The sequence below is a fragment of the Neobacillus cucumis genome, assembly GCF_016908975.1.
Lineage (GTDB): Bacteria > Bacillota > Bacilli > Bacillales > Cytobacillaceae > Neobacillus > Neobacillus cucumis.
The window spans coordinates 230,686-288,356 of the sequence record NZ_JAFBEX010000002.1 but is presented as its reverse complement, the minus strand read 5'-3'; the positions used below and the strand labels follow the sequence as shown (position 1 = coordinate 288,356).

The 57,671-nt window shown below is 37.1% G+C and carries 51 protein-coding genes, 2 pseudogenes and 1 other annotated feature (2 of these 54 only partly in view); of the genes and pseudogenes, 20 read left to right on the top strand and 33 right to left on the bottom strand.

What is annotated here, in order from left to right; all coding sequences use genetic code 11:
- The 3 genes and pseudogenes from JOC76_RS03535 to JOC76_RS29810 form a co-directional block, all read right to left on the bottom strand.
- Window positions 1–1,296, bottom strand: the start of a protein-coding gene (locus JOC76_RS03535; RefSeq protein ID WP_205176127.1) for a tetratricopeptide repeat protein. It extends 2,955 nt beyond the left edge of the window; only the first 1,296 of its 4,251 coding nucleotides appear in the window; it begins with the start codon at window positions 1,294–1,296; its stop codon lies off the left edge, out of view.
- A gap of 347 nt (window positions 1,297–1,643) precedes the next feature.
- The gene (locus tag JOC76_RS29815; protein ID WP_239557536.1) at window positions 1,644–2,435 is read right to left on the bottom strand and encodes an FAD-dependent oxidoreductase; all 792 of its coding nucleotides are present in this window, start codon (window positions 2,433–2,435) and stop codon (window positions 1,644–1,646) included.
- A gap of 216 nt (window positions 2,436–2,651) precedes the next feature.
- A pseudogene (locus tag JOC76_RS29810) lies at window positions 2,652–3,531 on the bottom strand (NADH:flavin oxidoreductase); the annotation flags it as partial.
- Between the two features lie 391 nt (window positions 3,532–3,922).
- Here JOC76_RS29810 and JOC76_RS03525 point away from each other — a divergent pair.
- Window positions 3,923–5,365 carry a L,D-transpeptidase family protein gene (locus JOC76_RS03525; RefSeq protein ID WP_205176125.1) on the top strand — a complete coding sequence of 481 codons (1,443 nt, stop codon included), beginning with the start codon at window positions 3,923–3,925 and terminating at the stop codon, window positions 5,363–5,365.
- 106 nt (window positions 5,366–5,471) lie between these two features.
- Here JOC76_RS03525 and JOC76_RS03520 read toward each other — a convergent pair whose 3' ends face one another.
- From JOC76_RS03520 to JOC76_RS03500, 5 genes are all read right to left on the bottom strand, one after another.
- On the bottom strand, window positions 5,472–6,128 hold the full coding sequence (locus JOC76_RS03520; RefSeq protein WP_205176123.1) for a GNAT family N-acetyltransferase: 657 nt from the start codon (window positions 6,126–6,128) through the stop codon (window positions 5,472–5,474).
- Window positions 6,129–6,284: 156 nt separating this feature from the next.
- Window positions 6,285–6,842: a hypothetical protein gene (locus JOC76_RS03515; protein WP_205176121.1), complete on the bottom strand. Its 558-nt coding sequence runs from the start codon at window positions 6,840–6,842 to the stop codon at window positions 6,285–6,287.
- Between the two features lie 21 nt (window positions 6,843–6,863).
- Window positions 6,864–8,186, bottom strand: a complete 1,323-nt coding sequence (locus JOC76_RS03510) for a beta-propeller domain-containing protein (RefSeq protein ID WP_205176119.1) — start codon at window positions 8,184–8,186, stop codon at window positions 6,864–6,866.
- Window positions 8,183–8,689 carry an RNA polymerase sigma factor gene (locus JOC76_RS03505; RefSeq protein ID WP_205176117.1) on the bottom strand — a complete coding sequence of 169 codons (507 nt, stop codon included), beginning with the start codon at window positions 8,687–8,689 and terminating at the stop codon, window positions 8,183–8,185. The genes JOC76_RS03510 and JOC76_RS03505 overlap by 4 nt, the downstream gene beginning before the upstream one ends.
- A gap of 154 nt (window positions 8,690–8,843) precedes the next feature.
- A complete protein-coding gene (locus JOC76_RS03500) occupies window positions 8,844–10,694 on the bottom strand; it encodes an acyltransferase family protein (RefSeq protein WP_205176115.1) in 1,851 nt (616 codons plus the stop codon).
- A gap of 174 nt (window positions 10,695–10,868) precedes the next feature.
- Between JOC76_RS03500 and JOC76_RS03495 the strand changes: the two are divergent.
- Window positions 10,869–11,063, top strand: a pseudogene (locus JOC76_RS03495) (CAP domain-containing protein); the annotation flags it as partial.
- 416 nt (window positions 11,064–11,479) lie between these two features.
- Here the strand turns inward: JOC76_RS03495 and JOC76_RS03490 are convergent.
- Entirely contained in the window at window positions 11,480–12,478 is a 999-nt protein-coding gene (locus JOC76_RS03490; RefSeq protein WP_205176113.1) for a PLP-dependent cysteine synthase family protein, read from the bottom strand.
- A 414-nt stretch (window positions 12,479–12,892) separates the two neighbouring features.
- Here JOC76_RS03490 and JOC76_RS03485 point away from each other — a divergent pair, with 414 nt between their 5' ends.
- The gene (locus tag JOC76_RS03485; RefSeq protein ID WP_205176111.1) at window positions 12,893–13,666 is read left to right on the top strand and encodes an alpha/beta hydrolase; all 774 of its coding nucleotides are present in this window, start codon (window positions 12,893–12,895) and stop codon (window positions 13,664–13,666) included.
- Window positions 13,667–13,733: 67 nt separating this feature from the next.
- Window positions 13,734–13,895 (top strand): Fur-regulated basic protein FbpA, encoded by a 162-nt coding sequence (locus tag JOC76_RS03480; RefSeq protein WP_205176109.1) that lies wholly within the window; start codon window positions 13,734–13,736, stop codon window positions 13,893–13,895.
- Window positions 13,896–13,993: 98 nt separating this feature from the next.
- Here the strand turns inward: JOC76_RS03480 and JOC76_RS03475 are convergent, their stop codons facing one another.
- On the bottom strand, window positions 13,994–15,220 hold the full coding sequence (locus JOC76_RS03475) for a threonine synthase (protein ID WP_205176107.1): 1,227 nt from the start codon (window positions 15,218–15,220) through the stop codon (window positions 13,994–13,996).
- Window positions 15,221–15,591: 371 nt separating this feature from the next.
- On the opposite strand from JOC76_RS03475, the gene JOC76_RS03470 reads away from it, so the two are divergent.
- Together JOC76_RS03470 and JOC76_RS03465 are read left to right on the top strand one after the other, a co-directional pair.
- On the top strand, window positions 15,592–16,854 hold the full coding sequence (locus JOC76_RS03470; RefSeq protein ID WP_205176105.1) for a ComEC/Rec2 family competence protein: 1,263 nt from the start codon (window positions 15,592–15,594) through the stop codon (window positions 16,852–16,854).
- Between the two features lie 12 nt (window positions 16,855–16,866).
- Window positions 16,867–17,079 (top strand): DUF3006 domain-containing protein, encoded by a 213-nt coding sequence (locus JOC76_RS03465; protein ID WP_205176103.1) that lies wholly within the window; start codon window positions 16,867–16,869, stop codon window positions 17,077–17,079.
- 564 nt (window positions 17,080–17,643) lie between these two features.
- On the opposite strand, the gene JOC76_RS03460 is transcribed toward JOC76_RS03465, so the two are convergent.
- The 4 genes from JOC76_RS03460 to JOC76_RS03445 form a co-directional block, all read right to left on the bottom strand.
- A complete protein-coding gene (locus JOC76_RS03460; RefSeq protein WP_205176101.1) occupies window positions 17,644–18,627 on the bottom strand; it encodes a tRNA dihydrouridine synthase in 984 nt (327 codons plus the stop codon).
- Between the two features lie 239 nt (window positions 18,628–18,866).
- Window positions 18,867–21,950, bottom strand: coding sequence for an isoleucine--tRNA ligase (ileS, locus tag JOC76_RS03455; RefSeq protein ID WP_205176099.1), 3,084 nt, complete (start codon window positions 21,948–21,950; stop codon window positions 18,867–18,869).
- 43 nt (window positions 21,951–21,993) lie between these two features.
- Window positions 21,994–22,269, bottom strand: a binding site (T-box leader).
- Between the two features lie 94 nt (window positions 22,270–22,363).
- Complete coding sequence (locus JOC76_RS03450) at window positions 22,364–23,509, bottom strand: metallophosphoesterase family protein (RefSeq protein ID WP_205176097.1); 1,146 nt, start codon at window positions 23,507–23,509, stop codon at window positions 22,364–22,366.
- A 199-nt stretch (window positions 23,510–23,708) separates the two neighbouring features.
- A complete protein-coding gene (locus JOC76_RS03445) occupies window positions 23,709–25,421 on the bottom strand; it encodes a S53 family peptidase (RefSeq protein WP_205176095.1) in 1,713 nt (570 codons plus the stop codon).
- A gap of 522 nt (window positions 25,422–25,943) precedes the next feature.
- On the opposite strand from JOC76_RS03445, the gene JOC76_RS03440 reads away from it, so the two are divergent.
- The 3 genes from JOC76_RS03440 (at window position 25,944) to JOC76_RS03425 (ending at window position 30,106) form a co-directional block, all read left to right on the top strand.
- Entirely contained in the window at window positions 25,944–26,582 is a 639-nt protein-coding gene (locus tag JOC76_RS03440) for an NAD(P)-dependent oxidoreductase (protein WP_205176093.1), read from the top strand.
- Between the two features lie 113 nt (window positions 26,583–26,695).
- The gene (locus JOC76_RS03435) at window positions 26,696–27,298 is read left to right on the top strand and encodes an NAD(P)H-dependent oxidoreductase (protein WP_205176091.1); all 603 of its coding nucleotides are present in this window, start codon (window positions 26,696–26,698) and stop codon (window positions 27,296–27,298) included.
- 1,254 nt (window positions 27,299–28,552) lie between these two features.
- Entirely contained in the window at window positions 28,553–30,106 is a 1,554-nt protein-coding gene (locus JOC76_RS03425; RefSeq protein ID WP_205176086.1) for an ABC-F family ATP-binding cassette domain-containing protein, read from the top strand.
- 193 nt (window positions 30,107–30,299) lie between these two features.
- On the opposite strand, the gene JOC76_RS03420 is transcribed toward JOC76_RS03425, so the two are convergent.
- From JOC76_RS03420 to JOC76_RS03410, 3 genes are all read right to left on the bottom strand, one after another.
- A complete protein-coding gene (locus tag JOC76_RS03420) occupies window positions 30,300–32,159 on the bottom strand; it encodes a DUF2075 domain-containing protein (RefSeq protein WP_205176084.1) in 1,860 nt (619 codons plus the stop codon).
- A complete protein-coding gene (locus tag JOC76_RS03415; RefSeq protein WP_205176082.1) occupies window positions 32,156–32,470 on the bottom strand; it encodes a nucleotide pyrophosphohydrolase in 315 nt (104 codons plus the stop codon). The genes JOC76_RS03420 and JOC76_RS03415 overlap by 4 nt, the downstream gene beginning before the upstream one ends.
- Window positions 32,471–32,647: 177 nt before the next feature.
- On the bottom strand, window positions 32,648–33,253 hold the full coding sequence (locus JOC76_RS03410; protein WP_205176080.1) for a thermonuclease family protein: 606 nt from the start codon (window positions 33,251–33,253) through the stop codon (window positions 32,648–32,650).
- A 619-nt stretch (window positions 33,254–33,872) separates the two neighbouring features.
- On the opposite strand from JOC76_RS03410, the gene JOC76_RS03405 reads away from it, so the two are divergent.
- Entirely contained in the window at window positions 33,873–34,412 is a 540-nt protein-coding gene (locus tag JOC76_RS03405; RefSeq protein WP_205176078.1) for a hypothetical protein, read from the top strand.
- Between the two features lie 325 nt (window positions 34,413–34,737).
- Here the strand turns inward: JOC76_RS03405 and JOC76_RS03400 are convergent, their stop codons facing one another.
- The 4 genes from JOC76_RS03400 to JOC76_RS03385 form a co-directional block, all read right to left on the bottom strand.
- Window positions 34,738–35,277: a metallophosphoesterase family protein gene (locus tag JOC76_RS03400; protein WP_205176076.1), complete on the bottom strand. Its 540-nt coding sequence runs from the start codon at window positions 35,275–35,277 to the stop codon at window positions 34,738–34,740.
- A gap of 210 nt (window positions 35,278–35,487) precedes the next feature.
- Window positions 35,488–36,453 (bottom strand): Gfo/Idh/MocA family protein, encoded by a 966-nt coding sequence (locus tag JOC76_RS03395; protein WP_205176074.1) that lies wholly within the window; start codon window positions 36,451–36,453, stop codon window positions 35,488–35,490.
- Between the two features lie 2 nt (window positions 36,454–36,455).
- On the bottom strand, window positions 36,456–37,553 hold the full coding sequence (locus tag JOC76_RS03390; protein ID WP_205176072.1) for a DegT/DnrJ/EryC1/StrS family aminotransferase: 1,098 nt from the start codon (window positions 37,551–37,553) through the stop codon (window positions 36,456–36,458).
- A gap of 90 nt (window positions 37,554–37,643) precedes the next feature.
- Complete coding sequence (locus JOC76_RS03385; RefSeq protein ID WP_205176071.1) at window positions 37,644–37,829, bottom strand: hypothetical protein; 186 nt, start codon at window positions 37,827–37,829, stop codon at window positions 37,644–37,646.
- 217 nt (window positions 37,830–38,046) lie between these two features.
- On the opposite strand from JOC76_RS03385, the gene JOC76_RS03380 reads away from it, so the two are divergent.
- The 5 genes from JOC76_RS03380 to JOC76_RS03360 are packed head-to-tail and all read left to right on the top strand — an operon-like array spanning window position 38,047 to window position 42,573.
- On the top strand, window positions 38,047–39,015 hold the full coding sequence (locus tag JOC76_RS03380) for a peptidoglycan bridge formation glycyltransferase FemA/FemB family protein (protein WP_205176070.1): 969 nt from the start codon (window positions 38,047–38,049) through the stop codon (window positions 39,013–39,015).
- Window positions 39,016–39,024: 9 nt separating this feature from the next.
- Complete coding sequence (locus tag JOC76_RS03375; RefSeq protein WP_205176069.1) at window positions 39,025–39,996, top strand: CgeB family protein; 972 nt, start codon at window positions 39,025–39,027, stop codon at window positions 39,994–39,996.
- 15 nt (window positions 39,997–40,011) lie between these two features.
- Entirely contained in the window at window positions 40,012–40,863 is an 852-nt protein-coding gene (locus tag JOC76_RS03370; RefSeq protein ID WP_205176068.1) for a UDP-3-O-acyl-N-acetylglucosamine deacetylase, read from the top strand.
- The gene (locus tag JOC76_RS03365; RefSeq protein WP_205176067.1) at window positions 40,860–41,549 is read left to right on the top strand and encodes a WbqC family protein; all 690 of its coding nucleotides are present in this window, start codon (window positions 40,860–40,862) and stop codon (window positions 41,547–41,549) included. The genes JOC76_RS03370 and JOC76_RS03365 overlap by 4 nt, the downstream gene beginning before the upstream one ends.
- Window positions 41,542–42,573, top strand: a complete 1,032-nt coding sequence (locus JOC76_RS03360; RefSeq protein WP_205176066.1) for an ATP-grasp domain-containing protein — start codon at window positions 41,542–41,544, stop codon at window positions 42,571–42,573. The genes JOC76_RS03365 and JOC76_RS03360 overlap by 8 nt, the downstream gene beginning before the upstream one ends.
- Window positions 42,574–42,688: 115 nt before the next feature.
- Here JOC76_RS03360 and JOC76_RS03355 read toward each other — a convergent pair whose 3' ends face one another.
- The 7 genes from JOC76_RS03355 to JOC76_RS29795 all read right to left on the bottom strand — a co-directional run bounded on the left by JOC76_RS03355 (window position 42,689) and on the right by JOC76_RS29795 (window position 49,743).
- Window positions 42,689–43,717 (bottom strand): YheC/YheD family endospore coat-associated protein, encoded by a 1,029-nt coding sequence (locus JOC76_RS03355; RefSeq protein ID WP_205176065.1) that lies wholly within the window; start codon window positions 43,715–43,717, stop codon window positions 42,689–42,691.
- Between the two features lie 19 nt (window positions 43,718–43,736).
- On the bottom strand, window positions 43,737–44,951 hold the full coding sequence (locus JOC76_RS03350; protein ID WP_205176063.1) for an ATP-grasp domain-containing protein: 1,215 nt from the start codon (window positions 44,949–44,951) through the stop codon (window positions 43,737–43,739).
- 205 nt (window positions 44,952–45,156) lie between these two features.
- Window positions 45,157–46,536 (bottom strand): Mur ligase family protein, encoded by a 1,380-nt coding sequence (locus JOC76_RS03345; protein WP_205176061.1) that lies wholly within the window; start codon window positions 46,534–46,536, stop codon window positions 45,157–45,159.
- A 311-nt stretch (window positions 46,537–46,847) separates the two neighbouring features.
- Entirely contained in the window at window positions 46,848–47,654 is an 807-nt protein-coding gene (locus JOC76_RS03340; RefSeq protein WP_205176060.1) for an HAD family hydrolase, read from the bottom strand.
- A gap of 43 nt (window positions 47,655–47,697) precedes the next feature.
- Window positions 47,698–48,312: a sugar O-acetyltransferase gene (locus JOC76_RS03335; RefSeq protein ID WP_275591318.1), complete on the bottom strand. Its 615-nt coding sequence runs from the start codon at window positions 48,310–48,312 to the stop codon at window positions 47,698–47,700.
- Window positions 48,313–48,787: 475 nt separating this feature from the next.
- Entirely contained in the window at window positions 48,788–49,225 is a 438-nt protein-coding gene (locus tag JOC76_RS29800) for an MATE family efflux transporter (protein ID WP_239557515.1), read from the bottom strand.
- A gap of 5 nt (window positions 49,226–49,230) precedes the next feature.
- The gene (locus JOC76_RS29795) at window positions 49,231–49,743 is read right to left on the bottom strand and encodes an MATE family efflux transporter (RefSeq protein WP_307784682.1); all 513 of its coding nucleotides are present in this window, start codon (window positions 49,741–49,743) and stop codon (window positions 49,231–49,233) included.
- 123 nt (window positions 49,744–49,866) lie between these two features.
- On the opposite strand from JOC76_RS29795, the gene JOC76_RS03325 reads away from it, so the two are divergent.
- Window positions 49,867–50,754, top strand: a complete 888-nt coding sequence (locus JOC76_RS03325) for an AraC family transcriptional regulator (RefSeq protein WP_205176056.1) — start codon at window positions 49,867–49,869, stop codon at window positions 50,752–50,754.
- A 97-nt stretch (window positions 50,755–50,851) separates the two neighbouring features.
- Complete coding sequence (locus JOC76_RS03320) at window positions 50,852–51,373, top strand: GNAT family N-acetyltransferase (RefSeq protein WP_205176054.1); 522 nt, start codon at window positions 50,852–50,854, stop codon at window positions 51,371–51,373.
- Window positions 51,374–51,549: 176 nt separating this feature from the next.
- Here the strand turns inward: JOC76_RS03320 and JOC76_RS03315 are convergent, their stop codons facing one another.
- The 5 genes from JOC76_RS03315 to phaP all read right to left on the bottom strand — a co-directional run bounded on the left by JOC76_RS03315 (window position 51,550) and on the right by phaP (window position 55,030).
- Window positions 51,550–51,864, bottom strand: coding sequence for a DMT family transporter (locus tag JOC76_RS03315; protein WP_205176052.1), 315 nt, complete (start codon window positions 51,862–51,864; stop codon window positions 51,550–51,552).
- Between the two features lies 1 nt (window position 51,865).
- Window positions 51,866–52,207, bottom strand: coding sequence for a DMT family transporter (locus JOC76_RS03310; protein WP_205176051.1), 342 nt, complete (start codon window positions 52,205–52,207; stop codon window positions 51,866–51,868).
- Window positions 52,208–52,228: 21 nt separating this feature from the next.
- Window positions 52,229–52,813: a TetR/AcrR family transcriptional regulator gene (locus tag JOC76_RS03305; RefSeq protein ID WP_205176050.1), complete on the bottom strand. Its 585-nt coding sequence runs from the start codon at window positions 52,811–52,813 to the stop codon at window positions 52,229–52,231.
- Between the two features lie 277 nt (window positions 52,814–53,090).
- On the bottom strand, window positions 53,091–54,278 hold the full coding sequence (locus tag JOC76_RS03300) for an acetyl-CoA C-acetyltransferase (protein ID WP_205176049.1): 1,188 nt from the start codon (window positions 54,276–54,278) through the stop codon (window positions 53,091–53,093).
- Between the two features lie 239 nt (window positions 54,279–54,517).
- The gene (gene phaP, locus JOC76_RS03295; RefSeq protein WP_205176048.1) at window positions 54,518–55,030 is read right to left on the bottom strand and encodes a polyhydroxyalkanoic acid inclusion protein PhaP; all 513 of its coding nucleotides are present in this window, start codon (window positions 55,028–55,030) and stop codon (window positions 54,518–54,520) included.
- 353 nt (window positions 55,031–55,383) lie between these two features.
- On the opposite strand from phaP, the gene JOC76_RS03290 reads away from it, so the two are divergent.
- The 3 genes from JOC76_RS03290 to phaC form a co-directional block, all read left to right on the top strand.
- On the top strand, window positions 55,384–55,887 hold the full coding sequence (locus tag JOC76_RS03290) for a polyhydroxyalkanoic acid synthase subunit PhaR (protein ID WP_205176047.1): 504 nt from the start codon (window positions 55,384–55,386) through the stop codon (window positions 55,885–55,887).
- A 93-nt stretch (window positions 55,888–55,980) separates the two neighbouring features.
- Window positions 55,981–56,724: an acetoacetyl-CoA reductase gene (phbB, locus tag JOC76_RS03285; protein ID WP_205176046.1), complete on the top strand. Its 744-nt coding sequence runs from the start codon at window positions 55,981–55,983 to the stop codon at window positions 56,722–56,724.
- Between the two features lie 105 nt (window positions 56,725–56,829).
- A protein-coding gene (phaC, locus tag JOC76_RS03280; RefSeq protein WP_205176045.1) for a class III poly(R)-hydroxyalkanoic acid synthase subunit PhaC crosses the window boundary here: on the top strand, window positions 56,830–57,671 show its 5' portion. 202 nt of this gene lie beyond the right edge of the window; the window shows 842 of its 1,044 coding nt (coding positions 1–842); the start codon lies at window positions 56,830–56,832; its stop codon lies off the right edge, out of view.

Genomic DNA, 57,671 nt, shown 5'->3' with positions numbered 1-57,671 from the left:
AAAGTTATTGCCGAACTCTTGATCAAAGTTCTGATATTCCAGCTGGTGAAGTCCTCTAAAATTCGGATCTTGAATATGAAACACCTGTAAATTATCATCATACCCTGTTACCATTTGAACATGGGAGGATATAAGATAATCGATCGTCACCATCACTGCAACATCTAAGTCGACCAATCTTTTAAACTTCTCCTCATTTCCCAAAAAGAGACGGCAGCCATATCCCTTTTCTTCAAGATAGCCGATTGCCTTGGAAATCTTTGATCCAGCTACGTCAAAGATTGAAGCCGCTATTTCCTCCTGGCTAATTTCATGTAAAAACATGCTCAAAGCCATTTGAACGCAAGCTGGTACGCAAAAATTATATTTTTGAATGACGGGTTTGTAATTCATTTTTTTGACAGGTTTATTTTTTTCTCCGTTGAAATGCTTGTAATGCGTTTGTTGTGTGAGTCCAGGATGTGAAGCAAGATGCTGCTGAAGCAGGTCAAGCCTTTCTTCCTGATAATAGGCTTCCGCTTCGAAGAAAGAGAACATTTTCTGATACCCATGATAAGGAGAAATACTTGCTAACTGAGTAATAGATTCTCTCATAGTATTCCACTGCTTCTGCTTGTAATGAAACCTTATTTTCTCCACTAAAAGCTTTGGATAATAGGGATGCTCCTTTAAACCCTCCTCTAAAACACTCTCTGCTTTCACCATTTCTCCCTGCATCGAGTATTGTTGGACAAGAAGGACATAAGAAATGACCCCATCCCTTTGGTCCTTTTTGCCTTTTTCGAGAAACTCGAGGGCTGTGTCCCATTCTCCTTTATGAAGATAAAAATAGGCCCATCTCGAATTCGTGCTGTCCTTAGATGCCGATTCACACTTTTCCATATAGACAAAGGCTTCTCGAAAGCGCTGCATGTTGATCAATGCATCTGCCAGATTGAAATACAGCTTTTCAGCTAATTCAGAGGATAGGTCCTCCTTTTCCAGCTCCTTTAACAGCTCTTCTGCCTCAATTAGCTTGTGTTCCGCAATCAATTCCTCAGCATACCAGATGGTTGTTAATGGAGACTTTTGTTTTCTGTATCTCTTCCTCACAAGGATTCGGCTCCACTGGTCCATTAGGGCCAGATCCATCATCATAAGCAAATCTTTTAAATTCTCTTCCGGTTGATGTATAAGGTTTCTGATTGATGTTGATTTATATTGTTTTATATAATTTTGAAATTGCTCTAGAAAGAGTTCAAGCGCTTTCTGATAATTTTGGTTCTCAAGTAAATCTATGAACGTATTTTTTATCATCTGGTTCTCCTTCACTTGGTTCATATTTTTCATCAAAACAATTTTAAAAATTTAAGTTTACCTTTTTACTTTTTGGTTGAACCATCATTCTGGTAAAAAATAATTTTCTAGATTATTATTCTTCGAGTCTTTTTTAAAAACCTTCTTCTAACTTCCTTTGGCAATCGCCAAATATATATAGAATTGGATTTAATATCGTAGTATCCAAACTATAAAACCTTTAGCAATTACACACCAGCTATAAATAAGAAAGGTGATTCCCTTTTATTAAGGTAATCACCAGTTTACTTATATTCTTAAAGTTGTTACTAATTTAGTCGAAAGGATTCGGCTTAATGACAGCGCTTCTAGACTGTTGCTAAAACATGGTTGTTCACAAGTGATTCAAGCACAAATGCGTTTTCGAATCCGCCTCTGGCAGCATCAGCAAGGGATATATGTCCTGCTGCATCTCCGATGACAAAAACATTGCCCATCTCTCTTCGTAATGGTTCTTCCAATGGATTATATGCTTGTACGCCCATGGCAATAACAACCTGGTCCACTTCTATTTCAACCAATTCCCCAGTTTCTTTGATTTCTACCATCACGCCATTCGGCAGAATTTCCCTGACTGTTTGCACGGTAATAATGTTGATATTTTCATGTTTTAACTTTTCCAATAGCTTTGCTCTTGTGGCAGGACTAATTTTCGAACCCGATTTCGTCGGTACTTCAACTAGGGTGACATCATTGCCTTGTTCAGAAAGTCTGCGGACCGTACTATGAAAAACCATTCCGCTTCCTAACACAGCAATTCTCTTGCCATGGAAAGGGTTGTTTTTAAGTTTAATATCTCGATAGTTACAAACATTCGGAAGTGCATATCCCTTGATATCGGGTTCTAGCGGGGTCTCTCCTGTTGCTAACAAAACTGCATATGGATTCAAGGATTTGGCTTGTTCAACTAAAGCCTCTGTATTTAATCTAATATCAACGTTTAAGCGTTCCATTTCATGGCAAAGGTAATGAACATATCTCTTCATTTTCTTTTTATAGACGGGATCAGTTACTAAGTTCAGGTGGCCACAAAGCTGGTCTTTTTTCTCAAATAGTTTTACATCATACCCTTTAATCCTAAGTACTTTTGCAGCTTCCATTCCCCCAGGCCCTCCGCCAATGATCACAACACGCCGTTTTTCATCAATGGTCTGCATTTCCAAAAATTCAAGTTCCCGTCCAGCCCTTACATTAATGGAGCATTCTATATGGCCCTTTGAATAGGCACAGTGCAGGCAAGAAATACACATCCTGATTTCTTTCTCGCGTCCTTCTGCCACTTTGCGCACCCAATCAGGATCTGCGATATGTCCTCTTCCAATTGTAACAAAGTCTGCTTTTCCTTCTGCTAAAATGGTTTCCACAAATTGCGGCTCTCGTATATTGCCAACCGTAATGACAGGAATACTCACTTCTTTTTTTAGCTCTTCCGCTAAGTAGACTCTCCATCCTTCTTCAAATAACGGTGATTCGATCACTGTTTCCATCGTATTATAGTTTCCTGCACTTGCATGCAGCCCGTCGACACTCATCTTCTCCAAATAGCGGCTGATTTCACAGCTTAAGGGCACATCTGTCCCGCCTTCCTCGAATTCATCCACACTAAGCCGGACGGTAACAGGGAAATCTTGTCCGCATTGTTTTTTAATCCCTTTGATGATTTCGGCTAAGAATCTAATTCGATTTTCAAAACTGCCGCCATATTCATCAGTACGAAGGTTCGTGTTTGGATTTAGAAACTGATTAATTAAGTATCCATGCGCACCATGCAATTCCACTCCATCAATGCCAGCGATTTTGCAACGAAGCACCTGCAATGAATTTATTGATGATTTCCTTGACCTCTTCTGTGGCTAGTTCTTTTGGTTCAACGCCAATCGCAGCACAGACGACCGGGCTTGGAGCGACAAGCTGCTTCCCTCCGGTCAGAAGGGAATTTGATTCTCTGCCTGCATGATGAAGTTGAACAAAGATTTTGGTCCCATATTTATGTACAGCGTTTGCAAGACGGCGGAAACCCGTTATAAATCTGTCATGATCGATTCTTAACTGATTAACAGCTCCCCTTCCCAGTTCATAATCAATGGTCGTAAATTCAGTAATAATTAAACCCGTTCCTCCTTTGGCCCTTTCTTCATAGTAACGGATTTGGTGGTCTGTCATTTCGCCATTCGGACCTGCCAGGTTTGTTCCCATTCCAGGCATAACAATCCGATTCTTTAGGATTAGCTGTCAGATTTATCCTTTATTAAATAAATTTGGATGACTTTTCACTCGTTTTCCCCCTTTTATATGCTCAACTCTTCACAATGATGTCTATTTTATTATCACATAAATTGATTTTATTAATTTTGAAATTTTTGTGATATTCATAAGGAAGGAGAAAAAAGCCTATGTTAGCTGGGATCCAGCTTAAAAATTAAATTTCTGAATTAACACAAAACGACAATGTTCGATTCTAATATTTTGTAGAATAGTAGTATAATTTACCAATTTACATAATTTATCGGTAACCTACGACACAAAATCTATAGTTGAATGCCCTAGGATATTGATAGCTGGATTAACAGATATGGGAGGAATCATAATGGGAAGTACAGCCAATGTTCAGGAAATGGAGAAACAACGCGTAAATTCAGCTAAATGGTACGCAAACTGGAAATTTATCACATTAGGTATTATCATTATTCTTGCACTCATCATCGCAGCAGGCAGCTACTATCAGGCAAACCACTTCAATTCAGCAATCAAGATTAATGGGATTAAAGTCGGTGGAATGACCACTGATCAGGCACTAAAAAAATTAAAAACAACCGTCTTAAAAAATGAAGTCTATGTTGGAAATCAACAAATTTTAGATGGAAAAGATACCACAATGGAATTTACGAATAAGGATCTGCCCGCTATCAAAAAATTATTAAAGCGCCAGTGGACTTTCCTCCCTTCTTCAAAAGCTAAAGATTATCCATTAATGTCTAGCAATCAGGATCAATATCGAAATCAGACATTGAAAAAAGAGTTGGAAGAAAAGCTGTTAGCCATGAATAAGAGTTTAAAAGCGCCACAAGATGCGGTGGTACGTTTGGAACAAGGTAAAATGGTTGTCACTAACAGCATAAGTGGAGAGCAGTATGATGTCGCCGGTCTTTTGAAAGACTACGAAAAGCAGGAATATGTTAGTGAAATTCGACTCAATCCAGTCTACATACAGCCCATTAAAGAAAACAGCGAGATTATAAAAAATGAACAAAAAAGAATGGAAGAATTCCTTGCGCAGACCGTCGATTATAAGGTGCAAGATAAAGTTTTTACGTTAAAAGCCAGCGACTTAATAAAAAATGCCTCTATTACTAGAGATCTAAAAATCACACTAAATGATGCAGGTGATATTAAAAATAAAATCGCTGAAATTAACAATTCCCAATCCACATTAAATAAGGATTTCACATTCAAGACCCATTCAGGTTCGATGATATCGGTTAAAGGTAAAGGCTACGGCTGGGCCATCGATGTTGACAAAGAAGTACCGGGTATAATGGCAGCTTTTGAAAAGGGAGAAAAATCGGTTACCGCCGCTAATATTTACGGAAATGGCTGGAATGGTGAAGGCTATGGATACCAAGCGGTTACGAACAATGGGATTGGCGATACGTATGCTGAAGTTTCCATTGCAGAGCAGCGAATTTGGCTTTACAAAAACGGGAAATTAGTTGTCACAACGAATGTTGTTACTGGCACACATAGTACCCATCATGATACATCACCAGGAGTGTGGTATATTCTCTATAAGCAAACACCTGCTGTCTTAACGGGCAGAGAAAACGGAAAAATTACTTATCAAGTAAATGTTGATTATTGGGCTCCTTTTACAAATGATGGCCAAGGGTTCCACGATGCTAGTTGGCGAGGCAACTGGGGTAGTAAAGCCTATCTTTCATCAGGGTCGCACGGCTGTGTCAATACTCCGCCTAGCATTATGAGAACCGTCTACAATAATCTCAGTACCCATGAGCCGGTTGTTGTTTATTAAAATAAAAAATTTATTCTATTTACTTAAAAGAATAAAGCGTTAATCCAAGAAGGATTAACGCTTTTTTTATTGGTGGTGATTATTTGGATAACAGTACCACTAATTCCTAAAAATGTTCATCCTGAACAGTTGAAATGAAATGCCTTAATATATGGTCCCTTTTTATTACGTCAGTATGTATATTTTCAAAAACCTCCATTACCGCTTTCTGAATCAGGTTCTTTGTTAATTGTTGATTGTTAGATGCTGGTTTAAAATAGAGGTACATTGGAAATCCACCATTGTTTGTGGGAAATTCATAATCAATAGGCAAACATTTAGCCCCTAATCTTTCATAAAAATTTATTCTTCTTAATTGAATCTCCTTATTATGACCTTCTTCCGGTATTTCGACCTCTATAAATACACCGAGTCCATTCTCCTTATAATGGGTAATTTTATCAAATAATAATGTCCCATAACTTCTATTCCGAAACTTATTAATGATTGCCATATAATCGAGCCATATGGCATTTAAATGTTCTAATTCATATATAAAAGCATATCCAACTATCTCCTTACTGGTTCTGTCCTTTGCTAACAGCAATTTATAATTCTTTCTAGTTATTAGTAATTCAAGCTGTTCGTAATTTTTTAACTCATCAATAGCAAAGTCATTTGTAAAATGTTGATATATAAACGTTAAATCGTCTATCCCACCATCTACTATTTCGATATTCAACACCTTTTGTTCAATCTCCTTTCTCTTTGATTTAACATCCATTATAATTTCATTTTCTACATGTATTAAAATAACATGCTTCTAATTTGGAGACCCCCTCTTAACAACATAAAAAACCGAAGATATTTCATGATCTTCGGTCAGGTATTGAGTAATTTACAGGTTTTTGACTCTATCGAATCAAATTTGTTTTTATGTTTATTTATTTGTGCTATTAATCATTTCTGCAGAATGGACAATTTCTAATATCATTTTTTCATCTACACTTTCTGCATTAAAGTGCATATCATACACTTCCTTTTTAGGTTCCACAAAAATGTAAACATGGATTTCCTTTTTGGCCGATGACTGGACGGCATCCGTGCTTGTCGTTACAAGATATGCATCAAACCCTAGATCCTCTATCTTCTGTTTATCTATTACAATGGTTTGATTCGGTAATACCGTTTCTACTGATTCCGCGTAGGGCAACCCTTCTATAATTCCCACTGGTTTTCCATTAACCGAAAAGGCAGCAGAATCCAAGCCCTTATAGACATCCCATTTGCTGCTTACTTTTATTTTTAAATGATCCAACTGAACCTCTTGAAGATCATTAACCGTATTTTCTTCCGCTTTATTTTTTATCAAATTCTTCTCAACCGCAGCATTTTTATCCTGATGACTTTCCTCTGCTTTCGTAGAGGACATATTTGCACAGCCAGATACAACTGCCATTGCCAATAGGAGTGAACCCATTATGATTCTTATTTTCATATTTTTCCACCCTTTTAAAAATTATTCATATTTTAAAGTGATTTTCATTAAGCTAAAGTGATTTCCCTTTTCTTCATTGGTATTTCGAACAAACACGATGCTCTTACCGTCCTTCGACCAGGATGGCTGCGAATCGTCATATTCGCCGCTCACGACAAAACTTAATGGCAAATCGCTTGTTTCCGATGGAGCAGAAGAAATCATCTTATTTAACTTTTCTTCATTTATTCTTGATTCTGATAATTTTGATTCCCTCTTACTCTCCACATGAATGGCCCAAATCTCACGTAGTGAAACAACGATCTCTGCCTTTTGTTTATCCACTTTTTGGTGTTTAGTCGTAATCTTAGCAAAGGTAATAAATTGACCATCTGGAGACCAATTTGGTTCCATACCATCCGTTAATTTTTTTGGATTAGCACCATTCGCGTTCATTATCCACACTTCTTTTTCAATTGTTTCTCCAACTGTTAGTGTCTTCGTATAGGCAATCCGTTGACCATCTGGGGACCAACTTGGTTCAGAACCATTTGTTATCTTTGTTAACTTTCCACTATTAATATCAATCGTCCATATCTCCTCACTTGCATGCGTAAAACCGTGTGAATTATTCGCCGTATATCTTAGTTTGACGAAAGCAATTTTCTTACCGTCTGGTGACCAGGCGGGATGGTCATAATATTCATCCGGAGATGATGGTGCTGCAAGTTCGCGAACATTTGATCCGTCTTGATCCATTAACCATATACCCGCGTTCTTGGTTTTATAACCTGAGAATGCGATTGTTTTCTCATTTGGTGACATTGCTGGACTTCTCATATATTGGAAAGAATTTAATGGAAAGTCTTTCATTAATGGATTATCCTCGTTCCATGTCACGATCTTTTCATCCTTTTCAAAAACAATTGTTTTTCCATCTGACAATACCATTGGATTATTGACCTTTGTAATTCCTAATGAAACTAACTGTTCCTCCTTTACTGCGCGAATTTGTTCGGCCTCCGCTTTATCATTTGGAAATAGGTTTTGCAGACTCATGGATAAAAGAACTACACAAGCCGCAACTAAAGGGAATAGGTATTTTTTCAATGTGGATTTTTTATGGGACTTTATTGGGAGGATTTTGGACTGTTTTTCAGCTATCTCCTCTGTTATTCTTTGTCTCACCTTTTCCTGAAAATCAGGTGCGGGCATCTCCACAATGCTCGAAATCTTGATTAAATCAACTGTATCAAGCAGTTCATTCCATTCTTGATTATCCGGGTTCTCTCGATTACTCTTATCAATTTGTTGATTCCATTTATCAATATATTGGGAAAGTCTTTCTTCTTTTGATAGGCTCATTGTAAACCCTCCTGTAAAAATTCCTGTTTCATTAGATCCTTGACCTTTTTAATGGCTCGAAATTGTGTAACTTTTACGAAGGTTTCCGACTTCCCCATCAGATACGCTGTTTCTTTTATCGACATGCCCTGCAATAGACGTAACACAATGACTTTCTTTTGCTCCTCATTTAACAAGGATAGAGCATAGGCAACTTGTTCATTTTGCACGATTTTTTTCTCTAAATTGCTCTCGATATCAGTTAATATCAGTTCAGGTTCCAATGATAAGGGTTCCTGTATTTTTTGCTTTTTCCTCCACCTGTCAATGATTAAGTTCCTCGCAATCGTTTTTAAAAGAGCGATGATATTTACACTCTGTTCGATATATCTTTCCTCTGATCGGATTGCATTGATAAATGTTTCTTGTGTGATGTCTTCGGCTTCATGCTTATGCCTGACACGTAAAAATACATATATATAAATCTCTTTCCAATGGTCAATCCATATCTTCTCCCAATCCACTTTTAAGCTCCTTTTTTCTTATAGACGTCTACACCAATCAAAACGTTGAAAGTTGATTAGAGGTTACACGACAAAAGATAAATAATTTAACAAAATAAAAAATCCCCTGTAATCGTCGGGGACACATAATTTTATAATTGAATTAAAGATTGAATCAATTCACCATCTCTTTATCCATTTGGACTGCATTTTTTATAAGTGAAACGTATATTTGAGCCCCTTGTTGATTGGGGTGAACACCGTCCTGATAAAAATAGGAATCTTTCCCCACACTCGCACTATACCAATCTATAAGATTGATGTTCGAGGACGAGGCAGCAACCTCTTTTATAATGGAATTAACCTCTTGTTCCCAAGGTCGAGGGACTCGGCTGTTGATTAAAATAACCTTTCGTTTTGACCCAAGAGAACTTATTAAAGAAACTAATTGATCCTTCGTAAATGGTCCATTTGTTCCTAGTTCAATAATAACTACATTACCTAAACGACCTTCTGATTGTAAACAATCGATGACAGATGGCGCCTGACTCATCTGTCGACCAATTTTTGCGTCAATGGTAATCTCTGGGTACTCTTTTTCTAAATAAGGGGCTGCCATAACCATAACAGAATCACCGATAGCAGTTATTTTCATATCTTCCTGTGATTGAATGGAATCTTGTTTGGAAGTTGACAGATTCTTAGATTGGTTTTCTTCACTAACAACCATATTCTTATCCTGTTGAGTATTTGTCATTTTTTCTGCAAATATTTTATTTTTTTCAACCTTTTCCGTTAAATCTTGAACTCCAGATGCAGAAGAAGTCATCCCTACACAAGATATAACAATAATCACAAAAGAACAGGCTGTCATTAATTTTTGAACTAGAGAAATTTGCTTAAATAAGAATTTCCTCTCTTTTATGCTTTTTAGAATTGTACCAATCGCTCCGTGTCTTATTGGATTTTCAATAAATCGCAATGATAAATCAGATAGAACGATGATCAAAAATAGTTGAAATAACATTAATAGTAAATGTATATCATGATCATCAACCAGCGGGCTGCTAAATAGAATAACTGGATAATGCCATAGATAGATAGAATAGGATCGTACCCCCAACCAACGGAGCGGCTTGAATGCCAGTAATTTACTTAATTGACTTGCTGGGTGTGCTAATACTGCTACCAAAATGAATGCCGCTATAGAAGTAAGCAACATTCCCCCTTTATATAAAAAGGGATCGAACTGATTGGTTAGGCAAATCATGATAAGGATAGTTACTAAACTAGCACTACCTAAAATGTCTAAAGTCAATTGTGCAGATTTGGGTGTTTGTTTGGAGAGATTTCGACTTGGCCATATCAATGCAAGAATCGCCCCAAAAAGAATTGAAAAAACTCTAGTATCTGTCCCATAATATACTCTACTAGGATCCGTGCCCGGCTGATAACTGAAAGCCATAAGCAAAAACGAAAGAATGGCACCCAAAAATATGAACCCGATTAATACTGATTTCCGCGTTTTATATTTAAACCCTATTGACAATACTAATGGCCAAAATATGTAGAATTGTTCTTCAACTGCTAACGACCATAAATGATTAAACGGAGATGGAGTTCCAAAACTCTCAAAATAAGAGACTTTGTGAAAAATAAACCACCAATTACTAATATAAAAAAACGAAGCTAGTAAATCTCCCCTTGTATTGTGAATCAATGATCGATCAAATAAAGTGATCCATGCCATAACAACGATTAACATCACAAAAAGTGCTGGAAAAAGTCTTCTTATTCTCCTATTCCAAAACTGTAAAAGATTGATCCGCTTGTTTTGTTTCCACTCGATTACAATAAGATCTGTAATTAAATATCCAGATAATACAAAAAAAATGACCACACCTATAAGCCCGCCTTGAGCCCAAGGTATATTTAGATGATAAGCTATGACTGAAAGGACTGCTATGGCCCTTAATCCATCAATTCCTGCAATATAGCGCTTTTTTTCTTTAATAGGTATTTGCAAAAGACTCCCTCTTTTCTTTGGAACATATAACCATTGTTAATTTTAACCAATTCTTCTATTAAAGAAAACGTCTTTTTTTGCAAAAAGTTACATTTTTATCAAAAAATCATCTTATTTTTTGATAAAAATCTGCTAACTTTGTTCAGAATTGTCATCAAGAAATGTTTGATGTAGAAATATGGCATTACCTATCAATATGCTGCTGAGAATACTGCCGAAGGACAACAAACACCTCAGGAAGTTGTTAATGCATGGATGAATAGTGAAGGCCACCGTCAAAACATTCTCAACCTGAACTACAATTACATTGGTGTTGGTTATGTTGCTCAAGGAAATTATTGGGTACAGGATTTTATTGTAAATAATTAGAAACAGAGGCAGCCGCATTGGCTGTCTTTTTTAATAACTTAATACATATATGATTAAGATGTTTGAGTTATTTATAATCAAGCCCTTTATCCTAAGGATTATTGACCATTTCTTTTGTAACTAGCGTAATCCGTCAAAATTCTTACTTTATGTTAATGGTAAGTATGTTAAGCTCTTTAAATCGATAATTTCAATATTTTGAATCATGGTTTACATAATTATATTATAATAAATCGATATTCTTAATATAGTATATATTTTGGAATCGTATATTTTCACCATACAGAAAAAGCACCCAAAAGGATGCCTTAATAATTAAAATATATGTCATTTCGAAGCTAGTTCTAAGTCGAACTCAATAGTTAAAGTAAGTTAAGAATTTCCTTCAAGTTTTAATAGATTTATAACAACACATTTTATTCAAATAACTCTGTTGATAAATATCTCAAACCAGTGTCAGGCAGAATGGCAACAATTCGTTTTCCCTTGTTTTCAGGCCGTTTAGCCAACTGTGTTGCTGCCCATATTGCCGCACCCGAGGAAGTGCCGACGAGGATACCGTCGGATTGTGCTACTGTTCTAGCAGCTTCATAAGCTTCACTCGTCTCGACCTCAATGACTTCATCAATCACATCTTTATGAACATTCGACGGTACTCTTTCTCCTCCTACATCTGAAAATCTATGTACGCCCGTTATCTCTGGTATCTCTGGATTTTCCAAAGTAGCGATGGATGCGACTCCCGGTTCAACGCCAACAATTTTGATGTTTGGATTTTGCGATTTTAAGTACTCCCCCGCTCCGCTTAGTGTGCCACCAGTGCCAACTGCTGCTACCAAAATATCGATATGACCATCCGTATCCTCCCAAATTTCCGGTCCTGTTGTCTCACGATGCACTTTGGGATTTGCCTCATTTTCAAGCTGATTTAAAAATACTACATTTTCTTCTTTTTCAACAACGGTTTTCTTAAAGACATTAATGACTTCTACAAAGTCTCCTTCTGTTTTTTCTATGGTCTCCAGCACTTCTGGAACATCGGAAAATGGAATCACTTCCGCCCCATATGCCCGAATTACTTTTGTTCTTTCCTCACTTACACCATCCTGCATGTAAATTCTAATCTTATATCCTTTGGCTGCTGCGATAGCTGCCAAACCTATGCCTGTATTCCCGCTTGTTGTTTCAAGGATTGTCACACCATTCTCTAATCCCCCCCTAGATTCCGCATCTTCGATCATGGCCTTTGCAATCCTGTCTTTTATACTATTGGCAGGGTTTAAATACTCCAATTTAACGACAATCTCCGCTTCTAATTGATGTTGTTTTTTATAATTTACTATCTCTAACAACGGTGTTTTACCCACAAGTTCTGAAATCGATTTTTTTATTTTATTGGTCACAACTTTACTCATATAACTTCTCCTCCTTGCTTATTCTTGGAATGGGTCTTCATTTACTGTCAACTTTTGAACCAGAAAGACGGATTTTATTGGAACAACTACTAACAAAAAAGGCTCCTTCATCTCATGGATAGAGACAAGGAGCCTTCGGTAGTCCGAACAGCCGAATATTTTATATTCTGACTTAACCAACGTGTTTACTTGGCTTTTTTACTTGATGACTAAAATATAAAGGTTATGGAAGATGTTGTCAACGGTATTTTTGAAATTTTTAATTTTCCCCAAAAACCCACTTGACTCATCGGAATAGTTAAGTTTATGATAATGTTATATTCATAATTTGCTGATTGGTCAGCCAAAAGCACCTAACCCCTTTTTGGGGTAGGTGCTTTTTTATTTTAATAGAAAGAAAGGAGAGGATTTTTTATGGTAGAAAGATTCTCAGTATTATCTGGAGCAGAAGCTTTTTTTCTAAAAGGAAATGAAATCGGAATTTTAATTAGTCATGGATTTGGTGGGACTCCCCAAAGTGTCCGTTTCTTAGGAGAATACATTTCTTCACATGGGTATACGGTATACGCACCAAGACTAAAAGGACATGGAACCCATTATACAGATATGGATAATTGCAGTTACCATGATTGGATCGAGACTTTAGAAGACGGTTTCCGCTTCTTACGAAATCATTGTGAAATCATCTACATTATTGGTCAATCCATGGGGGGGACCTTAACAATCAATCTAGCACATAAATTCCCAGAAATTAAAGGAATCGTGTTAATCAATGCGGCAATGACAACGATCCCGATCATGGAACAGTTAATTGAAAAACGAGAGCATCGTTATATTGATGAAGGTTCCCCAGATATTAAAGATAAGAGGGTATATGAAATCACATATACCAAAACTCCCCTTGACTCTATTCATCAATTATTAGTCCTAATGAAGGAAACTTGTGGGAAAATCAAAGAAGTCACCTGTCCTACACTTGCTTTTCAATCCGTAGAGGACCATGTTGTCCCACCCGAAAATACGGATTATATTATCACTCATTTACGATCTGATATAAAGAGAGTTATTCCTCTTTATAATTCATACCATGTAGCTTCCATGGACTTTGAAAAAAGGTTTATTGCAGAGCAATGCTGCCTATTTTTTGAGGAATTGTCTAGTAAGGAAAATAAGAAGAGAGTCTTCTAATCACATAATTACAAATATCTATTTGATTCCTTAATGTTTTTAAAATTGATACGGAGGTGTATTCATAATGAATAAAATACTTCGAGAGGCAGTTGAAAAGAAAAAACAAGCAATAATTAATAAGCTAATTATACAAGGTGCTTATAAGAAAGAGGACAAACACCTTTTTGAGTTGACATTAAGTGAACTTGTAGAAGAATATATATTTTTTGTCAATAAATGGAATTGATAATTTGGAGAGTACTAGAAACATGACCTATCCGACATACGGAAGGTCCTTAACATAAAAAAAGATGCTGCCCTTTAGTTAGAGCAGCTATCAAACAATTAATTATTGACTAAAATTTCTTGACCAGGTTGAAGAGTCTCTACGCCTTCGATTTCGATCGTTTCAGGATATTTTATACCTGAACCTGTATTGAGACACACGACATGCTCATCTGCCTGAATCCATCCTTGTTCACGAAGCATCTTAGCAGCAGCAAATGTTGCAGCCCCTTCTGGACAGATGAAATTCCCTTCTAAAGATGCCACTTGTTTTTGTGCCTTCAAAAGTTCCTCCTCTGATACGGCAATCGCACAGCCTTCTGTTGCATAAACTGCTTCAAGAACAAGGAAATCGCCTAATGCTTTCGGGACATTGATACCAAATGCGCAAGTGGTTGAATTTTCAAAGAATTTAGATTCCCTTTCACCCTTTTTCCAAGCTTCCACAATCGGCGCACACCCTTCCGCTTGAACGGCTACTAATCGAGGGAGTTTCCCATCTTCAATCCATCCTAATTGTTGTAATTCAAGAATTGCTTTATAAATTCCAATGATACCTACTCCACCACCCGTTGGGTACAAGATAACATCTGGTACTTTCCAGCCAAATTGTTCGACAATCTCGTAGCCCATTGTCTTTTTTCCTTCTATCCGATATGGCTCTTTAAGTGTAGAGGCATCGTATACTCCATGATCTTGAACTAACTTGGCAACGACCTTACCTGCATCACTAATCAAACCATTGATTAGATGCAAGTCACCTCCAGCAATATAAACCTCTTTACGAGTTATTTGCGGGGCATCTAAAGGCATAACAATCGTCGCTTTAATATTGGCTTTTGCGGCATATAACGCCCAGGCTGCACCTGCATTACCGTTTGTTGGCATGGCTAATTGCTTTACACCTAGTTCTTTCGCCTTTGAAATTCCAACACTCGCACCTCGTGTTTTAAAAGAACCAGTTGGAATGATACCTTCATCTTTTATGTATAAATGATTCAATCCATACTCAGCTCCAAGCAATGGGAGTTTTTCAAACGGTGTCATTCCTTCGCCGAGAGTTATAACATTCTCCTGATCACAAACTGGTAGTAACTCGTGATAACGCCATAAGCTATTGGGACGCTTGGCCATCTCTTCTCGTGACACATTTGCCTTTGTTTTCTCTAGATCATAACGCACCAATAAAGGTGAACCACACTTACATAATTGATGTATTTTATTAACCTCGTATGTTGCACTGCACATTGGACATTCTAAAGATGAAACGTAACTGTAGTCTTTCATTCTCTCTTTTCTCCCTTCTAAAAAAATAAGAGACGCACAATTCCTCTGCTCGTAAAAGGAGAAGATTTGTAGTCTTTGGTGATTCAAACAACAAATCTATTATTTACCTAACAATAGATTAGTCCTATTTATCCGATAAATCAACTATGAATTCAAACATTTGACAGTTTAATGTAAGGGTATGTAATTGCATCCATTAAGAGTTTACAAGTATGGTCCCTCATCTTTTTTATTTTTTAAACTTATTGATAAATTGATAATGTTATACAGTATAATTATTGTGTTCCAGGAACTCCCATACAAAATTTGATTCAAATTGATATTTATAATATTGAGAGATAATAGGTTTATCTTCAAAGGGGAAAAGACATATGAAAAAAACGAAATGGTTGCTGCCATGGATCTTGATGTTATCTTTTTTAGGAACTGCTTGCAGTGAACAAACGACTAACCAAGATTCCAAAGTAACAACGGCTGCTGCAGCCAATCAAAGTACGAATCCAACAGACGAAAAACTATTAAAAGTTTATTATTTTGATGTAGGTCAAGGAGATAGTATTTATATCAAAACGCCAGTGGGAGAAGACATTTTAATTGATGGCGGAAACAATGATAAAGGCGAAGATGTGGTTCGTTATCTAAAAACATTGCATGTATCCGATTTAGAGGCTGTCATCGCCACCCATCCTGACGCCGATCATATTGGTGGTTTAGACACTGTCTTACAATCAATAAAAGTTAAGGCAGTTTATACGCCCAAAATAACCAACACAACCCAAACTTATGAAGATTTTCTGATAGCAGTGAAAAATGCACGATTAAAGCTGAAGGAAGCAAAAGCTGGCGTTAATCTTGGCCTAAAAGACGTTGATGCGAAATTTGTTGCTCCTGTTAAAAATTACGGAAACGAAATGAATGATTGGAGTGCAGTGGCTAAACTAACGTATGGAGAAAATTCCTTTTTATTTACCGGGGATGCTCCTATTCGCTCTGAAGAAGATATGATCGCAACCCATCTGAATCTACAAGCAGATGTATTAAAAGTAGGACATCATGGGGCAAGCACTTCGACAAGTCAAAGCTTTTTAGATGCTGTTAAACCAAAATATGCGGTCATTTCAGTGGGACAAGGCAATCGTTATGGACACCCAACAGATGAGGTCCTAACTCGTTTGAAACAAAACGGAATCCAGATTTTTCGTACGGATAAAATGCAAACCATATTGGCTTTGGCTGATGGAAAGACCATACAATTTAAATCGGTACCTGCTCTTACACCTGGTAATTCCGTGAGTCAGCAAGTACAACCTACACCGATCCCAGACGCAAAACAGAAAACAAGTGTTGTAGCTAGTGCAAAGGAACCTGCCAGTGTTCAACTCCATGCGACACTTGATAATGTAACACCCGAGCAGTATCATACGATTCATTTAACCGTTACGGGATTAGCGGGTGCATCCTACACAGCGACTGTGCATTATAAAAGCAGTGACACAGAATATAATGGAGAAGTTGGAACACCCTTGCCAATTAAAATAAGCCGTGCTGCATCTGGTTATGAGGTAGTCATCGATATTACAGCCAATGTTAATGGTAAAACCTATTCAACCCAAACATCCTTTGTTCCACAATAAGGAGGAAACGTAATGAGACTGATAGTAGATCGATTCGAAGGTGATTTAGCCGTTTGTGAGAAGGAAGATAAATCCATGATTGATATTCCCCGTAAAGAACTGCCCAAGGAGATTCAGGTTGGAGATGTCTTAGTAATTGAAAAGGGGCAAACTAGAGTAGATCATGGGGAGACCCAAAACCGGAAGCAACGAATTGACAAATTGGCAAAGGACCTTTGGGAATAAATAAGGGGGCTGCCCCTTTAATACTTATAAAACGCCTCAAGCTTTTTTGTTTTTGAAGACAAATCTGGAGCAGGATTTTAACTTAATGCTTGGATGAGCATAATTCCAATAGCATATAGTAAATCCTTCTTATAATTAAAAAGACGACCGAAGTGGTCGCCAGTAAATCTAATAACTCAATCATTCGTTATTAACTGCTTTCTTTGCCCTTATTAGAATTCTGTATATCAAGCATCCCCAATAGATTTAAATACTAGGTTCTGTTCTAACTAAATGTTGATTTCACTGTGTTTGAAAAATAAACGGAAAAATTCCGTTTAAATTGGGAAATACCCATATTTCTTTTAAAATAAAGGGAGATTTTCCGTTTATATTCTCTAAATCTTTGGGTTTTGTCTTATTTAGAGCAGTTAAACGGAATATCTCCGCTTATTGCTGCTTCTTAAGCTGCCTCTATATACATTAGACGGAAATTTTCCGCCTATGAATTCTCATACCTAAACGAAAATCAAAAATGAATAATAACAGAGCCAAAAACTAAAGGAATCAGTATCATCTGATTCCTTACTGTTCCCCTATTCCATCAAGATTCTTTGACTCAAAGGTATCAAGCAATGCACGCACTTCATCTGTTGACTTTGTATTCATTAATTGATTTCTTAATTCACTTGCCCCTCGAAATCCACGTACATATATCTTAAAAAAGCGATGAAGAGCAGTGAACGGACGCAGCCCTAAACTTGAATATTGATCATGGAGATCTAGATGCAACCTTAAGAGATCGAGCAATTCCTTACTGCTATGATCTTTCGGCTCTTTTTCAAACGCAAATGGATTATGGAAAATACCACGTCCAATCATAACCCCATCAATACCGTATTGATGCGCAAGCTTCAAGCCAGTTTGACGGTCAGGGATATCCCCATTAATCGTCAAGAGTGTATCTGGTGCCACCTGGTCTCGAAGTTTCTTAATCTCAGGGATTAGTTCCCAATGAGCATCTACTTTGCTCATTTCCTTTCTTGTACGCAGGTGGATGGAAAGATTAGCAATATCTTGTTTTAAGATGTGTGTCAGCCAGTCGCACCATTCGTCTACCTCCGTGAAACCAAGCCTTGTCTTTACACTTACGGGCAATCCTCCTGCTTTTGCTGCTTGTATTAAATCTGCTGCAACATCTGGACGAAGGATAAGGCCACTTCCCTTTCCGTGTTGTGTCACATTAGGTACAGGACAGCCCATATTGATATCGACACCCCTAAACCCAAGTTCCGCCATACCAATACTCATTTGGCGAAAGTATTCAGGCTTGTCCCCCCATATATGAGCTACAATGGGTTGTTCATCCTCTGTAAAAGTCAAACGTCCTTTTACACTTTGTTTCCCTTCTGGGTGACAATAACTCTCCGAATTTGTAAACTCTGTAAAAAACACATCAGGTCTTGCTGCCTCACTCACTACATGACGAAAAACCACATCCGTCACTTCTTCCATTGGTGCCAGTATAAAAAATGGTCGTGGTAAATCACGCCAAAAATTTTCTTTCATGTTCAAATTCAAATCCTCTCACTATGGGAACCAGACAAACCTCTTATCCCAAAATAAAAAAGCAAAAATGTCCAAGCTTCTTTTACACTTATACCATGCTTAAGTACTTTTTATCAATCTAAACGGAAATGTTTATTTTTTGAAAATAATTTGTATCTAGCTTAACAGAAAAAAGGCTGACCTGCGTAGAGAACAAATCAGCCAAAATTACTATATTAAGTTCCATATTGAAAATCTTACTACCTAAATCCTACAAATACTTCCTCATCACCAACCTGAATTAAATCCATCTGTTCTGTTGAGGAAAAATAGAGATGGCTTAAGACAATACTTCTATTGATTAATGGTTTAAATTCATCAATGAGTTGTTGGATGTTTTTTGAGCAGTCTACATAAAGTTCAATTCTCTTATCAACAGGCAAATCCATTTTTTTACGAAGGTCTTGAACACCTCTAATGAAGTCACGGGCTATTCCTTCTCTTCTCAGTTCTTCACTGATATTGGTATCCATAATAACAGTGAAATTTTGGTTTGAGGATTCAGAGTAACCATTTAATACCGTCGTTTTCTGCACAAGGATATCTTCTTTTCCCAGATAAACAACCTCTTGGTTTTTTAATCCTACAGCAATGGATTCACTAGTCAGAAAATGCTCCACTTCTTCAGCAGGCATTTGACTTAATAGTTGATGGACCTCATTTACGGCTTTACCCAATCTGGGTCCTGTTGTTTTAAAATTAAGCTTCAATTTAACCTCAATATAGTCATTCGAGGAATCTGCCCACTCCACTGCTTTTAAATTTAGTTCTTCTCTAATAATATCTTCAAAAGAAACAAGGGACCCTACATCACGGCTATTGGATACCACGGCCATTTTAGCAAGTGGCTGTTTTGTTTTGATCTGATGCTTATTTCGTACACTTCTACCTAACTCGACAATTTCTAAAACAGCCTGCATTTGTTTTTCAAGCTTTTGGTCTATTAACGTCTTCTGTACTTCTAGATATTCTGACAAATGAACACTTTCTCCTGTTAAAGAATAATAAATTTCTTCTGATATAAATGGAACAAAAGGTGCTAGCAATTTGGAAATATCCAATAATAATTTGTATAAAGTATGAAAAGCTGCCAGTTTATCGTCAGACATTCCTTGCCCCCAAAAGCGGGCTCTGTTTCTGCGAACATACCAATTACTAACTTCTTCAACAAGCTGGCCGGCCAATCTTGCAGCGTTTGTGACTTGATATTGCTCCATTTCCTTTTTCATTAAAGAAGCAGTCGTCATTAACCTTGAAAGAATCCAACGGTCCATCAGGGATGCTGATCCTTTTTCATGTAGCTTAGGGTCAAAGGAATCAATTTCAGCGTACATCTTATAAAAATGAAGGATGCTTGATAATGTATCAATCAGCTTGGATTTTGCTTCCTGAACATTTCGTGCAGAAAACCGCTTGGCATTCCATGGTGCACTATCTTCTATAAGTGACCATCTGAGCGCATCGGCACCAAATGATTTGATAAGATCCACTGGATCGAGTGCATTGCCTTTACTTTTTGACATTTTTTGTCCGTGTTCATCCAATACATGGCCCGTGGCTAGCACATTTTTATAGGGAGCTTTCCCCGTATAAAGGATGGAAACAGCAAGTAGGGAATAAAACCATCCCCTTGTTTGATCAATTCCTTCAATGACTACATCGGCAGGGAATTGTTTTTGAAATAGCTCTGTATTCTCAAATGGAGTATGGTACTGTGCAAATGGCATTGAACCACTATCGAACCAGACATCTATCACTTCAGGCGTTCGGTACATCGTTCCTTGACAGGATGGACAAGTAATTGTAACCGAATCTACGTATGGCCGATGGAGCTCGATATCTGAAATCTCTTCATTTCCTGAATCCTTAAGTTCTTTCAGACTCCTTGGTGCAGCTTCTTTTCCACATGAGGAACAGATCCAGACATTTAATGGGGTCCCCCAATAACGCTTTCTGCTAATATTCCAATCTACCATGCCTTCTAAAAAGTTACCGAACCGTCCATTCTTGATATGTTCCGGATACCAATTCACATGCTGGTTTTCTTGTAAAAAATCATCCTTTAATGCAGTCGTTTTGATAAACCAACTTTCGGCCGCATAGTAAAGTAACGGCGTATCACATCGCCAGCAATGCGGATAGGAGTGTTCATACTTTTCTTTATGAAAAAGTAAACCTTTGTCATGCAGGAGCTTCACAATATCTACATCACAGTCTTTAACAAACTTCCCGGCTAGCGGCTTTATCACGTCCATGTATCTGCCACGCTCATTCACGACATGGATAAAGGATAACCCATTTTCCTGAACAACCCGATAATCGTCTTCTCCGTATGCAGGAGCAATATGAACAATTCCTGTACCGCTGTCTGCAGTGACAAAATCACCTTCAATAATCTGATGACCATTTTTTACCTCTACAAAATCAAATGGAGGTTGATAGGTAAGGCCTACCAAATCTTTCCCTTTCATCTTTTCTAGGATTTGATAGGGAGCTTTTATTACCTTATCTAATCTAGCGGAAGATACTATATACGTTTCATGATCTTTTTGGACTTTCACATATTCGAGATTTCGATTTACTGCCAGCGCTACATTTGCCGGGAGCGTCCATGGAGTCGTCGTCCACCCTAGGACATATTGATTTTCACGGATTTTAAATTTTACGGTGGCACTTAAGTCTTTTACCACTTTATACCCTTGAGCGACTTCATGAGAACTCAACGATGTCTGGCAGCTGGGACAATAGGGAGAAACACGGTGACCCTTATAAAGTAATCCTTTTTCATGGATGGTACCGAGGATATTCCAAACGGATTCAATATATGAATTATCCATCGTCATATAAGGATCATCCATATCCACCCAATAGCCTAATTCCCTCGTGAATTCCCTCCATTGCTTTTCGTATGAGAAAACACTTTCCTTGCACTTATTAATAAAGGATTCGACACCGTATTCTTCTATCTCTTGTTTGCCTGAAATCCCCAAAGCCTTTTCTACACCTAATTCCACTGGTAATCCGTGGGTATCCCAACCTGCTTTTCTTATCACATACTTTCCGATCATGGTATGATACCTGGCAATTATATCCTTAAGCGTCCTCCCCAGCGCATGGCCCACATGCGGAAGTCCGTTTGCAGTAGGAGGACCTTCATAAAAGACAAATGTCTCATTATTTGTTCTATTTTTCATCGACTTTTGGAAGATATCGTTTCTTTCCCAAAAATCCAGTATTTGTTTTTCACGCTCCACTTTGCTTTCCTTCTGATTGCTAAATTCCATGATAAAACCTCCTTTTATAAAAATAAAAAACACCCGTCCCTAAGAAAGGGACGAGTGTATTACCCGCGTTACCACCCAAATTCTGTTGAATAACACAACAGCACTTTGTCAACGTACCATCATACGCGTTCCTTTTAACGGCGGAAACCCGTCAAGACTTACTGAAGTGGACTAGCAAGCACAAGGCGCTTCGCTTTTCCTATTTCAGTCCTGCATCTCAGAGATGATTTTTTCCGAAAAGTATCCTCACTGGCTTCCACCATACCCAGCTCGCTGTTAGAGTCTTCCTTAACGTACTTGTTCTCTTCAATGATTTTATTAAATGAGAATATTTGGTTTATATTAACATTAATTCTCTTTAAAGACAATGGGTTTTTTACAAATTTTCACTTAATCTAATGAACCTTTTTCAATTACAGATCAATGCTTTTAATAAGTTTTGTTTTACCGTAATTTTCATCGAATCCGTAGCAATTCACTTCAACTTTCCCGTTTTTATAAACCTTAACAGTGGCCCATGCGTACATACGGTCAGTAGGGTTATTTGTTGGTGTTGTGACTTCAAATGGACTTCCTCCGGAACCAACCAGTACTTGATAGGCTTTACCATGCTTGCTTACATTAAAAACATGCTCGTGGCCACAGAAATAGGTAGCATTATTATCTTCAATGACTTTCCAGAATTCATCTCTGCTTGCTGGGTCGGCATCAAGTCCGTCAGCAGTTGGCGGAGTAGATGGATCGGCTACATATGGGAATGCATCCTTATGGCCGAACACAAAAATATGTTTGGCACCATTTTTCTTCGCATTTGCCATGTCCTGCTTCATCCATTCAATCGGTGCATGACTGTCGTTTCCGACTGGGTCCGTATTTATAATCACAAAGTGGGAACCTTTTAAATCGAAAGAATAGGACAATTGAGATTGATCAGTTGAAATATTATTTGTACCGATTTGCGGGTGGTTTTTAACATCCCAGTCTTGGATATCCACACCTTCAATTTGTTTAAAGCGCTCAGTATCCATAATGATGTCGCCCATATTGGCTCTCCAAGTATTTTCATTGGCTTGGGTCGCTTTTTTAACGGTATTTCCACTAGCATCTTTATACTTGTCCTGAACCTCGTGATTTCCTGGAACAGGAACCACATATGTACCAGTTTCAAACATATTGGCAACCAAACCGCGCCAGTAAGCGTACTGTCGATTTAACACATTCACATCAGAATTTTGAGTATACCCCATAATCATATCTCCGTTAAAGAGAAATAGGTTTGCATTTTGCTTTTGAACCTCTCGCGTGATACGAGTAAAACCCTTCGTGTTCTGCAACCAAATTTTGTCTTGAGCGCTTAAGCCAGGCTGAGCGGCATCCGCACGGGAGTCACCAACTGTTGAAAATGTCAATACTACCCCCTCATCCTTACCATTATCCGTTCCCTCATCTGCATTTGCTTTTTGTGGAACAGCGTTGAATAATGAGGTCAACACAATAATAGACCCTAAAGTTACCGCACTTACAGTTGCTAGCATTTTTGCTTTTTTCATGAAACTCATTCATCCCCTCTTAAACTTTAATCTTTTTACATTTATAGTTTATTAGGGAAATGTATCCATATCGTGTTACTAGAGTTAATTTTTCGTAAATTTTACCTATTATTAATTACTTTACCAATTAAAACTAAAGATTGACCCTTACTTTCTCTCTTAACGAAAACGACAGCCTCCTGTATTTGGAGACTGCCGCCTTACCACTTTAAAAGCCATTTATATCGCGAATTAAATTGTACGCATCCGGTGTCCCAATACCTGAAGCCATATCATAGCCAGCTGTAGCCGGATAATACAAATTTGTTCCAGACGTAATATCATGATAGGCTGAATAATTTTGAGTTGTATTAAAGACTTTATAAAGAGTAGGATTTGCCTGACCAAGGTAGCTCTTGCCATTTGCTGCTGCAAATTGATTATTGAGTGTAGCGATTCCTGCCCATAACGGTGCAGCAGCTGATGTTCCACCGACTACTTTCCAGGCACCTCCGGTATAGATTGAATATCCGGTGTTAGGGTCGGCATCTGCCGATACATCCGGAACCTCTCGTTTACCATTCGAATAACTGTTTTGGACACCAGGACCTGACTGGTATGATGGCATAGCATAAACTTTGGACAATCCTCCACCATCACCACTTTTGTTTATTTTGTTACTCCAAACGGATTCTGAACTGTAAGAAGTACCACTTAAATTCAGGTGAGTTCCACCAACGCCAGTCACATACGGGTCATTTGCGGGACTATCGACCTCTAAGGTTCTGCCTCCGGAATCGTACGCACCATTATCTCCAGAAGCAGCAAATATACTTTGTCCTTGGGCAGCATATTGTTGGAAAATGGTATGTAGGCTATTCATGGTTGCACTTGCTTCATGCTGCTCACCAATACCCCAGCTAACAGAAATTGATTTTGCCCTATTTTCAGAAGCAATTTTTTGATACGTATCAATTAAGCCCTGGGCGCTATTTGGCCCTTCGTATACAATCACTTGTGCTTTAGGAGCAATTGCATTGATTACCTCAATATCAAGTTCTACTTCGATTTCACCTTGACCGGCAGCACCACTATAACCATCAATATATACATTCGTTGGCGAAGGGCTTCCTAGGCCATAGTAGCTGTTATAGCTACTAATGTTCGTCGCTTTATATCCGTCCAACTCCATGACTGCTACAGTTTGGCCAGATCCAGTATACCCGGCACTTGCCAGTGGGTTGACATCGTAAGCACCTTTTAATTCAGAAGGTGTATAACCTCCAGCTGGGCCACTGCCCACTTTCGGCGTCACTGCTGCAGTCTTTTGGGAAACTTGCGTTGATAGACTACTAATTTTCGGATGTGTATAATGTGGTTCATTATTCAGTCCCTCAACATCCGTAATTACCCCAGAAAATTCTGCAGGAATGGTAGGAGCTTTGTCATTAGCATAATAGATTTCGCCCTTTGAATTTTTATAGTTATTTATGGTTACACCAAAAGTATCTTCCATTTGTCCAATGGTACCACTTACGGTAATAAAGGCGTTATTGGAAGAAACAATATCGACTTTAAAGCCTTGACTTGTTAAATAGCTTTTAACATTGGCAACCGTTGCATCAGTTGGTCCATATTGATTTTTAAATTCATCGGGTGTTAAGTATTTCTTGTAGTTTAAGGAGAAGGGGTTCTTAAGGCTGGCAATATAATTATCCAGTTTATCGCTGTTTCTTAGCTGAAGGGCAACCGTTATAGAAGCCTTGGTGCTGCGGTTTGTGTGACCAATGGGAGTGCCGTGATTTGCGGCAGTTGGAGCTGCCTCAATTAGTTGTACATGATTGGACGCTGCCGCAAAAGTTGAGCCTCCAGTGAAGTACAACGTTAAAGATAAGAATGAAGCAACAGTGGGTACTAATAATTTTCGGTTTCTTTTTCTCATCCTTACACCTCTCCTTAGTTCCTAAATCAGATCTTACCAACAATCTAGAATCAAAAGACTATTTGAGGCTCCCGACTACCTTGGAACTAAATTTCCAGCCATTTCTTTAGGCTATCGACTTGGGCTTTGTATCACCTTCATTCCATAGTAGACCTTCCCATTTAGAATATATTTCACTTTCTCTAATATTTTACCAAGTAAAGATACAAATCACATAAGTCTTTCAACTTATTATTTTAAAAATATTAAGAATATAAATTCCTCAAAATCCTTTTAATAAGTGCTTTACTACAAGTTAATAGGCTTCGAAAGTTATCTCGTTAGAGGAATTTAGGATAAAGACAAAAATACTGTAAGTTATTTGAATCTTTCACATTGAGAAGTGGAATAACAATCAAGAATAGAGTCGTTATGGACCTAAAAGGATTCTACTAGTTTATTGACAAAATTAATACATGTAATTAAAATGTTTACATGTAATCTATTTTGTTACACAAATACAAATTATAGGAGGCCTATAAAATGAAAATTGGTATTATTGGTGCCAGCGGTAAGGCTGGCAAGCTTATCCTAAATGAAGCTGTAAAAAGAGGTCATGAAGTTACAGCAATTGTGAGAGATGCAGCTAAAGTTCAAAATGAGCACGTTGCAGTTCTGGAAAAAAACATCTTTGATTTAAAATCGGATGATATTAAAAATTTTGATGTAGTAGTTAATGCATTTAATGCACGAGGACAAGAACATCAGCACGTAGAAGCAGGAAAAGTATTAATTGAAGCACTTAAAAGTGCTCCACAGACAAAGTTAGTCGTTGTAGGCGGAGCAGGAAGTTTATTTGTAGATGAAGCAAAAACTGTGCGACTGCTAGAAACTCCCGACTTCCCTGCTACCTACTTTCCTACTGCATCAAACATGCTGAAAAACCTCGAAGAACTACAAGACACAGACGGAATTCAATGGACTTATATTAGTCCAGCAGCATTCTTTAATCCAGAAGGAAAACGAACAGGTTCTTACCGAAAAGGGAAAGACCAATTAATCTTTAATTCAAAAGGTGAAAGCTATATCAGTTATGCCGATTACGCAATCGCTGTTTTAGATGAAATCGAAAATCCACAACATAAAAACGAACGATTCACTGTCGTTGGAGAAGCAGAATAATTTTACAAATATGGCAGAGTAAAAGTACCTCAAATTATTCGAATAGCTTTTTAAAAGCGAAGTACACTATAAATCGTTGAATATTTAAACTTAAATATTGGAGGTAGTTTATAATGAAACATCTTATTATATATGCACACCCACACCCAGAAAGCTTCAATCACGCTATTTTGGAAACAACAGTAAATGCATTAAAGAAAAACGGGCATGATGTCGTTGTCCGTGATTTGTATGCACTTAATTTTCAACCCGTCCTAAAACCAGAAGATACGTCTGCAATGAAAGCTGGAGAAACTCCTAAAGATATTAAAACGGAACAGGATCATATCACTCACGCAGATGTCATAACCTTTATTTATCCTATTTGGTGGGCTGGATTACCAGCTATCCTTAAAGGATATGTTGACCGAGTATTCTCCTATGGCTTCGCCTATGCATATGGTGAAGAAGGTGTCATAAGGATGTTGTCAGGTAAGAAAGGTCTTATCATAAATACACATGGCAATCCAAAAGATTATTATAATGAGATCGGAATGACAACAGGTTTAAAAATCACATCTGATACTGGAATATTTGAATTTGTTGGTATTGAACCAGTAGATCATATACTATTTGGAAGTGTCGGTTCACTGGATGAAGAAGCGTATAAAGGTATGTTAAAGGAAGTTGAAGAAAAGATTAATTCTTTATTCACACAGTATGCTTTGACTAAATAAATCTTTAGGTTCCCTTTTAGGGAGCCTTTCTTATTATCATGAATGTACAACATAAAAGTCCTGTAATTTAAAACCTGCCTCTGCAAAAACCGTTGGAATTTATTAGCCAGGCCTAGAACTTCCACATAAGGGCCATTTTTTACTTGATTATAAGTCTGCTATAAAAGTGACAACTTTTTTCTTTGTATATAAAGGCTCTTTATAACTGAATGTTGATTCAATGTGTTTGAAAATTAAACGGAAAAACTCCGTTTAAATTGGGAAATACCCATATTCCCTTGAATATAAAGGAAGTTTTTCCGTTTATTTTATCCAAATCTTTGGGATTTTGTCTTATTTAGAACAGTTAACCGGAATATCTCCGCTTATCTCTGCTTCTAAAGCTGCCTCTATATACATTAGACGGAAATTTTCCGCCTATGAATTCTCATCCCTAAATCAAAATCAACAATGAATAATAATAGAGCCTATAAAAACTTGATTCCCGAATATCAAACATCATTGGTCGTTTTTCCCCTCTTGATTCCAAGGACTGATTTAGTTGCGCCAATCAAATGACCGGGCAATTAAAATCCTTCGCCATCGTTCTCATAGAGAGTCTTGCTGCTAGAATCGTAACTTCCCCATCCTGGAATCCACCCGTCATAGAAATGAATTAAATTAACAGGAATTAGGGGGTTTTAGTGGAAAAGTTCTCTAAGGGTAATTAAGGGCTCAATAATCTACAATCACGAGAAGAAAAACGTTCCTACAATTAACTGAAAGGACGTTAAATTAACGTTGATATTACTTCATTCAACTGCAATTGCCGATTAGAAAAAATAATATCGAAAAAATGCAGTGGTCAGGATCGAAATAAAACATTTTATATTGATTTAATATGGCTATGTGATATAGTGTGATATATTTGTGTAAATTATTTGATCTTAAAATACAAGTTTGATTCCACACTCCACATGTATAGAGTTGTAGGTGGCAACACAAGAGGTGTTGGTGAGTTTTCACTTGTTTTTAAAGTTTTGTTTAGAACTCAACCAATTCTTTCAGTTTTTGTACAGTTATTCCCAAATGTGAATCACTCATATCTTGCCTCCAGGTTCGGTTGTATAATAGACTTTTAACCAATTGATATACGCCCAAATTAATATAAATCAAAAATCGAATTACATTTTTCACAAAAATAATTTCAAGATAGAAAAAGCAGCAAAAATCTAGTAAAATATCCACATGTGACATTAGATAAGGGGTTAAAAAATGAGCGTATTAAACGTAAAAAATTTAAGTCACGGTTTCGGTGATCGTGCAATATTTAATGATGTGTCTTTTCGACTTTTAAAAGGAGAACACGTTGGACTAGTTGGAGCAAACGGTGAGGGTAAGTCTACCTTCATGAATATTGTTACTGGGAAGTTGCAACCCGACGAGGGAAAAGTTGAGTGGTCACGAAAAGTTCGTGTTGGTTATTTAGATCAGCATGCTGTACTTCAAAAAGGTACTACGATGCGTGACGCTTTAAGTACTGCTTTTCAATATCTTTTTGATGCTGAATCAGAAATAAATGAACTTTATGCTAAAATGGGTGATGAAGGTGCTGATATCGATGCATTACTTGCAGAAGTTGGAGAGCTACAAGAAACTCTAGATAGTAATGATTTCTATCAAATTAATTCAAAAGTTGAGGAAGTTGCTCGTGGTCTAGGATTAGACGATGTTGGACTCGATCGAGATGTAGATGATCTTAGCGGTGGGCAGCGTACGAAAGTTTTGCTAGCTAAGCTGTTGCTAGAAAAGCCTGAAATCCTATTACTAGACGAGCCTACGAACTATTTGGATGAACAGCATATCGAATGGTTGAAGCGCTATTTACAGGAATATGAGAATGCATTTATCTTGATTTCACATGATATTCCATTCTTGAACAATGTTGTTAACTTAATCTATCACATGGAAAACCAAGAGTTGAATCGCTATGTTGGTGACTATGATAACTTCTTAAAAATTCATGAAATGAAGAAGCAACAGCTAGAGTCTGCTTACAAGCGTCAACAACAAGAAATTGCTGATTTGAAAGATTTCGTTGCTCGTAACAAAGCAAGTGTTGCGACTCGTAATATGGCGATGTCTCGTCAGAAGAAACTCGACAAAATGGACGTTATTGAATTGGGGAAAGAGAAGCCGAAACCTGAGTTTAACTTCAAAGAAGCTCGTGCAGCTAGCCGTTATATTTTCACGGCTGAAGATCTTGTTATTGGTTACAATGAACCACTTTCCCGCCCTCTGAATTTGAAAATGGAACGCGGACAAAAAATCGCATTCGTGGGTGCAAACGGTATAGGTAAGTCAACTCTTTTAAAAAGTATTCTTGGTTTGATTAATCCAATTTCGGGAAAAGTGGAACGTGGTGATTATCAACACATCGGTTACTTCGAGCAAGAAGTTAAACAGGCCAACTACAACACTTGTATTGAAGAGATTTGGAGCGAGTTCCCAAGTATGAATCAGGCTGAAGTCCGTGCTGCTCTTGCAAAATGTGGATTAACGACGAAACATATTGAAAGTAAAGTCGAAGTCCTTTCTGGTGGAGAAAAAGCCAAAGTTCGCTTGTGTAAAATTATTAACACAGAAACGAATTTATTAATTTTAGACGAACCTACCAATCACTTGGATGTTGACGCAAAAGAAGAATTGAAGCGTGCTTTAAAGGCATATCGCGGAAGTATCTTGATGGTATCCCACGAACCAGATTTCTATCGTGAAATTGCGACCGATATTTGGAATTGTGAGGATTGGACTACGAAAGTGTTTTAAATAAGATTAAGGGGTACCCAATGAATAAAAAATCACTTGGGTACTCCTTTTTATTAACCATCCAAATTTTCCAATAAAAATATACTTTTAGATTTCTTATAAAAGCTCATATAAACTAAAGTTAGAATGAGCTTCTATCTATTTCAATATTAATTTTGCAACAGTTACCACATGTATGGAGTCTGGGAAATAATTAATTAATTTTATTAAAGGTATATTCTTGAATATACTTGGCTAATCCTTTATCACAACAATAAACAAAGCACCCCTTCATCCCCCTAGTCATTAACGTTTTATATGTGTTTCTAACTAGTTCATCTAAAGGATCCACTTGGCCTTTTTTAGGCTTCGCAGGTCTTGCTCCCTTATCTTTAAACTCATTTCTTCTTACGATGATTTTTTTGGTTACATCATCAAAACCAAGGTCATTTCCTATAATCACACCAACATAATCCATCTCAAGCCCCTGAACTGTATGAATGCACCCAATTTGATTTGCACATTCCGGATGAATAGCCCAGTCAATTCGATTCGGATCATTCCACGGCAAGGCAAAGTTATGTTCCTCGATTATAACATCCTTCGCAAGCTCTCCATTAACAAGCTCTTTGGACCAATCCCACGCGTATCCAGCTAATAATCTACCACCGCGTTTATCAACAATTTCCTCCTTTAACTCCTGGGGACTTGAAACAATTTTAAAATCAAAATCCTCTTCCAATGGGAAAATTTCTTTTTCATTATATAATAAGTTATTTAACCATGAAATGTAATTACCTGAACCTGAGCATCGATATTGAGATTCAAGCTCTACAGTGTGAACGGTTGCACCAAACCTTGAGGCTTCCTTTTCTACCTCCTTAACGCTGCCGATATCTTTTTTAGATATTTTTTGAAAATCATCAATAAAAAACACGCTTATACGAGAAGAGCGAATAATCTGTGTGATTTGATTTTCTCCCTCAATTTTCTTCTTCATATGACCATGTTCTTTTAAACGGTGAGCCTCGTCACAAATAAGGACATCAAAATAATTTTCAGGTGCTTGTACATAGGAAGCGGAACCTTTAAACAAATCTCTGACTTCAACATGACCAGATGAACCAATTAACTTTTTACGCAGTACTTCTCGGAATGCCTGATTAGGTGTAATATACTCTACATACGCTCTTGAATGTAACATATGGCTCATTAAATTTAAGCCTATAACCGATTTCCCAGTACCTGGACCACCTTTAATAATAATCACTTGCTTTTGATGCGTCTGTACTTTTATTTGGTTATAAAGACTTACTACTTTTTCATAAGCAACCTTCTGCTCATCTAGTAACACAAATTCTTCATTACCAGCAATTAGTGATCCCACAGTCTCTACTAGTTTTTTGGAAGGACGGATTTTACCATTCTCAATAGTATCGGCTATTTCCTTACCATTTCCTTTTGACACTAAATACCGGATATTCTTAGCTAGATCCCTGTCACTAAATTGAAAATACAATGGAGATTCTTCAATGTATTTGTCATATCGTTTATCGAGCAGCGGCTCACCAATACTTGCCATAATATAATTATGTAAATAAGCACATGAGTGAAGTTTTATAGAGTTATCACTATACAAAGACTCGTTAAAATTTTGAAGATATCGTTTATACGATGATGCTTGGTATGCGGGATGAACGGTTTCTCTTTCTCGCCCGCCCAGGAAAGTTCGAACAATACCGTCCCCATCAGAAGTCTTTGCCTTTTGCCATTGCTTTAATTCAATAATGACCGCATTCTTTGTCCCTTTGTCATCCTGTCCAGTAATCAGAAAGTCAATCCTTTTCTCTGTGGAAGGCAGTTTATATTCTAATAAAACATGTGTGTCCTCTTTTAAGTCAGCATCACGCAGCACCTTGGCCATTTGAGGAAGAGATCTCTCCCAAGACTGTAATTCACTACTTGAAACGACCTTATTCATTTTCCTTAATACTTTTTCCTTCAATACATATCCAATTTTATTTTCGTAGATATGATTTAAAAAGGCGGAAGATGTCTCATTATAAATAATCACTTGACTGTTTCCTCCTTTTTCTTAACTGGATACTTCTCTGCATTTTTAATCAACTTTCTTGTGACTTCTTCATCAATATTAATATCCATTTTATCTGCTAACTGGATTAGATAAATTAATATATCCGCTATTTCATCTTTAATATTCTCTCTTGATTCTGCAAGTGCCTCTTCAGTTGTCTTCCATTGAAAGTTCTCGAGTAACTCACTTGCTTCAAGAGAAATAGAAATCGCCAAGTCTTTTTCGTTGTGATACTTTTTCCAATCTCTTTCATCCCTGAAGGATAAAATCTTTTTTTGAATCTCTTTCATTTAAATTTATCTCCTATGTGCAATTAAAATAATACCGCTATACCTTTAATACCTTATTTTAACACTTCTGTTTTAATTAAACACTTAATTAATGATTATGAGCTAGTGAACCATTTAGTTCTGGTAACAATTAAACCTAGTTTCGTATTTAAAATAATAAATCAATGAAAAATTAAATTAGTATTGCACACACCCACTAAATCCCCACCTTGTCACAAAGTTCGTTCTGCTCCAGATATTTAATTTGTTTCTTCTAGCCAAACTCTCATCGTCCCGATATAAATCCAGATATTTATAAGGTGGCTTCAGGATATACCCCACTCGAGCGAATCCTTCCATAAGCATTGTTTCTTGAACGGATTTACCATCGACATAAACATAAGCTAATAGTCTTCCATGGGAATCCCTAAGGTTTTCCTGCTCCCGCTCCATCGTTAAGCTTCCGCTTTTCACCAGCTCATTATTTCTGACGTAAGCCTCCCTTGCATAAGGCTGGACACACATGTCTGGCTTCTTCGAGTCCGGTGTATCGATCAATAAATAACGAACCGTTTCCCGCTTTCCGTTTACTTTTACTTTGATTGTATCGCCATCAATCGTATCCACTAATGAGATTGGTACCTGATCTGATGGAATGCTGAACCGACTTTCCGAACTTGTTTGCACTATATCCTGCTGCTGGCTTTCCACTTGTTTTATTTCATCATGATGTACTGTCATGGTGGGAATACTTAGTATTGTTGCGATTGTTATGAAGCTGACTCCTGCTATTCTTTTTCGCATGAATATCCCCTCCTGGTTTTACCATTCTTAGTTTTCAAAGTGTCCAAATGGCTTGATTCCACCTACCTCTTAAAAAAGTACACAATAGCTGGAGAACCATCGATTCTAAACTTTGCCATCATCCACCACTGCCTTTCTGCAATTAAATTTCTCTTCCATATTTGATATATAGATAAACGTAGTAAATGGGCTGCTGTTTTTCATTAAAATGTGAAGATTACATGACGCCCTTTTCACCCCCTTGCGATTTTATGGACATACCTGTGTCATCAGCACTCCTACCCTATCGAGATCTGCTAGGTAAGGCGAATTTCACTTTTTCTGTTCTAGATTATTTGGAAGTTAATACCTATAGGTGAACCACTATAACCATGGAATAATAATATTCATGGTTAATTTTCCGACTATTATCTAAAGACATCTGACTAGACAGTAATAACGTTTAAGTACCAATCCCTTGATTTAATTAAGGATTAACTATTATTCAACTAGATGTAAGAACTATAGTGATAGAAGTAGTGAAAAGGACGGGCTGTTTCATTAGTACAACCTATCCTCGTGGTACATATAAATAAGTAAATAAATAAATTACATCTTAATTAAAGGGGAATTTGTAAATATGTGTGATCACATCTTGAAGAATTTTATAGATAAAGTAATCAAGGTTGACCGGGATGGCCCAGAATCCAGAATTGGAAAGTTATTGCATGTGGGTGAAGATTATATTGTCATTCTTACAGATGAGGAGGTCGTTTACTACAACAGTCATCATATTAAAAGTTTTACTGTAAGTGGAACAGGTAATATGATGATCCATGTTGAAGTTCCGGAAGACCTCGAACTTAAAAAAGCACACAATTTTAAAGGGTTGTTTAAATGCTCCAAATATGAATGGGTACGAATTAATCGTGGCGGTCCTGAAACTGTAGAGGGGTTACTAACTGGTTTAGAAGATAATTTTGCTATTTTAGTGAATTGTGATGAGATTATTCGTGTTGCCCTTTTCCACATTAAAAATATCAGTTATGGAAGGACTAACCCCGAATATGATGAATCAAGTGATGAATCAAGTTCAAGTTCAAGTTCTAATGATGAATCAAGTTCAAGTGATGAATCAAGTTCAAGTGATGAATCAAGTTCAAGCTCAAGTTCATATTAAGTACCACGGGTGAATGAAGACGAGTAAATGAGTAACGATAAAGATGATCTCTGTATTGTGAACAGGGGTCATCTTTTTTAAATCCCATTGCTATTTATAGTGATTGTAATATGTCATATAAATTATGGCATTTAAAAAGGTGCACCATTTTGTACACCTTTTCAAAAAATTACTATTTAATAACTCAACTTTCGCAGAGTGGAATCCCAACTGTCATTAACTTTCATTCTCTTTCCTTTTTTCCGTTCATCAATTTTTCAACACTCCATGATAGAAATTTGGCTCCAATCAATAGAAGTAAATGGTGAAAAAGTTATTTCCATTATTAGTAATCTATAATTTTATATGGATAAACAGATATTAAATTTGTATTCTCAACTAAATAAGAGCTTGGTTTGTGAAGGTGACCGTGTATAAAGTATTTTGGTTGCTTGGTATTGATGTAATAATTAAAGGCCTCAAATCCCCGATGCTCTACGTCGAAGTTTATAGAATCTTCTGTCCAGGGATTACTGTGTGCAATAAAAATATCTACTGGTTCCAAGTCTTTTACGAATTCAAATACTTCCTCTTCAAAAAATAAAAGGGATTGTTTCCTTTTATAAGCAATTGAACCGTTAAATCCAGCTATTTTGATTCCATTTACTGTAATGATCTTTTGATGAACATAAATAATGTTAGTATTTTCATAGTAATCAGGACGGTCATGATTCCCCAAAACTCCTACTATAGGGCAGTTATATTTTTTCTCAATTTCTCTTATTTCGTCAAACTCATTATCGCCTAATAAGAGTACCAAATCAGGTGATATGTCAGGGTGGTTCCGATAATAATCATGGGTGTCAGATATCGCAAGTATTTTCAAATTTTCACGCTCCAAGCCATATCGCATTTTAATGAAAAGTACATGCTATATCTTATGAACCATAACGTAAAATGAAAACGGACAAATGTCATATTTTAAGAGAAATTAAATACTTTGCTAAATTATTCACTTATAAAAACAGACAACAGTCTTTTTGACAGCTGCCTGTTTGGTAAATACTCACATTTCTAATTCCCTACATTCAATTCTTTATCCCTGATTTCTACCTTTTTCAATCTGTTCTTTAATTTTTTCAGCAACTTCCTGCACTTTATAAGCATCATGGACACCAACCAAAGGTGACTGCTTAGATTCTATGGATTGTATAAAGTGTTCAATTTCTAAATAAAGTGTTTCTTGATGAGGGGTCAAAATTTTTTCTATAGTATTTTCAACATGGTAGGAACGGCTATCAGATGGAGAAAGTTTTGACTTATGGTAAACGTATAACTCCTTGGATAAAAGGTTCGTTTTAAGGAACCTATCCTTTTCCGTTACGTTTATTTCTCTCTTTTTTTCTAAAGAAAAACGGCTTGTTAGCAAGGATGCGAAACACCCATTTTGAAAGGATATCAGTGCTGACGCAGCCTCTAATTGTTTACCATCTTCAATGAAATAGCCGACAGCGTTCACTGTTGAAATCGGGCTATCAACTAGTTGTAATACGAGGTCGATATCATGGATCATTAAATCAAGGATTACATCTGTTTCAATACTTCGGTTCGGTACTCCAAATCTCCTAGCCTCTATAGAAATCACATTTTCCTTATTTATAAGCTCTGATAGCTGTTTGAAAGCAGGGTTAAAACGTTCTACGTGACCAACTTGAACTACAACTGACCCATTATCTACCGCTTTTATTATTTGCTGAGCTTCCTTTAATGAAGACACAAATGGTTTTTCAACCAAGACATGTTTACCTTGCTGAATCGCTTGCATCGTTAATGAAAAATGATAGGGCGTATGGACGGCTATGATGACCGCATCAACTGCATTGATGAGTTCGGTGTAAGACGAAAAGCTTTGAATGCCAAACGTTTTTGCTATTTTTTCACTTCTTTTCTGGTCAATATCAAATACTCCGATAAAATCTGCTTTTTTCAGCATTTGTAGGACTTTACAATGATTAACCCCCATACTTCCAACGCCCACAACCCCTATTTTAATTGTGACCATGGCTAATCACCAAAAAATTCTTTTATTGCTGCTATAATATAGTCTTGTTGTTTTTGTGTCATCATTGGATTTATTGGTAAAGCCAAAATTCTTTTGGCGCATCCTTCCGAAACTGGAAAATGATCATTTTTATATCCAAGATGAATAAAAGCTTGTTGGAGGTGGAGTGGTATGGGGTAATAAATGCCTGTTGCAATTTCTTTTTGTTCTAGAAATTGGGCTAATTTCTCCCGTTGACTGGTCTCTATACAATATTGATGATAGACGTGTTCTCTATCTTCTGCTTCTACTGGGACTTTAACAGTATCCGCCAATTCCAATGAATAATTTTCCGCTAATTCTTTTCGACGATTATTCCATTCGTCTAACCGTTTGAATTTCACTCTAAGAATCGCAGCTTGTATTTCATCTAATCGGCTATTTAATCCAATATCTGTATGGACATACCGTTCTGAACTGCCATGGTTCCTCAGCAATTTCAATTTACTAAATAAATCACTATTATTCGTAACAATCATTCCGCCATCACCGTACGCTCCCAAATTTTTGGAAGGAAAGAAAGAAAAGCAACCAAAATCCCCGAAAGAACCAACTTTTTTCCCTCGGTAGGAAGCTCCTATGGATTGACAGGCATCCTCTATAACACGAAGGTTATACTTATTGGAAATGGTCATAATAGCATCCATATCAACAGATTGACCAAATAAATGTACAACGATAATCGCTTTCGTTTTTTCTGTGATTACACTTTCAATCAATTCGGGATTCATGTTATACGTCTTTGGATCAATATCGACAAAAACTGGTGTGGCCCCCACCCTTGCGATTACTTCTGCCGTAGCAAAAAAAGTAAATGGTGTTGTAATTACCTCATCACCGCTTCCGATATTTAAAGCTTCTAAACATAAAAGCAGTGCGTCCGTACCATTTGCCACGCCTAACGCATGGGAAACACCAATATATTGAGATATTTCTTTCTCCAATTTTTCTCCCTCTGGACCTAATATAAAATAGCTGCTTTCTAATACGTCCAGGATAGCACGGTTCAATTCATTTTTTAATTGTTCATATTCAGTTTTTATATCAACAAGAGGAATCATTCTCTCTCACCTCAATATGCTATTTATCCTTGATAAAGGGCCATCGTCTATTCAACAATGGCCTTTTAGAAATCGTTTGTATAAGTTTGTTTAATAATCCGCATCAGATGGAGGTGGAAATTCTGGCGGCTTTGGACCTTTTGGTTTCGTGCCTTTTGGTTCTGGACCTTTTGGACCTTTTGGACCTTTTGGACCTTTTGGACCTTTTGGACCTTTGGGACCTTTGGGACCTTTGGGTTCTCCTGGGTTTCCAGAAAGGTGATGATCTTTTGTCATTTTTATTACCTCTCTTTGTAGTAACTCATATATCATATACTTTTTAGTAATATGTACTGAATCTTCCTTTGGTGAAGAAAGGTCTTAATAAAAATTAAATTACTCTTTAATACGTCACCTAAGAAAAAGTCCTCGAATAAACTAACGAGAAATTCCGTTTTGTTTTTAGGAGTATAAGAAGTAGAAGAATACATTTCATATAAACTGGTGATATAAAATGAAAATAAAATCTTTCACGGATGAATATGAAAGCAAATGGGATAGCTTTGTTCAAAATTCAAAAAATGGAACCTTTATGCAGCAACGCAAATTTCTTAATTACCACTCCAAAGGAAAATTCAAAGATTGTTCTCTATTGGCAATTGACAACAAAGATCGAATTATCGCTGTGATCCCAGCAGCATTAAAGTCCGAAAATGAATCATTCATTTTTTGTTCTCATCCGGGAGCCTCACATGGTGGAATTATCATTGATCAATCCTTTGACACTGCAAAAGCCCTAACGCTAATCCCTCTCTTAATTGAACACGGCAAGAATTTGGGAGTAAAAGCCATTGAAATGAAAATGGTTCCCCGCATTTACCATTCCTGGCCTTCTGATGAAATAGATTTTTCATTAAGATATTACGGATTTTCTCCTGAGATTTCCGAATTAGCGACCGCCCTCCCTCTTAATAATATCGAAAATATTGAACTTCATATGGAAAAAAATGCGATAAGAAATAGGAACAAAGCAATAAATAGCGGGGTTATCGTAAAAGAAAGTAATGATCTTGCTGAGTTTTGGAAAATGTTAGAATCTAATTTAATAAAAAGACATAACACCTTTCCTACTCACACTTACAATGAAATTCTTGATCTTGCAAACAGATTTCCAGAAAAAATTAAACTTTTTTCTGCCTTCTACGAGGAAAAAATGATTGCTGGTGTTTTGGTTTTTATCCTTAACAATCGTGTATTAAATTGTTTTTATATATGCCATGATGAAAAATTCCAACACTTTAGACCTTTGAACCTTGTTTTCAGTACCCTTATACAGCGAGGGATAAACGAAGGGTACCACTTTGTGGATTGGGGTATTTCTACTGAGAATAAAGGGAAAGCGGTAAATCAAGGTTTATTTAAGTTTAAGGAAGGGTTTGGCGGACGTGGCGTGTTACGTGAAACCTACAGGTTAACTTTATGAAAATGGGTGATGAATTTGAAAATCCTATTTATTGAAGCCGCAAAACAGTATTTATTGGGTCTTCCTTCCGGTTTTGAAAAGAGTGGCTGTACTGTCAAAATATTAACAGATATTCAAGAAGAAGAATTGGAAAAGACACTTAAGGAATTTAAGCCAGATTTGGCTGTAACTGCCGGATGGACAAAAATTCATACAAGAGTCAATTTACAACTCCTCCACAGGCTTCTAAAAAAATATGGAGTGAAACATGCTTATTGGGCAACAGAAGATCCTCGTTGGAGGGAAAAATGGTCTTTGTATTATATTGAAACCACACATCCCGATTATATTTTTACAATAGACAGAGATTCCGTTATTTATTATAAAAATCTGGGATATTCCGCCCATCACCTTACATGGGCATGTAATCCTGATTTCCACAAACCAGGCAACAAGCAGGAGCAGTATTCCTGTGACATTGCTGTTGTAGCCACTGCAGGAGTAACCTGGAGTTCTTACCGCAAAGATAGCGTCCAGATTCTCTTGCAACCATTACTTGAAAAAGGATATAACGTAAAAATTTGGGGCAACCGCTGGGAAAAGGTAGACCCCAATATCATCGGATTTGACGTACCATCTAAATTTCTGAAACAAAAACTTCCATATACAGAAACAAACGATGTATATAGCACGGCAAAAATCGTTCTCGGCTTTCAAAACACTTTTACAGAATTAAACTCTAGAACATTTGAAGTCCTAGCATCTCAGGGATTTCTGCTTACACCGCATACCCCTGCCGTGGAAGAATTATTTATATCGAAAAAGCATCTTGTTTGTTCATCTTCTCCAAAAGAAACTTTAAAGTTAGTTGATTATTATCTTACACATGAAAATGAAAGAAAGACTATTGCGAAACTGGGACAGAAGGAAGTCTACTCGAACCATACCTACACACACCGAGCTAAAGAAATTTTAAACGTAGTGAGTAAATCATCAGGATAAGGCAGGGATCTCCATATGCAAAAATCGATAAAAAATTCAGTTCAATGCAGCGGAACGTCCATTACTGGTGAAATCCAATCGACAGTCACCTTTTATCCATCACCACCCGATTCTGGTGTTGTATTTGTCCGGGATGATCTACAAGGGAAAACAGAAATAGAATGTGTAGCACAATATGCTCAGACTGATTCCCGTTGGACATCACTTGTGAAAAATAATAACAGGATCGAACATACAGAACATATATTAGCTGCTATAACAGGTTTAGGTATTGATAACATTAAAGTGCATCTGAACAGCCCGCATATTCCCGTGGTCAGTCAATTTAGCTGTAAGGACTTCGTTGACGCACTATTACGAGCAGAAATCATCACTCAACCTAAGCCGAAACGGTTTATCACGTTAACAAAACCACAATGGGTCTTTGATTCCTTCTATTATAACGGACAACGCTATGACAGTATGTTAATTGCTTTACCTGCAGCGGAACCTACTTATACTTATTTGCTTGATTATCCAAGCAAGAAACTTCCAACACAGCTTGCCCATTACAAATTGACAACTGCCTTAGACTTTGTTACTGAACTATCATCTGCCAGGTCTTATATTATGGATGAGGAGTTTGATCTTGTTAAAAACTTAATTGGTAACGCAATGGATCAATGTCTGGTTATTTCCGAGGGAACAGGTCATCAGCTTAGATGGGAAAATGAGCCGGCAAGACATAAACTGGTAGATTTGATAGGGGATATAACCACTTTAGGCCATCCGGTTAAAGGTCACTTTATCGGAATAAGATCAGGACACAAAACCAATATCAAAATGTCAAAAAAAATAATGATGGATATGGAGAGTGACTTGCCATGATTATTTCCATCCATCAGCCTAATTACATCCCTTGGAGTGGGTATTTTCATAAAATGTTATCCAGCGATTTGTTTGTTATTCTCGATGATGTAGACCTTTCAAGAAGGGCAATTACGAATAAAAACAAAATAAAAAGCCCCGATGGCCCAAGATTGTTAAGTGTTCCTTTAGCAAATAAAAGTGGCAAAATTAAAGATGTGACAACGTTTGACGATGATAATTGGCCCCAAAAACATTGGGGTTCTATTCAAAGAAGCTATGCCAGGGCCCCATTTTGGAAACAGTATCAACATCTTTTTTGGCCTATTTATGAAAAGCCAAATAAAAAATTGGCAGATTTAAACTTACAATTAATAGAAATCATTCGAACAATACTAGAAATAAAAACTCCGATTATTCGTTCTTCAGAGATTGAAGTAATTACAGGCCATAAGGGTGAGAAGATTATTAACATTTGTAAAGCTTTAAATGCGACGGTTTATTTATCAGGGACTGGAGCCAAAACGTATAATGATGAAAAAGAATTTGAGAAAAATCAAATTCGACTAGTTTACCAGGAGTTTGAACCTCCTGTTTATCCCCAACTATGGGGTGAATTTATTCCTAATCTGTCAGTTATTGATATGCTATTTAACTGCGGTCCAAAGAGTAAAGAATTTATTCCCAAACAGGTGATTTATGAATAAATTAAATGTTCTCATTACCGGTTCGGGATCGGTCTATGGTGTAGCAGTTATTCAGTCGTTAATAAAATCCAAGTTAAATCTTAAGCTGATCGCAACTGATACCCAGCCCTATGCCCTGGGTCTGTATTTAGCCCATCACAGTTATATAGTACCTCCTGTAAAGGATGAACAGCTTTATTTAAAAAGATTACTAGAAATCTTGAGATTGGAGAGTATTGATGCCATTTTTATCGCCTCATCACAAGAGCTATCTTTTTTTAGTCGGAACAAAGCTTTAATTGAAAATGAAATAAAGTATAAGGTATTTGCTAACCCACATGATGTTTTATCCATTTGCATCGATAAATGGCATACGTTCCACTTTCTCAATGAACATAATTTCCCTTGCCCAAAAACCATTCGTTACCCAGAAGATATTGATAAAATGGATTCGTTTATTGAAGATGTGGGATTTCCTTTTATTGTAAAACCTAGACATGGTAATGGTTCAGAGGACATTCATCTAGTTAAAGATTTACTTTATTTTAAGCAGGTTATTTCCGATAAAAAAGATATGATTCTTCAGCAATTTCTTCCTGATGAGCAAAACGAATTTACCGTGGGAGTTTGTTGTGGAACAAATGGAAAGGTTCTATCATCCATTGCATTAAAAAGACAGTTACAGGACGGCATTACGATATCAGCAATTTCTGATGATTATAAGGAAATAACAGATTACTGCGAAAACGTCGCAAAAATCCTGAAACCATATGGTCCATGTAACTTTCAACTTCGAATGTGGAATGGAAAACCCTATATTTTTGAAATTAACCCCAGGTTCAGTAGTTCAACTGGAATGCGAACTCTTTTAGGTGTAAATGAACCGGAAATATTACTGAAGGCTGAAGTGCTACAAGAAAGCATTCCTGAAAGGCAAATACTAAAAGCTAGTGTGATTCGGCAATACACAGATTATTTAGTTCCAACAGAGGAAATAGAAATATTAAAGAACAAGAGGTTCGTTATTAAAGATACTAATGAATAATGAATTTTTGGCTAAACGGCAAAAACGCCTTCAAAATTTCTTATTTGAAGGCGTTTTTTTTTTGCATTTAAAGGTAGTATTTTGTTTAATTCCTATGAATGGAGGATTTTCCCTTTTAGTTTTTATTTCTATCAGCTAAATATTTAGCATATAAGATGGTATTTTTAGCTACATCTAATTCAACACTATATATATTAGGTGGACCGGGTCTCCAATTGACTTCAAAAAGCCAGAGTTTTTGGTTTTCATCGAGACCCACATCAATTCCTAACTCATCCAATTCATCCTCATATAATGAATCAAAATGATTGGAAAACTTGATCGCAAATTCTTCAAGATACCTTTGAATATCATACCAGGAGTCACCAAACTCTTGTTTTAAAAAAATACCCAAGTACGTACTATAACCACCACTACCCATATTAGACGTTATGGTACCCAACCTTCCAATCCTTGGATATATAGAAGTAATCACCCATTTTCCTTTTCCATCTTTTTGTACATGCAAGCGGAAATCAAAAACGTGACCAGATTTTGTTTGACTTGTAATAAACTGTTGAACTAAGTAGTCTTCATCTTGTATTTTCTGAGAGATCCAGTCTAATACTTGTTTTTCATTAAAAGATGTTATTACTTCTGCATCATTCATTTTGTAACGATTTGTTCCATTTTTTTCAATCAACACAACACCACTGCCCTGATGCCCAGACATCGGTTTGATAATCACTTTTCTATATTGACGAATCATGTTTAAAAAAGTCTGAACGTCCGTTAATTTATGAAAAGGAATCAGATATTGGTTAAATTTTTTTGCCCGACTAATTCTGTTATAGACCGACATTTTGTTCCCAATCGAATGACTTGTGAAAGGAATCCGCTCATACAAATAGTCAATGATTTGTTCCGCTTTCTCACTAGAAGAATAACTCGCATTATAAATGACATCAGGAAAAGGAAATTCCTTTTCAATCCACTGCCCATTTTCATAAACTTTCCCTAGAATTTTATGCTTTTTGATATTTACCTTTCTTGGGGTGAAGTAAAAAAAGTCTACACCTTCAGCCTTTGCTACAGCTGCATAAGCATATGCTTTCTTTACTTTGTTGGGATCTGCACGGTGATGAAGCATGCCAATAAGCGTCATGATAGATCACTCCAAATATTTAAATTGGATCAAGGTGGAAACGTATCTCGCTGGCTGCATCCATGGCTCTTCTTATCGCCTCTTCTTTATAATCTGAGGATGCCAAAATATAGCCGCAGCGATCACCCATTGATAAAGGTGGACGTACGATTTGTCCTTGTCGGGGCTTGATAAACACCTCTTCTACACCAGGATAATGGGTGCTGTTCTCTTTCCCAGTTACCTTGATTAATTTTCCTCTCGAATCAACTGTTAAATAATGTGCGTATACATACTTATGGTGCTTACTTGTAAGGTTAGGCTCCTGACCTAACATTAATTGAATCGTTTCCTCTACTAAATTAATTCCTAATCCGACTTCAATGATTCGATTCATCGCTCCACCCGCGATTCGCGGGTTCATTTCAATTAATTTCCACATCCCATCTACGATACGCATTTCAAAGTGACAGGCACCATTTTTCATTTGAAAAGCTCTTATGATGGAACCTACGGTCTCAAGGAGACTATAGTATAAACGTTCATTTATATAGGGTAGTAAACAATATCCGGTTACAATAAATCGTTGTGTAAAGGTAATCTGTTGTTCGATTACGGCGACAATAGTAATGGTTCCATTGTGTACTAAAACCTCAATTAAATATTGAGGTCCATCTAAATACTCCTCCAGTAAAATCTGTTCATTTTTTTCAAGTAATTTTTGCATTGCCTGCTTTAACTGGTTCTTATCATTTGCTAACAGAACATCTTTTGAGCCGGCAGATGTGGGTGACTTCACAATAAGTGGTAAATGTTCAGTGGCTTGTTCAATAAAATCCTCTAAGGAATCATCTGGTGTGTAAATTTTATAAAAGGAAGACATTGGGAGGTCTTTAAGGAGTTCACGAGTTAGCACTTTATTTTCCATTTTGAAAATGGCCTCAGTCGAGACTACCGTTGAACAAAATTCCTCTGATAAAGCTGCTGCTACATGTACAAAAGGATCAACAAAACTCAATATCCCCTTTATTTGTTTACCCTGTTTTTGTAGTTTACTAATGTTGTTTCTTAATTCATCATAATTGGAAGTATCCACTAAAATCATTTGATGGATATCGGGAAATTCTGTTCGTTGATGAATCAATTTTTGTCTATTCGTCAATAACACCGTAAAATAGCCGAGTCGTTCTGCCGCTTTGAATGCTTCTCTACTAGATCCAGATTTATTTGTTTCAATAAAGACAATCGTTTGCATAAGCTTGTCCTCCCAACTTTCTTGGTTTATGTAACATCCGCTTTAATGGCCATGTTGAAGTGAAATAACAACTCTTTCCTTTTTAATATATTGTCTGAGGACAAGATTGGATTGGACTAACGTAATCATTCTTAAAACCTCACTTAAAAAATTTTTCAAAAATAAAAAGAGCGCTGCCAGATAGGCTTAACGCTCTTAAGCAAAATTACCTTTTTAAATAATCAATGACATCATCGAAGTCTGAGTCATTCCCGCCCGTTTTGAAATAAACAATGTCATTTGGGATTAAAAAGGAATCAAAAAACCGCTTCATTTCATCTGCTTCTGAAAAATGATAAATATGATTTGGATCTAATCCTGCCTCGATCGCTGGCTTCTGAAAATCTTTTGCAATAAACCCTTTGGTAATGAGAATATCGACCCCTAATTCAGCTATTAGATGTCCGGCCTTTTCGTATTCTTCATCAGCATATTTACCCAGTGATGCCATTCTTCCCAATACTGCAATTTTTCTTTGAGATGGCAATGCTACCCTGCTCAATGTTTCTAAGCCTTTTCTTAAAGAAGCAGGATTTGACTTCCAAGTATCATCCACCAGCGTAATTTGTTTTCTTCCTTCAATGATTTGAAAATGGGATCCCATGTGATGATAAGAGGACAATCTCATTAAAGCATAGGGCAGGTTCACTCCTAAAATGGCAGCGGCTGCTAATGAAGCGGCTGCATTATAGACATTATGCTCACCAAGACCCGGTATATAGCCTTTATATTCCTTTTGCTTATATTTAATCCAAAAAGTCATGCCGGATGTATGATATTCATACTTTTTTATTCTAAAAGTAGCATTCTTGTTTTTTCCGAATGTCATAATCTCTCCCTTAAATTTAGAAGTGTCGATGGTGGAGAGGCAGGGGTCGTCCGAATTTAGGATTAGTGTTCCCTCATTGTTCATCCCTTCCATTATTTTTGCCTTTTCTGCTAAATAATCCTGAAAGGAGCGAATTTGATCCGTATGATCCACATCAATCATAGTCATAATCCCAATCGTCGGGTAAAAATATTTACAGGACTGCGTCATATCCCCTTTTTTAGATACGGCTGTTTCAAACACTGCCACATCCGTCTCTTCATCCATTCCTAATAAATAAGAAAGGTTGTAATAATCGGCATTTTTGCTGGATATGGTTGCCTGGACATTGTGTGTTTCTTCTAAAATATGTTTTAGCATTTCCTTGGTAGTAGATTTTCCGCATGTCCCTGTAATGGCAACGACAGGAATGTGAAACAGATGCCTGTAATAGAAAGTGAATTTAAAGAAACTTTCTTTAAGATCCTTTACCATAATAATTTGCTCGGAATTTAATTTTTCCATATCAGAAAAGGATGTATCTGTAACAATGAATACATTCGTGTAATTCTTTATCCGATTCACAGGCACTTCTTTATTGTTCCAACGAAAATATAACGTATGACTCTCAATCTCTGATCTGTCATCCGTGACCGTCTTAATCCGTATCCCTTTTTGCTTTTTATTAGGCTGAATATTCATGGCCGTTAAAATGTTCTCCAATAATAAAGTCTTCAAAATATCCCTCCAACTTTCCTTTTTTAAAAGGCATCTCCCCCCATAATATTTTTCTAAATGGGTGTAGTGATTGAAAAACTATGAATTCAAAGGCTAATGTATCATATGTTGTGTCCCCTTATGCAGGTGCGTGATAAATAGGCAAAGAATTTTTCACCGTATTCCATCTGCTTTTTAATCTCCAAGAAGATCCTCCTTTTCTCTTATAACGCAAGAAAGCACCCCTATGGACGGACATAAGGGTGCAGAATGTATTAAATATACTAGTCTAAGAAAAAACCTGGTTCTTTATTTATTAACTACTGCACCTGCTACCTACTTACTTGTAACGATAACAATTGCATGATGGTTTTCATAACCCCATCTTCTTCATTTGAACGGGTAATAAAATTCGCAGCATCTTTTATTTCTTGAACGGAATTGCGGACAGCAAAACTATAAGAGGCGCGTGTCATAAGCTCGATATCATTGTAGCCATCGCCAAATGCCATGGTTTCTTCTGGTGTCACATTCAATAATTGCTGCAAGTGTTCAACGGTTGTGCCTTTATGAACATTTGCGTTCGCGATGTCAATCCAGGCTGCTTCAGAAGCTACAATATAAGCAGATTCAAAGAAGTCGGATAATTTTTTCCTCGTTTCAAAACACTTAAGGGCTGGATCATGAATAGTAATCTTCACAAAATCCTCTGTTATTTCTTTAAAATCAGCTACTTGTCTTACTTGAGCATAGGACCTTCTCACAATATAAGCTTCTTCAGGGGATAAACTGTCTTTTATGACGGCACCACTTTTGGTACATGCAATAATGGTATGATCCAGACTGATGTCTTCAAGCAACTGGATAATGTTCAGTCCTAATTGATTACTTAGCAGCGATTCATAAACAAACTCGCCGTTATGCTTGATACGCGTTGCGCTATCACCTAAAATCCATAAATCTTCTGCATCATCACCAAATAACTCTTCGACTCGTTCACACTGCTTACCGGTAACAGGAGCGAATACAACGCCTTTTTCTTTCATTATTTTTTTGACATCCTTGTACAGTTCCTTGTTAAAATCACCGCTATTATTCAAAAATGTTCCATCCATATCGGTTAACACTAATTTAATCATGTGATGTCCTCCTAAAATTACTGCTTAAAAAACGTAAGTAAAATTATCTCAAACGAGCTTCCTCGTCCAAATCTTCTTGCGTGATTTCTCTGTCCTTGTAATAATATTTCATATCGTGTTCATTTATAGAGCGCAACACTTTGCACGGATTGCCAACCGCAACGGAATTGGCTGGAATATCCTTTGTTACTACACTTCCTGCACCTATAACACTGTTTACACCAATGGTTACGCCTGGACAAATGGTGCTGCCTGCTCCAATCCAACAATTATCTTCAATTTTCACGGGATTCGCATACATATATTCTCTGTAATTAGGATTGATGGGATGACCAACGGTAGCGATGGTCACCGCAGGACCAAACAGGACATTTTTTCCGATGATAATTTTCGTATCATCCACAAAATTGCAGTTAAAGTTCAGATACGTACCTTCGCCGATTTCAATATTCGTGCCATAGCAAAAGTAAAACGGCGGCTCGATCCATGCCCTTGTTTCTTTACCGAATATTTCTTTCATCAGCCGACCGCGCTCCTCTATAGCATCTGGTCCTGTCGCATTAAAGGCCATCATTCTTTTTTTAGCCTGTAGCCTGTCTTCAGGCAGACCTTCACAGTAATCGGTAAATAATTTTCCCGTAGCAATTCTTTCTCTCATAGTCATCCTACATGTCCCTTTCTTTTCATCTACCTGCTTTTTAAATAGATTACCATTTATGCAAGATCCCGTGTGATACTATTTAACCACCTATATTGGCAGTAACGAATGGCAGCGATGGGTAGCTTGATGATTTCATCTAAACTGATTACAACATAAAGAATAATAGGATGGACGTGCCTAACAAATGCACTCACATAACCCAATGGCAATATAATTCCCTACATAACGATAAAATCACACCAAAAACCAAATTTGGCATCTCCACCAGCAAGATAAATTCCACCAATAATCGTAGAGTTCATCGACTTACCAATACAGTAGTAAGCGCATATTTAAAGCATCCCATTCAGATAGCCTTCTGCCGTGGCACTTAAATTCACCAAATGGAATACTAGGGGTTTCATCAGCAAAATAATAGCACCAGATAGTACACCAAATATCAGGGCGTACAAATTGACCCTGTTGCCTACCTTTATAGCCATCTTCTTATCACTGTTGCCCAGATATTTCCCAACAAGCACAGCGCGCCACTGGAAATACCGCCACATAACACGATGGCCAGGTCTTTGACGACCGAGGCAATGGAATTGGATGCAACCATATCGGCACTTACATGTCCAATAATGGTCATGGTAGCCGTTAAGGCACCGCACCAAACGATATAATTTGCCTGAACGGGGATGGTGTATTTCAAGAAGTCTTTCCGTAAGTGACGTGCCATCTTATCACGAACAGGCAAGTGAAAGCGAACATCACCGCGTGTTATGGAATGGATGATACAACAACCAAGCTCGATAAAACGAGTACATATGGTGGCGACGGCCACACCCGTAACAGCCTTCTCCGGCATACCAGAAAATAAAAAAAATACGCATAGGGCATCAAAGGCTATGTTCAAAATTAGGCACATGGAGCTTATCCATGCACTAAGGCGTGCGTTTCCATACTCTTCATCACGCTAAAATACATTTGCGAAAAACCCATTACAAGATAAGAAAACGAGACAGCCCGCAAAAATTTTGTTCCATATCCGATTAACTCGCTGTCACTTGTAAAAAGGCGCATCAGGATTTCTGGGAAGAACAATGAAAGAATGAAAAAGAAAACAGATATGCCGATAGATAACAGGCAGCTGATACTAAGGACACGCTGGATCGCTTGGACATCCCTTTTTCCCCTATACTGCGCCGTAAGAATCCCTGCTCTGGTTGCTAGCCCCATATAGAAGATGGTCAGTACAAACGTTACTTGTGCTGCCAAAGATACAGCAGACATAGCAGACTGATTAATCTTTCCTAGCATCACAACATTCGCCGAGATGACGGCTGCTGAGATTAGATTTTGTAATGCAATGGGTAATACTAGTGAAATTAACGCGCGATTAAATTCACTATCCTCTTGTTTTGTTGCCCTTACATGTTGCTGCACCCCACATCCCATCTTTCTTAATTTTTCTGACACTATCAAAATTGTATATAGTTCTACTTGTCGATTCCACCAAATTCGAATATAATTCTATCAAAATCGTATATTATTTTAGGAGGTGTGACAATGAGTGTAGAACTAGAAGTGTTCTCTGATTTATCAGAACGATTAAACTACAATCTACCTGATTTTCCACTTTACGTGCGTAAAGGTGCACTACATCAATTCGATCGATATGCTGCAGCGTGTCATTGGCATCCTGATTTGGAGTTTATACTAGTGCTTGACGGGGAAATGGAATATTTTGTGAATGGAGAAACCGTACTAATTGAGGAGGGAAATGGAATTTTCGTCAACAGCAAACGCATGCATTACGGTTTTTCTACCGAAAAGGTTGACTGTTCTTTCATTGTGGTTGCGATCCACCCTGCCCTGCTTGGTGAGAATACACACATAGGTAAAGTGTATTTGGATGAAAAATTCGGACCAGACACGGAAGACTATATTTTGCTTACACCCGAAATACCCTGGAAAAAGGAAGTCCTTCTTGCACTAAATCAGATTTACCATGAAATGAACAGCACTCCATGCAATCCACTTCTTCTTCTTTCACAGGCTACGTCTCTTTGCGCCAGTATAGCTGATTATATCCAAATAGTTTCTGGACATCTTCACGATGATCAGTCATGGATGGCTGTTTGGAAAATGACCGGATTCATTCATCATCATTATGACGTTAAGGTCACACTTGATGACATTGCAGCTGCGGGTTCGATTTGTAGGAGCAGATGTTGTGAGTTGTTTAGTAAATATATTGGTCAAACACCTAATACCTATTTGATGAATTATCGAATTCAAAAAAGCTGTGAGATGCTGCTAGAAACCAATAGGACAATCAGTGAAATTGCGATGGTGTGTGGGTTTCAAAGTCCGAGTTATTTTTCATATGTTTTTCGTAAGGAAACGGGTTTGACACCACAGGATTACCGAAAGAAAGTTAACTTAGCTATATAAGTTCCTTTTGTGGCCAAAGTGCATTCAAACAATGGATGAGGACATAATATCCTATATGGTTAAAATTTGTAAGGTGTGGCATAAAGGAGCTTTGGTTATGGCGGATGAACAAATCGTAAGGGCAGACTATGAAGATCTTAAGGTCGTAATGGACATCTTTGAGGATTGCAAGTCTTATTTGAATAACAGAGGCATCCTGCAGTGGAATGAAAAGTATCCAAATCAGGAGTATTTTGAAACGGCATTAAAGGGCGAGAATTTATTTGTGTTAAAAAAAGAAGGTCAAATCTTAGGAGCCATGGTCCTTGATGAGTGGCAAACTCCGGAATGGGAAACTGCCCAATGGACGGACGTTCAGGGTAATCCATTAATTCTCCATTCTTTCTGCGTCCATCCTTCTGCACAAGGAGGCGGGTATGGCGGAAAAATGCTGCAATACGCCGAAGACTTTGCCAATGAACAAGACTACCCTGCACTTCGACTCGATTCTTTTTCTGGGAATGAGGCTGCGGTAGGATTCTACCAAAAAAGAGGCTACACTAGAACTGGGATCGTTAAATTAAAAGGAAAACCACAAGGTCACGACCAATACTATTGCTATGAAAAGTTATTTAAGTGATGTGGTGCCTCACACCAGTATAAAAAACAAAGTCTCTGACCTAGCAGAACAAAGACTTTGTTTTTATTTATTTACTGCTTTGTTAAAACCAGTTACTCGACGCTGAAACCTAACTATTTAACTGCTTTCCAAATGGTCCATCTATTGCTTTAACAGAATAACTTAACTATAGAATTTTATATGGTTATCTTCAAGCCCAATACAGCTACTAATATCATCCCAATAAATAAAATTCGTCTCCAATCTTTTGATTCACCATAAAAAAGCATTCCAATAATGGTTCCGCCTACAGTCCCAATCCCTGTCCAAACAGCATAGGATATTCCCATAGGTAGGGATTTCATTGCTAGACTCAGAAAGCCAAAACTCATTATAAATCCAAGAAACAGTACCATATATGCCGGTAAGTTTTTGTTTTTGGCTACTTTATTCATACCTGTCACTCCAACCACTTCAAAAACTCCAGCCAATATGAGATACACCCAAGCCATTTTAAACAGCACCTCCTTTTTTACTAGATTCAGTTGTAACAAATTTTAAACCTACTACACCAGACAGAAGCAAGAGAATAAAAAATACCTTCGTCCAACTAAAGGCTTCTCCAAAGATCAACATCTCTACTACAACAGTTCCAGCTGTCCCTATTCCCGTAAAAATTGCGTAAACTGTAGCAACAGGTAGACTTTTGATCGCTTTAACAAGTATGGTGAATGATAAATATATTAGTAGAACAGTACCAGTCCATGAAAGCCAATTACTAGCATGCTTCAATCCTATTGCCCACAAAACCTCAATAAGACCAGCCAGTATGACTAATACCCAATTTCGATTCATCAAAATTTCCCTCCTTAAGTGTCATAATTCTCTTGAAAGTCCGTGCCAATAAACATACCAAGAAGCTTCTAATCTCTTCATAAGGCGTTCAGGACCACCATATAACATTTCAACAAATATGGCATCTAAGATTCCTAAGTATGCAGCAGTAGCTCGTTTTTCATCGATTATTGAACTAATTTCTCCGTCTGCTATAGCTTTTTTTATAATCGGAATCAAAAGTTCCTCTACCTTATCGAGGTATACATAAACATTTTTCATCACCATTTCGTTGAGATGGTTCGGCGGAAAAAAAGCGGTACGAATCCAAAATTTACTAGAATCATTCTTTTCGTATCGGTCAATGCTTTTCAACAGAAAATCATATAAGAATTCTTTTATAGGTCGTGTCTTGTTAATTTCTATAAATTTAATGACAAATCTTATTTCATTCTCACTCGTATCCCTGCATAACTGTAAAAACAGTTGATCCTTCCCTTTGAAATGAGTATAAATAGATTGTTTTTTAATTCCTACATCTTCGGCAATATGTGCCAAAGACGCACCTTCATATCCATTTTTTGCGAAATGCTTTATAGAAACTTCTTTTATTTGATCTGAGGTCATTTTATCATCCTTCCGAACGGTCGTAAGGTAAATTTAACATTAATCCAGTTTTTATTCAATTATTATTGATTCATTCATTAATCCTACTTTAACTAACTGCCGCGTTTTAGTTAATTTCTATGGTAATAAATGGTTAGAACAACCTCACCACTACCTACATATTCCATACATTAATCAGTATGGACATTATTGGGGCTAACAGAACCAAAGACATGGAGAATCCATGTCTTTTTTAAGGTAAATTTCCTTCTATTAATATGTAAAAAACCCTTAGTTTTTAGTTCCTTTCCACAATGGTAGCTACTCCTTGGCCTCCGCCAATACAAAGTGTTGCTAATCCCGTCCGGCTATCACGTTTTTGCATTTCGTGAATAAGCGTGACTAATATGCGTGCGCCACTGGCACCAATTGGGTGTCCCAATGCAATTGCGCCCCCATTTACATTTAATTTTTCTTTATCAAAATGAAGTTCTCGATCCACTGCAAGTGCTTGAGCAGCAAAAGCTTCGTTTGCTTCAATTAAATCAAGTTCTTGTAATGACATAGAAGCCTTTTTCAAAACCTTTTTTACAGCTGTAACAGGACCAATTCCCATAAAGCCTGGATCCACGCCACCACCTGCATTCGCTTTGACGCTCACTAATGGTTTAATTCCTAATTCATCTGCTTTTTTACGGCTCATGACGACTAATGCTGCAGCTCCATCGTTTATTCCAGAAGCATTTCCTGCTGTGACTGATCCCTCTTTGTTAAATGCAGGGCGAAGCTTTCCTAAACTTTCTGCAGTAGTACCCGCCCGAGGAAATTCGTCTTGTGCGAATACCGTTACTTGCCCTTTACGGCCTGGCACTTCAACAGGTATAATTTCATCCGCAAAGCGATTCGATTCCATTGCAGCTTGTGCCTTTTGCTGGCTCCATGCAGAGAACTCATCTTGCTCTTCACGAGAAATTTCATATTTCGCACTAAGGTTTTCAGCGGTAATACCCATATGATAATTATTGAAGGCACACCATAATCCATCATGAATCATACTGTCTACTATTTTTTGATCACCCATCTTAAACCCATCGCGTGCTCCCCTAAGTAAGAAGGGAGCCTGGCTCATATTTTCCATTCCTCCTGCAACTATCACCTCTGCATCCCCAGCAAGAATTGCTTGTGTGGCTAAATGAACCGCTTTTAGACCTGACCCGCATACCTTATTAATGGTTAGGGCGGATACCTCATGGGGCAAACCAGCAACAAGGGCAGCTTGTCTTGCTGGATTTTGCCCCAGTCCTGCTTGTAAGACATTTCCCATAATGATTTCGTCTACTTGTGTAACATCGACCCCAGCTTTTTCAAGAGCTGCTTTGATGACAATTCCTCCTAATGTTGTTGCTTGAATACTTTTTAACCCTCCCAAAAAGCTTCCAATTGCAGTTCTTACAGCACTGACTATAACTACTTCTGTTTCATTCATGTAGAGTTCTCTCCTTAAAAAATATTTATTTCAATTTTTACAGCAAAAAAAAAGCCTTACAGCGAAAACTGAATTAATTTGTCCTTTGATATATTTTCTTTTTCTAAAACAGAGTATGCAAAAAAAAGGGATATAAATATTGTTGGTATTTAATAAAATTTTTGTTTGTGGAAATTGGTGTAGATTGTTACGTGGTTGGTTTTGACTCTTAAAAAAAAGAACAGCGAAAATCCGCTGTTCTACTTGAACAAATTTAATGCTGCTTTTGCATTAGATTCAAATAAATCAATAAATCCTTTTTGAGCAGTTACAAATTGATTTATAGCTTCTTCACGAAACTTTTTTTGTTGCTCAATAGTATTTTTATACGATTGTTGGAATTTCTCTTGTGACTGATTGAATAAATTTAAACTTTCTTTTAATGGAGTCGATGTTACTTGTTGAACACGGCTATTGATTTCATCAAGTTGAGCATTCCACTTTTCAAAAGTTTGGCTTGCTTGGTCACCGTATACATTTTGTAGGTTTTGATTTACGTAATCGCGAATTTCTGCAATTAATTTTTTCTGTTCTGCTTGAACTAATTCCAAATCACCAGCAATTTTTTCCAAAGATTCTTTTTGATTGGAAAATGCTTGTTCCAGAAGATTTTCTACTTCTTTTTGAGAAGAGTTAACTTTGTCAAAACTTTTTGTCCAAATGTTCATTAAAGATTCACCAAAATTAGCAAAATACTCATTGTTTTTTTCCATTAAAAAAAGCCTCCTAAATAAAAATCTTTTATTTTACTAGTATTTTTTAAGACTAGCCACTCAGAAGATTATTCTACAATTGTTAAAATGAATATGAAAACTTAAAAGCGCATGAGTTTTCAGCCGGCATATTGCTTAACCTTATCATTGAATGCCGAGTTTATTCTAAAACTTTTTTAACATTCACCTTACACTAAATGTATTGTCTCTCTATATGTAATTTACACCTATAGAAATTATTAGTCAACCTTTTTTAAGCTTATTTATTTACTCTATATACCATAATTACCCTATCTTTATTTAGATTAATTCGGATATCATAAAAAGAAATTGTGGAGAAGGAGGCAATGTAAATGACGCAAAACTTTGATCCTTTCGAAATGTGGAAAAGCTTTTATAACCAATACAGTACCTCATTCGATGAAAAAATGAAAGAACAATTTCCATCTCAAGCCATGGCACAGTTATTGGATGTAAATCTTCTTCACCAAAAGATGTTAAATGAAACAACTGAACGTTATTTGGAGAAAATGAATGTCCCCACTCGTTCCGACATGGCAAAAATTTCATCTCTTATCATTAATGTGGACTCAAAAGTTGATAACTTAGAAGAACTTTTAGAAGAAACGAATGCTGAACAACAAAGTATTAAGAATATACAATCTCAAATAACAGATTTAAGTAAACAACTGGAAAGTTTAGAAACAAAACTTAACCAAATCCTTACTCAATTAAATTCTCTAAATGATGAACATAATAAAAAAGCTGCTACGAACATTGAAGCAGCAAATGTCAAAGTGGTTACAAATCATAAAGGGACAGCAAAGAACAAAGAAACCGCAACCAACAAAAAATAGCAAGTATTAATGATAAGTAACAATTCAATTTTAAACAGCCTGTAAGCTTTTCATTACTTTTTTGGAATAACTTACTTTAAAGGAGTGGTTTACATGGCAGATTTAAATAATAAAGTTGCGATTGTGACAGGTGGGAGCAGAGGAATCGGTGCAGCGATTTCCAAAGAATTAGCAAAGAATGGCATAAAAGTTGTCATTAACTATAACAGCCGAAGTGAACTAGCGGAAAAGGTTGTCGCAGAAATAAAGGAAATCGGCAGTGAAGCTTACGCTGTTCAGGCTGACGTCTCAAAAATAGCAGATGCTGAAAAGTTAATAAAAGAAGCCGTTAACCATTTTGGCGGACTGGATATCCTTGTTAATAATGCTGGTATTACAAGAGACAAATCGTTTAAAAAACTTAGCGAAGAAGACTGGAGAACCGTTATTGATGTGAATTTAAACAGTGTTTACAATACGACTTCCTTTGCGCTACCGCATTTGCTTGAATCTGATGCAGGTCGTATTATTAACATTTCGTCTATTATCGGCCAGGCGGGCGGCTTTGGGCAAACCAATTATGCTGCAGCAAAAGCAGGAATGATTGGGTACACAAAATCCCTTGCACTGGAGCTTGCCAAAAGTGGTGTAACGGTTAATGCAATAGCACCGGGTTTTATAGACACTGAGATGGTTCAGGCCATTCCGGAAAATATACGCGAGTCGATTGTCGCGAAGGTTCCGCAACGTCGATTCGGTCAACCAGATGAAATCGCAAAAGGAGTTATTTACCTGTGTAAAGATGGCGATTATATCACTGGGCAGCAGTTAAATATTAACGGCGGACTCTATATGTAGCTAGACTATTCCCTATCGGTTAGGATACACCAACGATTCGCATTACTGTGAAAGGTGTGAGGAATCATAAGGATCCCAACTATAGAAGAACAAATTTCTGCTGCAATGCCTGAGCAATACCAAAATTATTATGCAAAAATAAAAAGAGCAGCTGATGTGTTAACAAAAGATGCCGAACCAGAAGTGGGACCAACGCCAAAAGAAGTCATTTGGACAAAAAACAAAGCGACATTATACCGCTACACATCAGAACAGCCCAAAAAACATAAGGTTCCTCTTCTTATGGTTTATGCATTAATTAATAAACCATATATCCTGGATTTAACAAGAGGATTCAGCTTGGTTGAATATTTGGTTAATCGCGGGTTTGATGTGTATCTTCTTGACTGGGGTACACCTGGGAAGGAAGACAGAAATATGAAACTGGATGACTACATTTTGGACTACATTCCTCGTGCGGTTCGAAAAGTATTGCGGTCATCCCAAGCAGATGTCGTCTCCATCCTTGGTTACTGTATGGGCGGCACTATGACTTCCATTTTTACTGCTCTTCATCCTGAATTGCCAATTCGCAACGTTATATTTATAACAAGTCCATTTGATTTTGAAGACACTGGATTATTTGGTTCTTTCTTAGATAAAAGGTATTTTGACATCGACAAGGTTGTCGATACATTGGGTGTTATTCCACCTGAGATGATTGATTTTGGAAACAAAATGTTGAAGCCAATGACAAACTTTTATGGGCCGTATGTTAGTCTTGTGGATCGTGCCAACAATGAAGAATTTATTAAGAGCTGGAAACTAATGCAAAAATGGGTTGGCGATGGGATTGCCTTTCCAGGTGAAGCCTTCCGTCAGTGGGTCCGGGATTTTTACCAGCAAAATAAGCTGATTAAAGGAGAACTTGAAATTCGCGGGCGAAAGGTCAACTTAAGCAACATCAC

Excerpts from the sequence above, each read along its gene's own strand:
- JOC76_RS03515 (WP_205176121.1), bottom strand. The coding sequence starts at position 6,842 with ATGAAAATAAGAATCATAATGGGTTCACTCCTATTGGCAATGGCAGTT.
- JOC76_RS03475 (WP_205176107.1), bottom strand. The coding sequence starts at position 15,220 with ATGAAAGACTACAGTTACGTTTCATCTTTAGAATGTCCAATGTGCAGT.
- JOC76_RS03365 (WP_205176067.1), top strand. The coding sequence starts at position 40,860 with ATGATTATTTCCATCCATCAGCCTAATTACATCCCTTGGAGTGGGTAT.
- JOC76_RS03470 (WP_205176105.1), top strand. The coding sequence starts at position 15,592 with ATGAAAAAAACGAAATGGTTGCTGCCATGGATCTTGATGTTATCTTTT.
- JOC76_RS03445 (WP_205176095.1), bottom strand. The coding sequence starts at position 25,421 with ATGAGAAAAAGAAACCGAAAATTATTAGTACCCACTGTTGCTTCATTC.
- JOC76_RS03320 (WP_205176054.1), top strand. The coding sequence starts at position 50,852 with ATGGCGGATGAACAAATCGTAAGGGCAGACTATGAAGATCTTAAGGTC.
- JOC76_RS03310 (WP_205176051.1), bottom strand. The coding sequence starts at position 52,207 with ATGAATCGAAATTGGGTATTAGTCATACTGGCTGGTCTTATTGAGGTT.
- JOC76_RS03465 (WP_205176103.1), top strand. The coding sequence starts at position 16,867 with ATGAGACTGATAGTAGATCGATTCGAAGGTGATTTAGCCGTTTGTGAG.
- JOC76_RS03370 (WP_205176068.1), top strand. The coding sequence starts at position 40,012 with ATGCAAAAATCGATAAAAAATTCAGTTCAATGCAGCGGAACGTCCATT.
- JOC76_RS03485 (WP_205176111.1), top strand. The coding sequence starts at position 12,893 with ATGGTAGAAAGATTCTCAGTATTATCTGGAGCAGAAGCTTTTTTTCTA.
- JOC76_RS03335 (WP_275591318.1), bottom strand. The coding sequence starts at position 48,312 with ATGAGAGAAAGAATTGCTACGGGAAAATTATTTACCGATTACTGTGAA.
- JOC76_RS03380 (WP_205176070.1), top strand. The coding sequence starts at position 38,047 with ATGAAAATAAAATCTTTCACGGATGAATATGAAAGCAAATGGGATAGC.
- JOC76_RS29815 (WP_239557536.1), bottom strand. The coding sequence starts at position 2,435 with ATGGAAGCTGCAAAAGTACTTAGGATTAAAGGGTATGATGTAAAACTA.
- JOC76_RS03390 (WP_205176072.1), bottom strand. The coding sequence starts at position 37,553 with ATGATTCCTCTTGTTGATATAAAAACTGAATATGAACAATTAAAAAAT.
- JOC76_RS03525 (WP_205176125.1), top strand. The coding sequence starts at position 3,923 with ATGGGAAGTACAGCCAATGTTCAGGAAATGGAGAAACAACGCGTAAAT.
- JOC76_RS03440 (WP_205176093.1), top strand. The coding sequence starts at position 25,944 with ATGAAAATTGGTATTATTGGTGCCAGCGGTAAGGCTGGCAAGCTTATC.
- JOC76_RS03425 (WP_205176086.1), top strand. The coding sequence starts at position 28,553 with ATGAGCGTATTAAACGTAAAAAATTTAAGTCACGGTTTCGGTGATCGT.
- JOC76_RS03350 (WP_205176063.1), bottom strand. The coding sequence starts at position 44,951 with ATGCAAACGATTGTCTTTATTGAAACAAATAAATCTGGATCTAGTAGA.
- JOC76_RS03375 (WP_205176069.1), top strand. The coding sequence starts at position 39,025 with ATGAATTTGAAAATCCTATTTATTGAAGCCGCAAAACAGTATTTATTG.
- ileS (WP_205176099.1), bottom strand. The coding sequence starts at position 21,950 with ATGGAATTTAGCAATCAGAAGGAAAGCAAAGTGGAGCGTGAAAAACAA.
- JOC76_RS03450 (WP_205176097.1), bottom strand. The coding sequence starts at position 23,509 with ATGAGTTTCATGAAAAAAGCAAAAATGCTAGCAACTGTAAGTGCGGTA.
- JOC76_RS03355 (WP_205176065.1), bottom strand. The coding sequence starts at position 43,717 with ATGACGCTTATTGGCATGCTTCATCACCGTGCAGATCCCAACAAAGTA.
- JOC76_RS03325 (WP_205176056.1), top strand. The coding sequence starts at position 49,867 with ATGAGTGTAGAACTAGAAGTGTTCTCTGATTTATCAGAACGATTAAAC.
- JOC76_RS03340 (WP_205176060.1), bottom strand. The coding sequence starts at position 47,654 with ATGATTAAATTAGTGTTAACCGATATGGATGGAACATTTTTGAATAAT.
- JOC76_RS03315 (WP_205176052.1), bottom strand. The coding sequence starts at position 51,864 with ATGGCTTGGGTGTATCTCATATTGGCTGGAGTTTTTGAAGTGGTTGGA.
- JOC76_RS29800 (WP_239557515.1), bottom strand. The coding sequence starts at position 49,225 with ATGTGCCTAATTTTGAACATAGCCTTTGATGCCCTATGCGTATTTTTT.
- JOC76_RS03490 (WP_205176113.1), bottom strand. The coding sequence starts at position 12,478 with ATGAGTAAAGTTGTGACCAATAAAATAAAAAAATCGATTTCAGAACTT.
- JOC76_RS03300 (WP_205176049.1), bottom strand. The coding sequence starts at position 54,278 with ATGAATGAAACAGAAGTAGTTATAGTCAGTGCTGTAAGAACTGCAATT.
- JOC76_RS03435 (WP_205176091.1), top strand. The coding sequence starts at position 26,696 with ATGAAACATCTTATTATATATGCACACCCACACCCAGAAAGCTTCAAT.
- JOC76_RS03290 (WP_205176047.1), top strand. The coding sequence starts at position 55,384 with ATGACGCAAAACTTTGATCCTTTCGAAATGTGGAAAAGCTTTTATAAC.
- JOC76_RS03410 (WP_205176080.1), bottom strand. The coding sequence starts at position 33,253 with ATGCGAAAAAGAATAGCAGGAGTCAGCTTCATAACAATCGCAACAATA.
- JOC76_RS03385 (WP_205176071.1), bottom strand. The coding sequence starts at position 37,829 with ATGACAAAAGATCATCACCTTTCTGGAAACCCAGGAGAACCCAAAGGT.
- phbB (WP_205176046.1), top strand. The coding sequence starts at position 55,981 with ATGGCAGATTTAAATAATAAAGTTGCGATTGTGACAGGTGGGAGCAGA.
- JOC76_RS03510 (WP_205176119.1), bottom strand. The coding sequence starts at position 8,186 with ATGAGCCTATCAAAAGAAGAAAGACTTTCCCAATATATTGATAAATGG.
- JOC76_RS03305 (WP_205176050.1), bottom strand. The coding sequence starts at position 52,813 with ATGACCTCAGATCAAATAAAAGAAGTTTCTATAAAGCATTTCGCAAAA.
- JOC76_RS03480 (WP_205176109.1), top strand. The coding sequence starts at position 13,734 with ATGAATAAAATACTTCGAGAGGCAGTTGAAAAGAAAAAACAAGCAATA.
- JOC76_RS03360 (WP_205176066.1), top strand. The coding sequence starts at position 41,542 with ATGAATAAATTAAATGTTCTCATTACCGGTTCGGGATCGGTCTATGGT.
- JOC76_RS03395 (WP_205176074.1), bottom strand. The coding sequence starts at position 36,453 with ATGGTCACAATTAAAATAGGGGTTGTGGGCGTTGGAAGTATGGGGGTT.
- JOC76_RS03460 (WP_205176101.1), bottom strand. The coding sequence starts at position 18,627 with ATGAAAGAAAATTTTTGGCGTGATTTACCACGACCATTTTTTATACTG.
- JOC76_RS03405 (WP_205176078.1), top strand. The coding sequence starts at position 33,873 with ATGTGTGATCACATCTTGAAGAATTTTATAGATAAAGTAATCAAGGTT.
- JOC76_RS03520 (WP_205176123.1), bottom strand. The coding sequence starts at position 6,128 with ATGGATGTTAAATCAAAGAGAAAGGAGATTGAACAAAAGGTGTTGAAT.
- phaP (WP_205176048.1), bottom strand. The coding sequence starts at position 55,030 with ATGGAAAAAAACAATGAGTATTTTGCTAATTTTGGTGAATCTTTAATG.
- JOC76_RS03415 (WP_205176082.1), bottom strand. The coding sequence starts at position 32,470 with ATGAAAGAGATTCAAAAAAAGATTTTATCCTTCAGGGATGAAAGAGAT.